Genomic DNA, 57671 nt, shown 5'->3' with positions numbered 1-57671 from the left:
TCCGTCTCACCGCTATCAGTTTCAATCGCCGAATACACAGCGATAGCAGTGTGGGTATATTGAATCCCCTTTGGTAAATCTTCGGTTGGGCGCCCTTGTCGCGCAATAATAAAAGCATATGCGCCTTGCTCTGCGGCATAACGTTCCACACGTTTAGCAAAGTTCACAATTTCTTCCGGCTTGAAAACCGCTTCCTGTGGTGCCTGACTACCTGCTTGGGCGAAAGACGCCCAAGCTAAACAACCGATAAATAGTAACTTTTTCATTGTTATATCCCTCAACAGTGCCGCAATAACGTTAGTCGTTCACCGTGGTTTGATTAATGATGACCTGATTCGGCGAGGGGTCGCAGGTAATCACTTTATCTGTGATTGGCAGTGGTTTTGGCTTTTCAGAAGCCTGGTGTAAATCCTTCATCGCTTCATGGCTGACATGAGCAACAGATACCGCCGTGCCTCCTACTATTAACACCGGTACGGCAACGGCCGCACTTGCTACAGAAGCCGTGACTTTTGAGGCTTCAATACTGGCTAATACGCTGTGTTTACTTGCTTGTCCAGAATGATCCACAGAGTCATCTGCGTACAAAGGCTGACAAAAAGCGGCGGTGATCAATACAGTTGAAATTAACTTTTTCATTGCTAGTTCCTTTTAATGAAGACGCTATCAACTTAGAAAAAGGATTAATATTTGTAAACTTCGATGAAAAATGTAGTATAAATCACCACCAAAGGTATTAAATATTTATACTTATGAGCCAAATTAAGCACATTACTGCGGTACTCAAACAGTCACTTAGGGAACAACAACTCACCTATAAAGACGTTGCGATTGCACTCGATTTAAGCGAAGCGAGTATCAAGCGCTGTTTCTCTCATCACAATTTTTCCTTGGAACGATTAGAGGAGATTTGTGGGCTGATGAAAATGGAATTGACCGACCTATTCGCCAAAGCGCAAAAGCAAGGACAGCGCATTTCACAGCTCACTGCCGAGCAGGAAGTTGAACTACTACAAGATCCTAGGTTACTACTGGCTGCTGTTTGTGTTCGCGACGGCTGGAAGTTTGACGAACTGATTTCTCACTACCAAATCGAGCAACACGAAGGAATACGGTTGATGGCTAAGTTAGACAAACTGCGTTTAATAGAACTATTGCCCGGTAATGACTATCGCTTGTTGATTGCACAGGACTTTCGCTGGATCCCCGGTGGCCCGTTAGAGCGGTTTATGGAAAAAGAGGTAATGGTGAAGTTTATGGACCCAAAGAAAAACGAGCCTTGGACATTTCGGTTTTACTTACGAGGGCGATATTCAGACTCTTCCGTTGCCATTATTCAGCGCCGTCTTAATCAACTCACTAAAGAAGCGGCTCAGCTCAGTGAAGAAGACAACTTATTACCTATCGATGAACGTAAACACATGGGCTTGCTCATGGCTATGCGCCCATGGGAGCCATCCCTGTTTGAAAATATGCGCCGGAACAGCTCCGAGTAGTCGATAAAGCCGGGCTAATAAAACTGGTGGATCTGTTTATTTTCACCTAACTCATGTAACCTATACGTCTGTTTTGTCAGTCTTTCATAGGTGTCATGTGGCAGAAGCGCTTGAATCAAAACACACTCAAGGTCAGCTCCACGAAATCAATCGGGCACTATCAGAAGGGCGATTCGTCTCGGTTCGTAAATTCCTACACGAAATTCCCCCTAGTGATGTAGCCTTGATCTTAGAATCGAGCCCAACCAAAACTCGTGAAGAGTTGTGGGATTTACTCGATGACGATTTTCATGGCGATGTATTAGAAGAACTATCCGAAGAGGTACGTAACGGCATCATCACTAAAATGGTTCCGTCGAGCGTTGTTGACGCGCTCGAAGACATGGATACCGATGATTTAGCCGAAACGCTAAGCAGTCTGCCAGACCAAGTATTGCAAGATATTTTGCAATCAATGGATGCCCAAGACCGCGTGCGCGCAGAACAAGCCTTGTCTTACGGTGAAGAAACCGCAGGTTTCATTATGAACACCGACACCATTACTTTACGTCCAGATGTGACGGTAGATGTGGTGTTGCGTTACATTCGCCTGAAAGGAGAATTACCGGAGAATACCGATACCTTTTACGTTGTTAATCGCACTGACAATTTAGTCGGTTTAGTGCCTGTCACCCGACTGCTCACGGCGCCAGCAGAAGCCAATGTATCTGATGTGATGGACGAAGAAGCCGAGGCGATTTCGGTTAATATGCCAGACGACGAAGTCGCAAGCTTATTTGAACGCTACAATTGGTTATCTGCCCCAGTAGTTGATGAAAAACACCGCCTCGTCGGGCGTATTACCATTGATGACGTGGTTGATATTATCCGTGAAGATGCCGAACACTCGATGATGAGTATGGCGGGTTTGGACGACGAAGAAGACACCTTTGCACCAGTATTGCAAAGTACCAAACGTCGTTCGGTATGGCTGGGCGTGAACTTAGTCACGGCCTTACTTGCGGCCATGGTCAGCGATTTATTTGAGGCGACGTTAAGTCAGTTAGCGGTACTGGCTATTTTGAATACCATTGTACCCAGTATGGGTGGCGTAGCAGGAAACCAAACCCTAACACTCGTAATCCGTGGTATGGCACTTGGGCATGTTAACCCTAGTAACGCCCGTTGGTTGATCAGCAAAGAATTGTCGATAGGGTTTCTCAACGGTTTGATCTGGGCTGTGCTCATCGCCTCTGTGATTGCGCTATGGAAAGGCGACGCCATGCTAGGCGTGATCATTGCCTTTGCTATGATGATGAACATGATTGCAGCTGCACTTTCGGGCGCAACTTTGCCGATTATCATGAAAAAGCTGAAAATTGACCCAGCGTTAGCAGGTAGCGTTATTCTAACCACCATCACAGATGTAGTAGGCATATTCGCCTTTTTAGGTACGGCAACCTTGTTCTTGGTTTAATTGCGCACAGACCTAGCACTCTCTGTGTTGGGTGAGTTGATTTATTTAGTGACATTAAAAAAGCCCTCGTGAATCACTTCAGAGGGCTTTTTATTATTTGATCACCTTAAGGTTAGGTTTACCTTTAGGCGGTGGTGGCGGTGGCGACTGAGGCTGCTCTGGTGGCAACTCATTATCGTCTACCGCAGATAACAACTCTTCATCATCAGTCAATGACTCTTCAGGCGCAAAAACAGTTCCCGCGCCATTCTCTCTCGCGTAAATCGCTTGTACAGCCTGACAAGGCATACTCAAACGACGTGGCTGCCCACTGAAACGCGCTTGAAAGGCCAAACCATCGAGATCAAGATGAAAGTTCACGCACGCAGCAGGAGAAATGTTCAAAACGATTTGACCGTCTTTCACAAATTCCTGCGGTACCTCTACCATTGGGTAGTTCGCATCAACGACAATATATGGCGTTAAATCGTTATCTACAATCCAGTCGAAAAACGCTTTCAGCAAATAAGGCTGGTTTGACGTCATTGGACTCATAGTGGGTTGTGGATCTCACGTTCTTGGTCAGTCAAAGACGCTTTGAATGAGCTACGTGAGAAAATACGATTCATGTATGCGTTCAATTCTTTGCTGCCAGCACCAGTTAATTGGATACCGAGTGCCGGTAAACGCCACAATAGCGGTGCTAGGTAGCAATCTACTAAGCTGAACTCTTCACTCATAAAGTAAGGCATTTCAGCGAATAATGGAGCTAGGCTAAGCAGTGCTTCACGCAATTCATTACGCGCAACTTCAACATCACCTTCACCACGGAAGATCTTCGCAGCAAGGCTGTACCAGTCGTTCTCGATACGGTGCATCATCAAGCGGCTTTGGCCACGAGATACAGGGTATACAGGCATCAACGGAGGGTGCGGGAAGCGCTCGTCAAGATACTCCATAATGATATGGGACTTGTACAGCACCAACTCGCGATCCACTAGAGTAGGAACGGTACCGTAGGGGTTTAAGTCAAGCAGATCTTCTGGCAAGTTGCTTGGGTCAGTGTAGCTAATTTCTACGCCAACACCTTTCTCTGCCAGTACAATACGTACCTGATGACTATAAATATCAATCGTGTCTGAGAACAACGTCATTATTGAACGTTTATTCGCGGCTACGGCCATTCAATCGCCTCCGTTAAGGAACAAGTGGTAAAAACAGAATGGTCTATTTTACCAGAAATAAAATAAAAAAGGGGGCGGATTGCCCCCTTTTTGGATTATACAGCATTTTTCTGCGATTAGTGTAAATCGCGCCAAAAATCTTTCTTCAACAAATACACAAAAATAAACAACACTACAATAAATACCAGCACCCATTTTCCGATGCGTTCAGACTCTAAACGCGCGGGTTCACCTGTGTATTCTAAGAAGTTAACCAGGTCAAGAATGGCCTTGTCATATTCTGCTGTGGACATGGTGCCATCGCCGTCGTTGGTTAGCCCTACATACTGCTTCACCATTTCACCGTCGATCAGCTTTTCTTCGTAGGTTTCACGCTGCGTACCTTGAAGCGGTTGCAACACATGAGGCATGCCCACTTCTGGAAATACCTTATTGTTCACACCAAACGGTCGGCTTGGGTCAACATAAAAGGTACGCAGATACGTATACAGCCACTCTGGGCCGCGAACACGTGCAACCAACGTCAGGTCAGGGGGCGCTGCGCCAAACCATCCAGCAGCGGCTTCCTCTGGCATTGCTCGGGTAATGTAATCACTGACCTTTTCACCCGTAAACTGCAAGTTCTCTTGCCCTAATTCATCAGATATACCTAAGTCGGTAAAGGTACGCTGATAGCGTTGGTATTTCATCGAATGGCAGCCTAAGCAATAGTTCATGAACAATTGCGCACCGCGTTGTAACGACGCTTTATCGTGAAGGTCGATATCGGGCTCATCGAGGTGGTAACCACTACCCGCCGCTACTGCCAAGCCAGGAATCAATAGTACTAATGCGAAAATCAGTTTTCTCATTTAGGGATCCTCGTGGGTACAGGCTTGGTCTTTTCGTTTTTGCTGTAAATGAACAACAACACGAAGAAACCGAAGTAGAACAATGTAGCAAACTGAGAAGCAATAATTTTCCAGTTTTCTTGCGGCGTACCACCTAGGTAACCTAAAAACACAAACACAATGGCAAACACAATCAAATTCACCTTGTGTAGCCCGCAGCGATAACGCCACGATTTCACCTTACCGCGGTCGATCCAAGGCAAAGCAAATAAAGCGGCAATTGCTCCAAACATCGCGCATACACCCAGCAGTTTATCCGGCACGGCTTTCAAAATGGCGTAGAAAGGCGTGAAGTACCAAACTGGGAAAATATGCTCTGGGGTTTTCAATTGGTTCGCAATTTCGAAGTTGGGGTGTTCTAAGAATTTACCGCCCATTTCAGGAGCGAAAAACAAGATATAACAGAACGCAAACAAGAACACACAGAAGGCAACCATATCTTTCAATACAATATGAGGGAAGAACGGCACCACATCGTCGGCTATGTCGTACTTACTGGTGTAATACTCATGAATTTCAAACTTGGTTTTGTCTTCTTCTGCCAAGCTGCCTTTTTTGTGTTTAATCGCCACACCGTCAGGGTTGTTCGACCCCACTTCATGTAATGCAATAATGTGCAAGAACACCAGAATAACAATCACCAAAGGTAGTGCTATCACGTGCAAGGCAAAAAATCGGTTCAGCGTGGCACCCGAAATAACATAGTCACCTTGGATCCAGATGACTAAGTCTGGGCCTACAACAGGAATCGCACCAAACAGCGATACAATAACCTGCGCGCCCCAATAAGACATTTGCCCCCACGGCAATACATACCCCATAAAGGCTTCAGCCATGAGCGCCAAATAAATAAACATGCCGAACACCCACAGGAGTTCACGTGGCTTTTGGTACGAACCGTAAATCATGCCGCGGAACATGTGCATATACACCACAATAAAGAACGCCGACGCGCCAGTACTGTGCATGTAACGAATGATCCACCCATAGTCAATTTCACGCATGATGTATTCAACAGAGGCAAACGCGCGCTCTGCTGAAGGCTCAAAATTCATCGTCAACCAAATACCGGTAACAATTTGGTTAACCAACACTATGGTGGCGAGAAAACCAAACACGTACCAGAAGTTCATATTTCTCGGTGCGGGATATTGAATAGCGTGCATGTTCGCTACCCGCATCATTGGGATACGTTCTTCAATCCAGTTCAAGAAGGCATTCATAATTAGGCAGTCTCCGCTTCTGAGCCAATAATCACAGTGTGATCATCAACGTATTGATAAGGAGGGACCACCAAGTTCAACGGCGCAGGAACATTTTCAAATACGCGGCCGGCCATGTCGAATTTTGAACCGTGGCAGGGGCAAAAAAAGCCATCAGGCACACCTTCTACCACTTCTTCAAATGCACCGTCTTTCAGGTGTTGTGGCGAGCACCCCAAATGGGTACAGATACCCACTAATATCAGGTACTCTTCTTTCATCGAGCGGAAACGATTTTGGGCAAATGTGGGTTGCTGTTGAGCTTCAGACTGAGGATCTTTGAGTTTATCTTCGTGGTTGGCCAACTCTGACAAAATAGCGGGCGTTCTGCGTACAATCCACACGGGCTTGCTGCGCCACATCACGCGAATTAGCTGACCAGGTTCAATGCCACTTATATCAACTTCTACATCGGCACCGGCAGCTTTCGCTTTTGCACTTGGGTTCCAGGACGCAACAAAAGGTACCGCCGCACCAACAACCCCTACTCCGCCAACAACAGAAGTCGCAACGGTTAAAAACCGGCGACGCGCATTATCGGGTGATGAATTGTCGTTAAGTGCAGAATCTTTTGCATCGAGAGATACATTGCTCATCCACATTTCTCCAGGTTTGGACAACGATGCGTCACCAGACAGGGTCTAGAGCTCACACCTAATCGTTTTAGCCGCAGATTAATTGCAAAGCAACCCTGCGATTTCAACTTGAATTTTGCGTTAAAAATCGACGAAAAATGATAAAAGAAAACCCCTACAAAGCACAAGGAAATACTCGTCATTAACAAATAATTAATTGTGCTGTATCAAGTTTTTCATCGGTTTTTATTGGCGATCTATTACTCAGTTCTAGCTATTGTAGACGTGTTCTCAAGACTTTTCCGCTCTTTTCCTTACTTTTTATATGGAATAGTTTTCATTTTTAATAGCTTAGCGAATACACGTCTGGGGTTTTATTTTTTCGCCTCGTTTCAGCAGCCACTGAGCATTTTTCACAGGCAATAAAAAACCCGGTATAAACCGGGTTTTTGAATTCGAAATCTCGAAATAAAACGAATTAACGTTTTGAGAATTGAGGCTTCTTACGTGCTTTGTGAAGACCCACTTTCTTACGTTCAACGCGACGAGCGTCACGAGTAACGAAACCAGCTTTACGTAGCGCTGGGCGAAGTGCTTCATCATATTCCATCAATGCACGAGTAATGCCGTGACGGATTGCACCAGCTTGACCGTTAGAACCACCACCTTTAACAGTGATGTATAGGTCAAACTTTTCAGTCATTTCAACAAGTTCTAGAGGCTGACGAACAACCATGCACTCAGTCTCACGACCGAAGTACTCGTCTAGAGCACGCTGGTTTACTACGATGCTACCTGTACCTGGACGCAGGAACACGCGAGCAGTAGAACTTTTGCGACGGCCAGTGCCGTAATATTGAGTATCTGCCATGTCAAATGCTCCTTAGATGTCCAAAACTTGAGGTTGCTGTGCAGCGTGATTGTGTTCAGCGCCTGCGTAAACTTTCATTTTACGGAACATTGCACGGCCTAGAGGACCTTTTGGCAACATACCTTTAACTGCTTTCTCGATAACCATTTCTGGCTTGTGAGCGATCAGTTTTTCAAAGTTTGTCTCTTTTAGACCACCTGGGTAACCAGTGTGCGCGTAGTACATTTTGCCTTTCGCTTTGTTACCAGTCACAGTCACTTTTTCAGCATTGATAACTACAATGTAGTCACCAGTGTCAACGTGTGGTGTGTACTCTGGCTTGTGTTTGCCACGCAAACGTAAAGCAATCTCCGCCGCTAAGCGACCCAATGTTTTGTCTGTGGCGTCAACCACGTACCAGTCGCGTTTTACCGTTTCTGGTTTTGCAACAAAAGTTTTCATTTAAAATTCACCCGAAAATATCGTCGTTACTGATTTCCGCACCAGCGAAAATCACCATAAAAATCAATGCAAAGACCCCTTCGAGTCGACTGATTCTTCCACCTTCCCACAGGTGGGTGTAACTGGGCAGGGCGCGAATTATACAGGATTTGAGCAAAAAGCGAACCCCAAATACAGGAAAAATAAAAATAAAACCGTATTCAAGGTAAGTTGGTGGTGATGAGCATGAATACATCGCCATCGAGCATGGCTGATTCCCTTGAACAAAACTGTGAAAAACAATGTATTTGTATCGATTTACTACAAAATAAACGCTACATTTACAGATGTTTCTCATTTCCTCAGGCGGGCTTTAGTGTGGTGAAAAAATGGTAAAGTGGTTACTCAGCGCTACGCTATTCGCTTTATTGTGGCTAGCCCAAGCGCCTCGCGCTACTGCTAACGAAGTGGTGTACACCCGTGCGTTTACCGGCGCAGATTACGATTATTACCACGCTCAAGTATTGCGCTCTGCAATCGCAATAACTGCCGATTACGGTGAAACCGTCGTCCGGCCACACCCTCATCCTATGCCCCAAGCCCGTCAAATATTAATGCTATCAAAAGGCAGTGCCGACGTGATGTGGTCGGCAACAACGAACGAAAGAGAAAAAAAGCTCTTGCCAGTTCGCTTGCCACTATTACAGGGATTAGCGGGTTATCGGGTTTTTATTATCCAAAAAGACAATCAAGATGCATTTCCCAAAGACATGACATTAGACATGTTACGTGAAAAAACCGCCGTACAAGGGATAGACTGGCCCGATTTGGTGGTAATGCAAAAAAACGGGTTTAACGTGAATGGCGCCAATTGGAGTCAATGGTTTGCGTCAATGTACAACTCGATTCAACGCGGTGTTGTCGACTATTTTCCTCGCAACGTGATTGAAGTTAGCCGTGACTTAAACCGGCACAAAGACAAGAAAATCGAATTGGAGCAATACCACCTACTGCGGTACCCCAATTATGAGTATTTCTTTGTTTCTCCCTCTCGCCCAGAGTTAGTTGAGCGATTGGAAGTAGGGCTCATTCGATTGTTAGAAAGTGGCGAACTTGCCAAACTCTTTATGCAGCACCAAAACCATCAACGTGCTATGAAACTAATTGCCGATAAAGAGCGCGTTGTTTTTGACATCGAGAACCCGAGTTTGTCGTATCGTTTTGACGATACATTGTGGGCCAAAGACCCACAAATTGGCATTTCAATGCTCACCCAACACCGTGAAAAAAAGTAACTGAATAAAGGGACGATAAAGGTTTTTTTGGCAGGTTATTCACTGTGTTTTTTAACTTGCTGCCATAGCGATTCCATATCGTCTAAACTCAAGTTAACCAGAGGTGTCCCCTTCTGCTTAGCCAAGGCCTCAACATGGTTAAAGCGCGTTGCAAATTTAAGGCTGGCTTTACGTAACGCGGTATCTGCGTCAACCTGACAATGACGAGCCAAATTCACCATAGCAAATAAAGCATCGCCAATTTCCTCTTCTATCGCTTTGGCGTTTTGAGGAGTACGAACCAGCTCGGCGTGAATTTCATCCACTTCTTCCCGCACTTTATCAAGCACTGGAGCGACATCTGACCAATCAAACCCAACGGTTGCGCACTTTTTTTGTAACTTTTGTGCATACAAGAGAGCGGGTAACCCATTGGGAACGGTATCCAGTAAATAAGTCACAGACTTCCCTTTCAACTCGCGTTCTTGGCGCTTAATGGCTTCCCACTGCTCAGCCAATTCAGATTCAGTCGCACCACCATCGGCGAATACATGAGGGTGACGACGGACCATCTTGTCACTGATCGCATTGGCAATATCAGTAAACGAAAAATCGCCGTTTTCTTTTGCTATTTGGGCATAAAAAACAATTTGAAATAACAGGTCACCGAGTTCGTCTTTGATGTCCAGTTTGTCGTTGCGCATGATCGCATCGACCGCTTCATAGGCCTCTTCAATGGTATACCGCGTGAGCGAAGCCATTGTTTGCTTAACATCCCACGGGCAGCCATGTTCTTTGTCTCGCAATCTGGCCATAACATCCAGTAACCGTTGTAACGCGTCTTGAGGATTACTGGGACTTTCTGACCACATCTTGAATATCCTTAAGTTGGCGTAACCTGCTCATCACTTTTGACAAGGTTTCGGTGTCTGGTACTTCTACAGAAATGGTAATTAACGCAGTTTGACGCGCTTTGTCACTCAAACTATTCACCCCGAGTAAAGCCACACTCTCGTTGGCTAATACTGTAGTGATGTCTCGTAACAGACCAGTTCTGTCGTGACAGTAAATGTCGATACCGGTTTCAAACCCAACTTTAATCGACTCTGACCAATTTACTTCAATTTGGCGTTCTGGGTGCTGGTTGAGCAAATTTTGTAATTGTTCACAAGACTCTTTGTGTACACTTACGCCCCGGCCTTGCGTGATATAGCCCAATATGGGGTCGCCCGGCACTGGCTGACAACAGTTGGCCAATTGGCTCAATAGATGCCCTACCCCTTCTACTACCACACTGTCTTTCTTGCCTTTTGCTCCGGCCGAACGACGGGTCTTGAGCTTGGGGCTCACTTCAGGCTCAGGTTCTGGCTGAAGTAACTGCTGCAAATAATGCACAACCGACATCACGCGCACGTCGCCAGCACCAATTGCCGCGTACAGGTCGTCTACATGACCCATATTAAACTTCTCACAGGCTTTCACCGCGTCTTTCACTGGTAACTGAGCACGTTGCAGTTCTCGCTCAAGTAACTCTTTACCGGCTTGCAGGTTTTTCTCTTTGTCTTGCTTCTTGAAGAACGAGTGAATCGTAGCCCTTGCACGAGAAGAATGCACATAGCCCAAGCCAGGGTGCATCCAGTCACGGCTGGGGTTGAGCTCTTTACCGGTGTGAATTTCAACCTGATCACCGCTTTGCATTTGGTAGGTAAACGGCACAATACGGCCGTTAACTTTAGCCCCAATACAACGGTGCCCCACATTACTGTGAATGTAATAAGCGAAGTCCAACGGTGTAGAACCTTGCGGCAGGTCGATCACGTCGCCTTTTGGAGTAAATACGTAAACCCGATCATCGAACACCTGACTGCGCAACTCTTCAACGATATCACCAGATTCCGCCACTTCTTCTTGCCACAACAAAATGCGGCGCAACCAGTTAATGCGCTCGTCGTACCCTGATTGTTTGCCCGTTGAACCTTCTTTGTATTTCCAGTGCGCAGCGACGCCTAATTCTGCATCCTGATGCATTTGTTGGGTGCGAATTTGAATTTCAACTGGTTTGCCTTCCGGCCCGACTATAACCGTGTGGATTGACTGATAACCGTTGGCTTTTGGGGTCGCGATGTAGTCGTCAAACTCTTGGGGAATATGTTTGTAAGCAGCATGCACCGTACCCAGTGCGGCATAACAATCTTGCAATCGCTCTGCGATAATACGCACTGCACGAATATCAAAAAGCTGCTCAAACGTAAGGCGCTTTTTCTGCATTTTCTTCCAAATGCTATAGATGTGTTTAGGTCGCCCATACACTTCAGCGCGAATATGCTCGTTGTCGAGGTGTGCTTGTAGATCAGCCACCAAGTTTTCGATGTACTCAGCACGCTCTTTGCGCTTGCCGTCGAGTTGCTTGGCAATTTGTTTGTAAGTATCAGGGTGCAAGTAACGGAAAGCGAGGTCTTCCAACTCCCACTTTAACTGACCAATACCCAGACGATTAGCCAATGGCGCATAGATAGCTGAACACTCTCGCGCAACCATTACCCGCGTTTCTTCGTCGGCTTTTTTCACTTTTTGCAGCGCACAAATGCGCTCAGCCATTTTGATCACCACGGCGCGTACGTCTTCGACCATGGCCAATAACATACGACGAATACTATCAATATGCTGTTCATCAGGGGCTGATAATACGCTACCGCTTTGCTTTCTCGCGTGGAGCGCTTTAATTGCGTCCATACGACGCACACCGAGGATCAACTGTTCAATTTCTTCACCAAACTCGTTGTGAATGTCTTCTTCACTCAACTGGTGTTGTTCGCAATACGGGAACACCAAAGCGGCTTGAAGGGTAACATCGTCCATATTGAGTTGATGGAGGATTTCAACCATTTCTTGGCCAACAAGCAACTGCTCCGGCATCTCGGATATATCTCGGAGCTTTTGCTTTGTTTCTTGGCTAAGCGACAAACTGTCTAACCACCCCTCAAAACCGGGGCGATCTGATTCATGTACTTTTCTCGTTGAAACCATAATCTCTTACTCGCTACTTAACTGTCCGTGGATGCGAGAACAACGCCATTAACTCAACGTGCTGCGTAAACGGAAACATTTCTAATAGCCCAATCTTGTCCAGCTTATAGCCACCCGCGAGCAGAAAGGCTGCATCGCGAATAAAGCTCGCTGGGTTGCAAGAAACATACAACACTTGTTCGACTTGGCTTTTCGCTATTTGTTCACAAGCGACACGCGCCCCGTCTCGGGAGGGATCGAGCAGTATTTTATTGGGCTGGCTGGCCAGATATTCGCGTACTGCATCACCGTCATTCAAATCGTGATGCACCCAGTTAATGCCGGTCATGCCCTCTAGTTGCGCATTGTGTGCACCTCGTTCAACCATGGTAGGTACACCTTCTACCGCGCTAACACTTGCTCCCGACTTCGCCAATGGCAATGTAAAATTACCAAGCCCGCAAAACCAGTCAGCTATCACGTCGCTGGGCTGAGGTGCCAACCACGCCATTGCTTGGGCTACCATTTTGCTGTTCACGGCTTTATTCACCTGAATAAAGTCGCTGTCTTTGGCACGAATATGCAAATTATCATGGGTTTCACATATCAGCGCTAGCTCTTCGCCAGACAGGCAAACTGGCGGTTTTCCCTGCGGCTCCAACACCAACTGTACCTGATTATCGATGGCAAATTGTTGAAGCAAATCAGTGTCGGCTGTATTTAGCTCACGGGTAACTCGCAGTGCAACCTGCTGCAAATTATCAGCGGCCATTAAACTAACATGGCCTAAAAATTTACGCCCCGACAACGCCGATAGCGTATTTTTTAGTGGCGATAACAAGCGGGCTAATTCAGGGACCAAAATGGGGCAGGCATCAATATCAATGATGTTTTTGCTTCCCTGCTCTCGATAGCCCATTTTGAACGCTTTGGGATTTCGGCTATCAATCGCCAACCTCGCCTTTCTGCGATAGGCAGGGCGCTCACTGCTCACGGGTTGACACCAAGGCAGTGCCGCAATAGAAAGCTGACGTTTGATTTGTTCATCCAGCGCGCCTTGTCGCCACGCCAACATTGCATCCGCATCTACGTGCTGAGAATGGCAACCACCGCATTGTGATGCATGTGAGCAAAACGGCGCTTGTCGAGCTGAATGAGGCTGGCTAATACGCACCGCTTTACCCGACCAATGGTGTTTGCTTTTGCGTGTAACTTTAACGTCGCAAGTTTCACCCGGCAGAGCATTATCGACAAATAAGATTGGCGCGTGCTGACGACAGACACCTTGTCCAAAAGCATCTACATCGTCAATGGTTACCGTGACCTTGGTCACTTTATCGGCGCCAGACCGAGGACTTTTTTTCGGCTTATAAAAACTAACCACAACGCTACCCTTGGGACTCTAACACTACCGTGGCCACTGCATAAGCTTGCTCATCCGCTATCGATAAATGAGCGTGGGTCACGCCTCGCTGCTCGCACAGCTTGGCAAACGTATCGCAAAAGACCAGTCCGGGCGCACCATATTCGTTGTTAGTCACTTCGATGTGCTGCCACCCAACGCCGTTCCCAATACCGGTTCCCAGCGCTTTAACGGCTGCTTCTTTTGCCGCAAATCGCTTCGCAAGGAAACGCGCCGGCTGAGCATGCGACAAAAACACCGCTAGCTCGTTAGAGGTTAATACCCGTTCAGCCAGTTTGTTGGAACGCGACAACCCCGCTTCAATCCGATCAATTTGTACGATGTCTGTTCCTAAACCTATCAACGCCATAATTAACCTTGTACTAATGCCTGAAGTCGCGCTTCCTGCATCAAACTACGCATATCTGCTACCGCTTTGTGTAGGCCGTCAAACGCAGCACGAGCAATAATGGCGTGGCCAATATTCAATTCGATGATTTCTGGAATAGCGGCAATTGGTTTTACGTTGTGATAGTGCAAACCATGTCCAGCGTTCACTTTTAAACCAAGGCTATCTGCGTAACGAATACCATCTACCAAGCGCGCCAATTCTTTTTCTTGTGCGGCTTCTGAAGGGGCATCTGCGTATTGGCCGGTGTGAATTTCAATAAAAGGCGCGCCTGCAACTTTAGCCGCGTCGATTTGCGCTTTGTCTGCATCGATAAATAGCGACACAATAATATTCGCATCAGCCAATCGTTTACATGCCGCGGTGATATTCTCGAGGTTACCCGCTACATCCAAACCGCCTTCAGTGGTTAACTCTTCACGCTTTTCAGGTACTAAGCAGCAAAATGTCGGCTTTACTTCTTCAGCAATACGCAACATTTCTTCGGTAACGGCCATTTCCAAATTCAAACGTGTGTTAATGGTTTCCGCTAAAATACGTACGTCTCGGTCTTTAATATGGCGGCGATCCTCACGCAAATGCACGGTAATGCCGTCGGCTCCCGCGCGTTCAGCCATATCTGCAGCATGAACAGGGTCTGGATAATTGGTACCGCGCGCATTTCGCAATGTCGCAATATGATCGATATTTACACCCAAAAAGATTTCTTTCATCTCAATACTATCGCTTCAACCTAGATGGGTGACAGTGTAACAAATATCCCTGCAAACGTGGGATTTATAGCGGAGAAATTTACGAAATTATTAGCGTGGGATTAGCGTTTATACGCAGCAAAAAGCTCTCTGCTTTTCAGCGGTTTATCACCCAGTAGAGGTTTGAGCGCTAAGCGGCAAAGTAACTTGGCAGTTTGGCGAGCTAAGGGCGTCCAGTTTTCCTGTTGAAGCTCGATAATACCCTGACCTGAAAGTTTAACCCCTTTGGCAAATTCTGAACAAAACACTAACCCTTCTTCCGCGCTTAACGCATAAAATGCCGAAGGAGAGATTGCATCGCCGCCGTTCGCCTCATAGCCGAGGTCAGGCATCACCCCCATTTCTTCTAATACTATAAATTCAAACTGACGAAGAACGGGTTCTACATCGTCAGAATGATTTAACGCATGTAGAGCCGCTTGATAGCCGTTGTAAACGGATTCGGAGGCCAACCCTTCGGGCATTAGACGATTTACCAATTCGTTGACGTAAAAAGCACAAAACAAAGCTTGGCCTGTTAACGGCACTGACGAAGCGTTGGCTTCGATGGTTTTTAAATTCTTTAAATCGCCACGGCCTGTGAGTTGAAGTTTGAGAGATTGTAACGGCTGCAACAGGCTCTTTCTGTCACTTTTGGCTCCTCGTACCCCTTTCGCTACCACGCGTACCTTGCCGAGTTCCAAGGTAAAAAAATCGACTAAGAAACTGGTTTCCCGGTAACTTCTCCGATGAAGCACATAGCCTGTTAGCCACTCATTCTGCATGTTCTGTCGATCAAGCCCGTTTAAGTCGTACCACTTTCATGGTCTCGAATTCCAGCCCAGCTACATTTTCTACCTGACGGTAATAGGTAAGGTTGACGCGTGCGCCCTGCAAACTTTTGTAGCCCTCTTTGCGCTTAAAAATAAAAGGCACGTCAACCCCTTCTAACATGATGGTATGACGCACCCAATCGCCATCTTCACGTTGCACATGCGACACAACCTTCTGATTTTCAGAATGATTCAGCTGGTTGTGCTTTGTCAGTAATTTATCAATTGTCTTATCAATCGTCATAAGCCGCCAACTGTTCGATGAGTAGCTGCACCGACTCCCTTCCTCTAAAGGCATTCACATCCAATTGGTAAGCAGCCTGAATGCGTTTGACATTAGGGTTAGGCCATATTGCCGTATCGACATTAAAGGCGATGGCGTCGACTTCATTCCCTTGGTAACGCAACACCAATTTCAAGTGATTTTGACCGACAATACGCTGCTGTACTACGTCAAACACACCATCAAACAAAGGCGTTTCAAAGCCTTGACCAAAAGGCCCAGCAGAGCGCAACGTATGAGCCAAAGAGAGCACAATATCTTGCCCATCTAACTCACCGTCGGTGACAATGTCTTGGTTGTCGCCCAACTGCGCAAGATGAACCGCCATACGTTCAGCGAACGCGGCTTCAAATTCAGCCAACTTGGCTTTTTCTAATGATAAGCCGGCGGCCATAGCATGACCACCAAATTTGATGATCAGTGCTGGGTGAGCGGTATTGATTTCATCAAGTACATCGCGAATGTGAATGCCAGGAATAGAACGGGCCGACCCTTTAATTACGTTTTCATCCTGATGAGCAAAAGCAATCGTCGGGCGGTGATACTTTTCTTTAATCCGGCCCGCGACTATCCCGATGACCCCTTGGTGAAAATCTTCCTTGTACAGCACCAATCCCGCAGGAATAGCTTTTTCGTTAAATTGAAGCAGGGCTAATTCCCGCTCTGCTTCGGCCTTCATTTCGGCTTCGATTGCACGGCGTTGTTGATTCAGGCTATCCAGCTCAGCGGCCATCATTCTCGCCTGCATACTATCACTGCTCAATAAGCATTCAATACCCAGAGACATATCATCCAAACGGCCTGCAGCATTGAGGCGCGGCCCCACCACAAACCCTAAATCAGATGAGGTCAGCATGTGCAACTCGCGTTGTGCAACCTCAACAATCGCACGAATGCCTGGGCGGCACTTACCACTGCGGATTCGCTGTAAACCTTGATGCACAAGTATGCGGTTATTTTGGTCGAGTGTCACCACATCAGCCACCGTTCCGACCGCCACTATGTCGAGTAAATTGGCAAGGTTGGGTACCGCAATTGCGTGTTGTGAAAACCAGTCTCGCGCTTGTAATTCAGCTCGTACGGCTAACATCAAATAAAACGCCACGCCCACGCCAGCTAAACTTTTTGACGGGAACTGACAATCGCGTCGATTTGGGTTAATGATCGCATCGGCATTAGGCAGTTCGTCACCCGGCAAGTGATGGTCAGTCACAATCACTTGTAATCCCAAAGCTTTAGCGCGTGCAACCCCAGCTAAACAGGCAATACCATTATCAACGGTTATAATCAGTTCTGCGCCTTGTTCATGGGCGACGTCTACAATTTCAGGGCTTAACCCATACCCAAAGTCAAAGCGATTAGGCACTAAGTAATCGAGAGATTGCAGCCCCATCGACGACAAAGCTAACATGCAGATCGATGTACTGGTCGCGCCATCTGCATCAAAGTCACCAATAATGACCACACTTTTTTGCGCGGCCATTGCATCAGCAATAATGCCAGCCGCCTTTTCACAGTCGGTTAATTGTTTGTAATGCGCTAATGCACTGGCTTGGGTATCTAACTCAGATAATGACTGAATATCTCTACCGCGATATATACGGTCGAGAACAGGATGGAATGCAGGGTTTAAAGGCGTCGATTCCACGACGCGTCGTTTTATCGACAAACTCATAACAACAGATCTTTTATGACTGAATGGGGGGTATGAGCGTGTCACACCCCATGTGTGTTAACCGCGAGCGTTTAACGCTTGAATTAATACCTGTGCAGGTTGATAACCTGGGATCAGTGTACCGTCTTCCAAAATAATGTTCGGCGTACCGGTAACGCCTAAGCGTTGACCTAATTGATATTGTTGCGCCACCGTATTTTGGCATTTTGCTGTATTAACCGACTCCCCACTTTTTGCCTCTGTTAAAGCGCGCTGAGGGTTGGCAGAACACCACACTGATACCATGTCATCGTAGGTGGCAGAGGTTAACCCGCTACGGGGAAAGGCCAAATACCGAACCGTAATGCCATTGTCGTTCAGCTCGCCAATTTCATTGTGCAGTTTGCGGCAATAGCCACAAGTGGTGTCGGTAAACACGGTGATCACGTGTTTTTCGTCTTTCGCTTTAAATTCAATGGCGTCATCGGCAAATTCCGCCACACCGTCAAGGCGAATAGCAGCGAGCGCTTCTTCTGTTTCGTTTTTCATGCCTTCATTCACGTTAAATACACGCGCCTGAAGTAAATAATTGCCGTCGACACTGGCATAAAATAACCCACGAGCGGTACTCAACTGATAGAGACCAGGAACGGGAGAGTCTGCGATAGAAAGCACTTTTAAACCGACTTTTGCCTGCATACTTGTTTGCACGGCTTCCATTGACATGGCTTGGCTTTCTTCAGAAAAGGCATTAGTTGACACCAATACACAGATACCGGCCACCATGCTACGTAACAATTTCATTCATCTTACTCCTGTGAACGCCGGACACATCTTTCTCAGACCGGACAATGACCATAAAGATTACACTATCCGCTGCCCACACCCAACACTTTGCCGACAGATAACAGACTTTGTCATACCAAAGACACAACACGGTACCTTTATCGCTATTTTTTGCCCGTCAATATCGAACAAAAATAGCAAAATTGAAAATACCCTATATGCTTAAAATACGCGCGAAAAAATACAAACATGCTCTCTAAATCAGTCAGATAGAAAGACACTCTTTGCTCTCTGTCTGCAATATCCGAAGAAGCAGAATAAGTCATTGCACAGTAGGGGAATACAATGTCTTTTAAGGAAATGTCCATCCAAGTCAAATTAATATGTGCCTTAGTGCTATTGGTGGTAGTTTGCACCGTCACATTAAGTCAGGTGGCGATGATGAATCTCAACGCTTTATCTGACAAGCAATTAACCCGTGTCGAATCAGCGCTAAAAGAAAACATTGAAGCACAAATGGTATTAAATGCAGAGAAAACCTCTCTGCAAGTGAAAAGCCTGTTAGAAAAGACCTTCTCATCGATACAAGCACTCGCCACTATGCTTGCCGATACAGCAACGCCCAATCACTCGCTGTCACGGGATGAAGCCACACAACTGGCACAATCAGCCATGATGGGCACGCCGTCTGCCAGTTCAACCTATGCTCAGTTTGAAGCCAATGGTTATGATGGCAACGACAAAGCCTTTACCGGCGTTGAAAAACACAGTACCCCAAGCGGCTCATTTGAAGTGTATTGGGTGAAAGAAGCGTCGGGCCCTGTGATGTACCCCGTCGACGACCCGAACGAAAAGTACTTGTCTGAGAAAAACGAATACGGCCTGCGCGAGGCCGAGTGGTACCTGTGCAGTATGGACAGCAAAAAGCCTTGTATTGCCGACCCATACCTTTATGAAATTGAACCTGGCAACTCAGAATTAATGACGTCTCTCACCGTGCCTGTACTGGTGAATGGGCAATTTCGTGGTTTGGTTGGTATGGACATCAATCTGCCTATCTTACAAAAATGGATAGACGAATACAGCAACACACTGTTTTCAGGAAAAGCTGAGTTAACACTTATTAGCCAACGCCAGTTTGTTGTGGCGTCGAGCGAATACCCCAATAAATTAGGCGAGCATTTATCAAAGATAGACACCGAGCTCAAAAATGTACTGGAGCGCAAAGATACGTTAATGATCAACAAAGGCATATGGCACGTTACCCATGAATTTACCATTGCCGATACCGGTGTAAGTTGGACATTAGTGGTGTCATTACCCGAAACGGAAGCCCTCAGTACCATGCATCAAATGCAGACGTTCAGTGAAGACAGCGTTAACCAGTCTCTCACCTTCTTGGTGATTTTTGCGGTTATATTTGTCATCGCTGCGGTATTAATCGCCATCTGGGTTGCACGCTCTATTGCAAGCCCTATTGGCAAAGTGTCGCAATCGGTACAAACACTGGCCACTCAAGAAGGCGACCTCACACAATCGGTTAGTGTCGACTCTCATGCTGAATTAATTGCGTTAGCGAAGGGCTTGAATGCCTTTATCTTTAAGCTCGCCGACATGATTCGTCAAAGTAAACAGAGCGCGACGTCGCTGGTTGACGATCTCAACCAGCTTTCAGACAGTGCCAACAAAGTGCATCAACGCACAGAAGATCAGCAACATCAATTAGACAGCATTGCAACGGCGATCACAGAAATGAGTTCATCGTCTGCCGAGGTTGCCGACTTAGCCGCGAATACCGCACAACATACCCGAGAATGTAATACCATGTTGAGTGAGACTCAGGTTTCGCTTAATCATAATGTTAGCGAGGTCAATAGTCTTGCCAGTGCCATCCAGTCTTCGGCGCAAAATGTCAACGACGTTGCGAGCAAAACCGAAGACATCACAGGCATTCTAACAACCATAGGCGCTATTGCGGAGCAAACGAATTTACTCGCACTCAATGCGGCCATTGAAGCGGCACGAGCTGGAGAGCAAGGGCGAGGCTTTGCTGTGGTCGCCGATGAAGTAAGAAGCCTTGCCGCGAGAACACAAACTTCGACATTAGAAATTAGCCAGCTGATTTCTGAACTACAACAACGTGTGCAATCAGCGGTATCGGCGTTGCAGTCTATCAGTACTTCGGTTGAATCAACGGTCAGCAAAACCCAAAAGAGTTACGATGATATCTCGCTTACGCTGACAAACTTAGAAGCCATTAACGACAGTATCAGTCAAGTTGCCACTGCTGCACACCAGCAAAGTCAGGTCAGTGAAGATATCAATCAACGCGTTGTTGCCGTGAGTGACAGCAGTGTAGAACTTGCGGAACTGGGCAATGTGCTTCAGCAGGTTTATCAGCACATCGACGCCCAAATTACCCAAATGGACGCTCAATTATCACGCTTAAAAGTATAGCTACCTTCACTTGTCTACCCCCTTGGGTGATGGGTGTGAATAAGGTTCTGCAACCGTTCTGTGGCCACGTGAGTGTATATTTGCGTGGTCGACAGGTCACTGTGCCCCAGTAACATTTGTACCACGCGAAGATCGGCGCCGTGATTAAGTAAATGAGTGGCAAAAGCATGTCGAAGCGTGTGGGGTGATAAAGACTGTTTTATCCCTGCCCTACTAGCATAGTGTTTAATGCGATGCCAAAATGTTTGCCGAGTCATTTGCACACCCCGTTTACTCGGAAATACCACATCTGTTGCGTGGCGAAGTAATTCTCCGCGCGCAGATTTCATATAGTGCTCTAGCCACTCAACGGCTTCCTCTCCAAGTGGGACTAATCTCTCTTTGTCTCCCTTCCCTGTTACCCGCACTACGCCTTGTTGTGTCGAAATCTGTGACAATCGCAAGCCAACTAATTCACTCACCCGCAAGCCGGTCGCATACAACACTTCCAACATGCATTTATCACGACATTCCATTGCATCGTCGGCGTTAGGTTCAGCTAACAAGTCGTCAACTTCTTGCTCAGATAACGACGTGGGTAGCTTTTTCGCTGTTTTCGGGTTTTTCAGTTGAGTAATGGGGTTATCAAGCCGAACTCGCTGTGCCACTAAATAGCGATAGAACGCACGCATAGCGCTCATTGCTCGCTGCGTACTACGCGTTGACAACCCTTGTTCATGACGATAGGCAAGGTAATCTTGAATATGGGGCACATCCAAATTTGCCAGAGGTTGCTGCAACTTTACCTGTGCAAACTGCGCCAGTTTCACCAGATCAGTGCGATAACTCTGCTGGGTGTGATCACTTAACCCCTTTTCAATCCACAACATTTCGATGAAATCATCGATTAACGTCTGACTTCGAGTCGTCAAAGGAATCGATTTGTTCAAGCCTTAGATGCCCCGCTTCTGTTTAATCAATTCATACGCCGCTTGAATATCTTGCGCCTTGTTCTTGGCTATTTCCATCGCTTGTGGCGGCAACCCTTTGGCCGCTAATTTATCGGGGTGGTGTTCACTCATTTTCTTGCGATATGCGCGTTTAATTTCTTTATCGTCATCGGCGGCATTGGCGCCGAGAATCGCATACGCATCTTCTAATGACTGACTCTCGCTGTAATAAGCCGAGCGTTGTTGACCACCACCGCGCTGCTGCCCACGCCCGCCAGCACGCTGACGAAAACGAATTTCAGCTTCAAACGCAGCGACGAGAAAATCCAAATCCTGACGTTTAAAGCCAAGAGCACGCGCCACTTTTTCAAGCACGTTGTATTCTTCTTTCGACAACTGACCGTCAGCGAATGCACTTTGGATGAGTATTTCCAAGAACACCTGCAAAATATCGCGCCGACCATGACACGACTCATGCAAACTGCGCAACGTGTCGTACAAGGGATAATCTGCGTCTTTGCCTTCGCGAAAAGCTTGTTGCGCTTCGCGTCGAGCGTCGCCTTCCAGCCGCATTTCGTCCATCAGTGCCGTGGCAACGGCAATCTCAGACTCGGTCACTTTACCATCGGCTTTTGCCAAGTGCCCAAGTGCTGCAAATAAACTATGGAAGAAGATTGCCTGTTTTTTTAAATCACCCTGTTCGGTAAAAAATCGTCCAAATCCCCCCATCTGGCTGAAATCTTGGCTATAGCCACGGTCGAACATATGACCGACTATCAAACCTATAATCGCCCCTGGGATTCTTAAAAACATATATCCAAAAAGTAAGCCGAGGATCTTACCCCATACCTGCATGGCCAAATTCTCCCGTGTCTGCGATTGGCTGTATTACTCTATTACTTGACCGTAAAATGCCAAGAATGTCACTGTGAATTAGATATTTTCACTATTTTTTTGTGTTGAATGTTGGTTATTGCGTCATAAGTGCTTAGAATTAGCGCCCTTAAGCTGTAACAACTGAACGTTAAATAATGTGAACGTTCGCACAAAACCCAAGGTCACAGCATAGAATTCGCACAGGCATTGCCTGATAAATTGTTCACAGCCTAAAAAAGATTGCCTGTAAAGCCACACGCTGAATGATTAAAAACAACGTTGTACACTTCAAAGCTAACATCTCTGCCCTTTTCATTGGTGCATTGTCACTCCCGGTCTATGCTCAGAGCGGCGACACCGCATTAGTAACACCTGTGCCTGCACAATCTGACCTGTGTGCCGTAGCGCCCGTGCGGTTTTCCAGTGAACAACTGATGCCGCCAGAGCAAATAAAAGTAAAAGCACAGGAAGCTGAGATCATAGGCACCGCTAAAGCGGAATTTAAAGGCGATGTGAATATTGTCAGTGACAGCGCCATTATTTCGGCCCAAGAAGCCAAGCTAGAAAACGCCACAAAAACCCTCAAGGCTACAGGACAAGTAGGCTACCAAGACGAACAATTACTAGTACAGAGCGACGCAATTGAGATCAGTTCGTCAAAAGAATCTCTCACAATGGACAACACCATTTATCAACTGACAGGCTTTGTTGGTCATGGTGCGGCGGAGAGAATCAAACTCAACACGAATGACGGCTTAGTGTTAGAAGACGTGACCTTTACGACTTGTCCGATTGGCGAGGAAGACTGGAGCTTACAGGCGTCTGAAATTAGCATTGCCAATGGATCTTCATTGGGCGAAGCCTATCACACGCGTTTTTATGTCGGCGACGTACCTGTGCTGTACTTACCCTATTTTGCGTTTCCTGTTTCAAACGAGCGTCAAACAGGCCTACTATTCCCTCAAATTTCGTCTTCCAGCTCGACGGGAATAGATATCAAGCAACCTTTTTATTGGAATATCGCGCCCAACTACGACATGTTGATCACGCCGCGTATGATGTCAAACCGTGGGGTTCAGTTGCAGACAGAGTTTCGTTATTTAACCAAAACCGGCAACGGACAACTCAACTTTGAATATCTACCCAGCGACGATGACCAAGCGGGCAATCCGAGCCGATACTTTTATCGCTATGTTCACCAAGGTGAATTGAGCGACAACTGGATGTTAAATGTCGACTTTAACGGTTTGAGCGATGACAATTACATTGTTGATTTAAATTCAGATTTTTATAACCGCGCCGACACCCATTTGTACCGCACAATAGGGCTGGATTATTATTCAGACAATCTGGATTTTAGCCTGTATATGCGCGACTTTGAAACCATCGGCGATCACCCTGATATCTATCGTGCGTTGCCAGAAGCCAAGCTGAACTACCACGAAGCACTGGGGCGTTATTTCACCTTTAACATCGACTCTGAACTCGCCTACTTTGAAAGTGCAAACGAAGCCAACCCCACCGCCATGCGCTGGCACGTTGCGCCAACTATCGCACTGCCTTATCAACGCCACTGGGGTGAATTAACCGCCGAAGTCAGCTTGCTCAATACGTATTATCAACAAGATAAGGTTGAAGGCACAGAACTCAAAGAGAGCGTAAACCGCACATTGGGACAAGGGCGATTATTCGGTACCTTGTACTTCGAACGCGAACAACACTGGTTTGATCAAGACACAACCATGACCTTCGAGCCAAAAGTGCAGTACTTGTACACCTCGTACGAAGACCAATCTGATATTGGTTTATACGACACTACCGCTTTGCTCACCGACGTAAACGGTTTGTTCCGAGGCCGCGAGTTTACCGGCCTCGACAGAATAAGTGACAACAACCAAATTACCCTTGGGATGACATCTCGTATAATCGACGACAACAACAGGGAACAATTTGTACTAAGTTTGGGTCAGATATTCTACCTGACAGACAACAAAGTCACCGCTGCGACCAAATCGACCGACCGTTCCGCACTTGCGGCTGAATTAGATTGGCGATTAAGTAGCCGTATGTTTGTACACACCGATGTGCAAATTACAACGGAAACCGATAAAGTAGAGCGTAGTAGTGTTACCTTTGAATATCGTCACAATGCTAACAGTCTCGTTCAGTTAACTCACCGCTACGTAAGAGATTTATCTGGCGAAGTCATCGACCAAGCCGGTGTATCTGTGAGTTGGCCGCTAACCAACAATTGGCACTTTGTTGGCCGCTCATACCGAGATTTAGAGCGAGATCGCAGCATTGAAAACTATTTTGGTTTACAGTACGAATCTTGTTGTTGGGCAATACGCGTTGTCGCGCAACGCCAATTGAGTAACCGGTATGGCGATGACATGCAAAACACCGACGAATTCGATTCGGGTATTTCTTTGCAGTTTATCTTCAAAGGTATTGGTACCAAAAGCAGCAACCGTGACATGCTAGTAGACGGCATGTTTGGTTACCGCCAACCGTACATTTTAAATTAAGCGTCGAGAATATTCGGCTAAAACAATAGTAACAATTAAGAGTGTGTATGAAGTTTCTAATTCAGGGTTTGTGGTTAAGCGCAGTAGTGGCATTCGCCAGTGTTGCTCAAGTAGAGTCCCTCGATAAAGTGGCTGTGATCGTCGATCAGGGCGTAGTACTGGAAAGTGAAGTACAAGCTTTGGTTGATGAGGTAAAACGCAATGCAGATGAAAGCGACCAACAGTTGCCATCTGACAAAGCGCTGAGAACACAGGCCATCGAACGCCTTATTCTCAAAAGCCTGCAAATGCAAATGGCCGAACGTATGGGTATTCGTATCAGCGACCCCCAACTCGAACAAACCATTGCGAACATTGCCGCCAATCAAGGCGTAACCTCTGAGCAGTTACGAGCGGAGTTGGCTCGTCAGGGCTTGTCATACGACGACTATCGCGAACAAATTCGAGACGAACTGATTATGGGTGAAGTACGCCGTGCCGCTGTGCGCCGTCGTGTTTACATTACCCCTCAAGAAGTAGAATCACTGGTTGATTTGATTGAACAACAAGGCTCACAGCAAGCTGAGTACCGTTTAGGCCACATCTTAATTGGTTTCCCCGCTGAGCTTACCGACGAAGCTGTGGAAGATACGCGTAAGCGCGCCAATCGCGTGCTAGAGCTATTAAAAGACGGTTCTGATTTTGCCCAAATTGCCATTGCCTCATCTTCTGGCTCAGAAGCATTAGAAGGCGGTGACATGGGTTGGTTAAATATTAACGCCATGCCCACACTGTTTGCTGAAGCGGTACAAGGCAAGCGCAAAGATGAACTCATTGGCCCAATTCGCAGTGGTGCCGGTTTCCACATTCTTAAAATTCAAGACACACGCGGTATTGATGTTGTAGAAGTAGAAGAAGTGAACGCGCGTCACATTCTTATTAAGCCGTCTATTATCTTAAGTGAAGAAAAAGCCAAAAATATGCTGGCAGATTTCAGAAAGCAATTAATTGCCGGTGAAGCAGACTTTGCTGAGTTAGCAAAAGAGTACTCTGAAGACCCAGGTTCAGCATTGCGTGGTGGGGAGCTAGGTTGGGCTGATCCAAACCTATACGTACCAGCGTTTAAAGATGCACTAGCGAAACTACAACCCGGTGAATACAGTGAACCTGTGCGTTCAGTTCACGGTTGGCACTTAATGCAGTTGATCGACCGCCGCGTGGATGACGCAACCGAAAAACGCAAAGAAGAAAAAGCCTCACAGCTGATCTTCAACCGTAAATTTGCAGAAGAAACCGAAAACTGGATGCGTGAAATGCGCGATGCCGCATACATCGAAGTCGTAGGCCAGTAATTTGAATCAGGAATCAACAATGAAGCCCTTACGCATTGCCGTCACTCCAGGAGAACCTGCGGGTATTGGGCCTGATCTTATTCTTAAGTTGGCGCAAGAAGCATGGCAAGCGCAGTTGGTTGTATTTGCCGACCCCATGCTGTTAGAGACACGGGCAGCCGAACTCGGCTTGCCCATCACTTTGCGCCCATTTGAAGAAGACAATTATGCTATTCAATCTGCGGGTGAGCTTTATATTCAACCCATACCGATGGCAACCCACGCCATCGCGGGTGAATTAAACAGTGAAAATGGCCATTACGTGGTTGAAACGCTACGCCAAGCTTGCGTAGCAAACATGGAAGGAAGTTTTGACGCTGTGGTGACCGGCCCAGTGAATAAAGGGATTATTAATAAAGCAGGGGTATCGTTTAGCGGTCATACTGAATATTTTGCCCTGCAATCAAACACCATCGACGTCGTCATGTTACTGTCGACAGAAGGTCTGAATGTTGCACTCGCTACAACTCATATTCCTCTGGAGTATGTGTCGCGTGCGATCACTCGTGAACGTTTACACAAAGTGTTGCACATCATTCACACCGACCTAAAACTCAAGTTTGGCATAACGCACCCCCACATTTACGTGTGTGGCCTTAACCCTCATGCAGGTGAAGACGGCCATTTAGGTACTGAAGAAATTACTACCATTACGCCAGCACTTGAAGAATTGCGCGAACAAGGGCTGCGTATTACCGGTCCGTTGCCTGCCGATACTATTTTCCAACCCAAATACTTAGAACACGCCGACGTAGTCTTAGCCATGTACCACGACCAAGGGTTACCTGTGCTAAAATATATGGGTTTTGGTAAATCAGTGAACATCACACTTGGGTTGCCATTCATTCGTACATCTGTCGACCACGGTACCGCTCTCGATTTAGCCGGAACCGGAAAGGCTGACTGCGGCAGTTTTCGTGTCGCACTTAACAAAGCAATAGAATTAGCTCAGCACAAACAATGAATAAGACACACTTAGGGCACACTGCCCGCAAGCGTTTTGGACAAAACTTCCTTAACGACGCCTATGTTATTGACCGAATTATTGCCGCCATCAATCCAACGGATGACGACTTTATGGTTGAGATTGGTCCTGGTTTAGGCGCCCTCACCGAGCCCGTTTGCGAGCAGGTTAATGCGCTAACGGTCATCGAGTTAGACAGAGACTTAGCCAAACGCCTTCGCCATCACCCGTTCCATGCCAACAAATTAACGGTGATCGAGCAAGACGCCCTGACAATGGATTTCACCACCTTGCCCACTGAAGGCAAACCCTTGCGTGTCTTCGGCAATTTGCCGTACAACATCTCGACTCCATTGATGTTCCATTTGTTTAGCTTTGCTGGTGCAGTAAAAGACATGCATTTTATGCTGCAAAAGGAAGTGGTAAACCGTTTAGCCGCTGGCCCGGGTAACAAAAATTACGGCCGCTTGTCGGTGATGGCGCAATATTATTGCCATGTCATTCCAGTATTGAATGTACCACCTGGCGCTTTTGTACCACCGCCCAAAGTCGATTCAGCGGTAGTTAAACTGGTGCCGCACAAAACACCGCCAGTTGAAGTAACCTCAGCGAAAACCCTTGAACGCGTATGCGCCCAAGCATTTAATCAACGCCGTAAAACTATTCGCAACAGCCTGAAAGAAGTTATCGACGCTGACAGTTTAACTCAATTAGGCATTGATCCATCCCAACGTGCTGAAGCTTTATCGTTAAAAGACTTTGCTGCAATCGCGAATTGGGTTGATGAACATGAGTGATAATTCTGAGCTTGCACCAGAGGATTTAGTGGCCGTACAGGTGTCTACCCGTTACTTACCAGACCACTTGCCAGATAGTGCTGATAAATACGCCTTTGCGTATCAAATTACAATACGTAACCACAACACCTTTCCCGTGACGTTAGAGAGCCGTTATTGGCTTATTACCGATGCCAACAATAAGCGCTCTGAAGTTCAAGGTGATGGTGTTGTAGGTAAACAACCAACCATTGCCCCCGGTGAATCATTTCAATATACCAGTGGTGCAGTAATTGATACCCCCGTTGGGAGCATGCAGGGTTATTACGTGATGACCACTCAAGATGGCCGTTCATTTAAAACGCCCATTGCGCCTTTTAGTTTAGCCTTACCAAACGCAATTAATTAACGATGGCACGTTATATCATTGGTGACATTCAAGGGTGTTATCAGGGCTTACGCGCGTTGTTGGAAAAAGTCGCGTTTACGCCAAGCGAAGACACCCTCTACGCGGTTGGTGACCTTGTGGCTCGTGGCGAAGATTCATTGTCTACACTGCGGTATCTAAAATCACTGGGAAGCAGTTTCCAGTCGGTTTTGGGGAATCATGATTTACACCTTCTGAGTGTGGCCAACAGCGTTAAGCCAGCGAACAAGAAAGACAAGCTCAAATCTCTGCTCGATGCGCCAGATCTCGTTGAGTTAATCGATTGGTTACGCCAATTTCCGCTAGCGATGCGACTGTCAGAAAAGCACGTGATGGTGCATGCTGGGTTATTTCCTAAATGGTCCACCGAGCAACTGTTAGCGCTGAGTGACGAAGTCAGTCACACCTTGCAGTCAGCGGATTACATCGATTTACTGGAAAACATGTACGGCAGCGGCCCAAGTGAATGGGATGACAGTTTAACCGGCTTTGCACGGTTGCGATTTATCATCAATGCCTGCACACGCATGCGCTTTCTAACGTCGGGCAAAGCGCTGGAAATGAAAACAAAATGCGGCCCTAAAGACGCGCCTAAGTCTTTGACCCCATGGTATAAAGTGACCAATAAAAAACTGGGCGAAGAAGAACAAGTTTTCTTCGGTCATTGGGCTGCATTGGAAGGCATGACAAAGCATCCCCACTATATCGGTCTCGACACTGGGTATGTGTGGGGCAACACGCTCACACTCTATTGCTTGGACAATCAACGCTTTTATCGCACAAAAGCAAATTAGACTCTACACTTCACAATAGAACTGTAATACAGTTAAGCAATAAGCTCAGTGCTATGGTGCACGTTTTGCTCCTTTATTGAACATAAAAGTGATAAACTACTATCTGTCACTTTAGCATTCGTGAATCAAACCGATAAAGCTTAATAGAGTGTAGCATCCAATACGTTGGAATGTGCTCTTAAGGTCTCAGTTTTTCGCATCAAGGACATGTTTTTAAAACGTGTGCGAGAAAACCAAAACGAGAGAACGCTAAGAATTGAAGTTGAATTTTTGTCGGACTTTAGCAGACCAGACAAAAATAAAAAAAAAGTGCTCCGGGAGCTGTAATGAATTTAACCGTAAGAATGCGAATTATTGGTGGCTTTGTCACTATCAGTATTTTGTTGATCGTGATTAGCGTTTCGTCGCTATTTAACCTAAACACCGTTAAAAGTGCCACTGACGAAGTCAATGAACTTGCTATTCCCACGCTTTCGGGAAGCAATGCGCTAAAAGCGTCGTTTTTAATGATTGGCCGAACAACGTTCGAAGCCTACATTGATGACGACATCAACAGCCTCAAAAATAAACAAGCAAGCTTTAACGAAAGCAAAGAGCGCTTTGGCAGCGAGTATAAAAAACTCGCGCAAGTCGTATCGGGTGACGACGAGTTAAGTGCCACGCTTAATAAAGTGAAAACTTACTACGACAAAGCGGTATCTGACATCGAAAGCATGTACCAAAACCATTTGGCTTACATGAATATTCGCAATGAGTTAGAAGACAAACTCATGGATGTCGAAGATAACGCCGACGACGCCTCAACCTATTTGCTCGATTTTTCAGATTTAGACGCCGTCCAGTCAAACCGCAACTTGCGTGATGCAGCCGAGCTTGGCGGGCGTTTAGAAACCTTGCTATTGTCACTGATGACAGTCTCGTCTGATTACATCAAAACAGATTCACTCGTACGAGCAGACACCTTGGGCAACGAAGTAAAACTTACCGTTGAACAAGTATCTAAACAGCTTAGCGATTTTGTTAGCACTGCCAAAGGGCAAGACACTTCAGGCACAGTTGACGACATCAGCGACATGGTTAACGAAGCATTAAACGCGGTAATGGCAAGCGACGGTCTAGTAGCTTTGCACGTTAAACGTTTGAATCATCGCAACAGCGCAGCGCAAGCACTGAATAGTTCAGATGCTCAAGCTGAACAAGCTATCGCCCAGCTAGAGCATTTGCTCAACTTGGCGAACACGCGCGCGCGCACGATTGAATCCGAAGTCGCCAGCTCGGTGTCATCAGGCACATTCTGGATCCTTGTGATTGTGGCAATTTCACTGGCTATCGCCTTCTTTATCGGTTTTAGAACCGTTACCGCGATCACCGGCCCCTTGTCTAAAGTTAACGAATTACTGAACGTAGCGTCATCAGGTGACCTAACGCATAAACTGGACGACTCTGCACAAGACGAATTTGGTCAGCTTGCTCGTAACTGTAATAAATTGATTGGCAGCTTAAAGCAATTGATCCTTGCTATTAACGAGCGTGCCGAACAACTATCAGCCGCAGCAGAGCAAACCTCTGCCGTAACGTTGCAAGCCACGCAGTCGATTCAGGATCAGAAAGCGCAAATCTCTCATGTTGCTACTGCAACAACAGAAATGCATTCAACTTCGCAAATCGTTACGCAAAGCGCAGAAGACACCTTGGCTCAAATTCGTCATGCAGATGAAGAAGCTAAGAATGTGCGCAATATCTCGGTGGAAAACAAAACAACCATCGAAGTATTGGCGAAAGACGTTGAAGAAGCAGCCCAAGTTATTAACAAGCTTCACCAAGACAGTGCCAGTATCGGCGGCATTCTCGACGTAATTCGCGGTGTGGCAGACCAAACTAACTTGTTGGCACTCAACGCCGCTATCGAAGCAGCACGTGCCGGTGAACAAGGTCGTGGTTTCGCCGTGGTTGCCGACGAAGTACGTACACTTGCGAGCCGAACACAAGAATCGACGCAAGAAATCAATGCCATGATCGAAGTACTACAAGCTGGTGCAGAACAAGCCGTAGCGGTTATGAATCAAGGTAAAGAACAAACAGCAATCTGTGTTGAGCAATCAGAAAAAGCCACACAAGCGCTGGACGTGATTTCAGATGCCGTTCACCGAGCTCATGACGTAAGCTCTCAGATTGAGCAATCGGCACGAGAACAGAATATTGTGTCTCAGGAAATCAGTGAAAAGCTAGAAACCATAGTCGGTATTGCAGAAGAAACGTCAGTAGGCTCCCAGCAAACCTCTGAGTCTAGCCATGAAGTGGCAAGACTCGCAGAAGAGCTGCAACAGTCTATTCGTCAGTTCCGCGTTTAGCACATCACGGCCCTTCTAACCGTTCAAAAAACACCGTCTAATGACGGTGTTTTTTTATGCCTAGAGTATTTTCTTCACCGAACGGCTAAAAAAAGCAAAATTCACAAAATCGCATATACTTAAAGGAGTCCGTTTACCCATTCTGTAGCTAGGATAGCTCTGATGATAAACCTTGTTCATCAATGACCCTAGAGGCTCCTATGCGCGTTAGCTTAAAAGCCAAACTTCTTATCGCCGTTGCACTTACCTGTATACTCATACTCTCCGCACAGTCAGCCATAAGAGCGATTTGGATATTGCCGTCGTTAAACGAAATGGCAATAAAGAACGATAAAAATGCGTTGAACACCGTTGCTTCTGCACTCGCGCAGCGCATTAACCAACTTAGCAACATTCTGTACGATAACGCGGCGTGGGATGAAATGTATACCGCCATGTCGCAAAACAATACAGATTGGTTTGTAAGCAATTACTTTATCAAAGAGTCGTTCCAATACCTCAATATTCATGGTTGGTATTTTTATGATAGCCAAGGCAACTTCAAACAAGGTCTTAGCACCGACATTAATTTCAAGCCTTTCAATAATCTAGTGTTATCTCAGCCTCACGACGACGTTGTTAACAACCTCCTCATTACCCAAAAGACCTCAGCAGATACGTCAGCATTGGTGAAAAAATGGGGCTTTACCTATATTCAAAATCGGCCAGCGCTCATATTAACGCAATCGATTGTGCGTTCTGACCAAACAGGCCCTTCGGTCGGCACTGCATTGATATGGCGGTTTATCGATGACGACTTAATTGGAAATATCGACGAAGAACTTAACTTGGGGTTACAAATACACGGGGGCAGTGCCCTGACAAAGTTAACCTCTCTCATTTCGCAATGGAACTTTGATAACGACCAGGCCAATATCGTTTCACACAATGAACGCCTCTACCTTGGTTTTACCGATATTCACGATACGCCTATTTTCGCTATCTCATTTAAAGAGCGACCTCACCCTTACGACGACAGCTTAATAGACAGTTCTCTGCTGGTCGGCATTGGGCTATCTATATGCATACTCGGTATCTTGTACTGGTTTATCAACAAATTTGTATTGAAGCCACTCAACAGCATTGTTGGTGTAGTACAACACGTAACGGATTCGGGTGATTTCGATAAAACTATCCCCTATCGCGGAAATGATGAAATGACATTACTGGCGAACCGTTTAGAACAACTCTTTTCGCTAGTGAAAACGCAACAAAAAAGCCTCCAAGAGCACAACCAAAAACTAAAAGTGATGAGTGAAACTGACGGTTTGACAGGGTTGTATAATAGACGGTATTTAGACGCGACATTAGCCAAACTGGCCAGTGACAAAGAAACTCGGGATAACGAAATTAGCGTTCTGATAATTGATGTTGATCACTTTAAGCACTACAACGACCACTATGGCCACGCCATGGGCGACAAAGCACTGATTCGGGTTGCACAAACACTGATGCACAACACCCATTTATCTACCGATGTTGTCTGCCGATATGGCGGTGAAGAATTCGCTATTATTTTGCGTGATACGTCTCATGCCGAAGCGATAAAAGTGGCGCAAAACCTCACCCGGTGCGTTCATGATCTTCAAATACCTCACCAAGCCTCTTCTACCGCTAACGTGATAACCGTATCAATTGGTTTGGGCGCCAAGCATCAGGGCAAGCCATTTAACGCTGACCAACTGATGAAAGCAGCCGATGACGCTTTGTATAAAGCAAAAGAAGCGGGACGAAATCAGGTGCAATGGGAATAAAAAAGGCCTCATAAAACAGAGGCCTTCGATAAGCAATAATGCGATATTATTCAAACAATGCTTTGTGTAACACCTTCACAATGTCATTGCTGTCTTGCTCATTAACCAAGAAAGACAAGTTGTGAGGGTTGGCACCGAAGCAAATCATACGCAAGTTGTAATCAGACACCGCGGCAAATATCTTACTAGATACACCAATTGCAGAATGCATGTGGTTGCCCACAACAGTAACCAAATCAAATCCATGCTCTACTTTTACATCACAGATGGTTTCAAGTTCAGCAATGGTTTGCTTGTTCAGGCGCTGTGCCACCGAATTCGCAGGGTTATCCAACGTAAACGACACTGAAATTTCTGACGTAGTCACTAAATCTACGCTCAGCTTATGCTTAGCGATGATCGAGAATACTTGTTGTAAAAAGCCCTGCGCGTAAAGCATTTTTGGTGTTTTAACCGTTACCATCACTTGCTCTTTACGACGAGTGATAGCGCGATAAGGTGGCTCTTCTTCACAGTCGCGAACAATCCAAGTACCGCCTTTCTCTGGCTCTTTACTTGAGCCAACAAACACGCGAATATTTTGACGTAATGCAGGCTCCATGGTCGCAGGGTGCAATACTTTAGCACCGAAGGTCGCCATTTCTGCGGCTTCTTCAAAGCTCAATTCAGGCAGTGGATGAGCCGCCGGAGTAATACGTGGGTCGGTAGTATAAACCCCTGTTACGTCGGTCCAAATCTCGCAAACTTCCGCTTTTAACGCCTCTGCAAGTAAAGCTGCGGTAAAGTCTGAACCGCCTCGACCAAGGGTAGTAGTACGGCCTTCTTCGTCTGCACCAACAAACCCTTGTGTAACCAAAATATGCTCCGCAATCTCTGGGCGCATTAACTGTTCCGCTTGGGCTTCAATAGTCGCTAACTCAGGTGCAGCAGCGCCGAATTCACTATCGGTGCGCAATACTTTGCGCACGTCAAAGTTCATGGTACTCACCGCTTGTTCCGCAAGCACTGCGCTGAACAAAAGTGAAGACATACGCTCACCCATTGAGAGCAACTGGTCTTTTACATCATGACGGTGAAGAATCTCTTCGTGGTACGCTAGACCGCGAAGCTCTTCTAGTAAGTCTTCTAGCTTTGACGCTACTGACGACTTGTCTTTAAGCTTGTTCAAAATCGCGTATTCGATATCGATAATTGACTGGCAACGCTCTGCGATTTGATCTTGGGTAAGCGCGGTGTGCGCGAGGTCAACGAGTAAATTTGTCACGCCTGCAGAGGCACTTACTACCACAATGCGTGTTGCACTATTGCTAGCGACAATTTTCGCGCAATTCTGCATGCTTTCGTAGTTGGCAACACTGGTTCCGCCAAACTTGGCGATAGTTAAAGCTGTAGTCACGGGGTTCTCCGTAAAATAATTCGGCTTGTGGCCGGTTTAACGTTGGACTCGGATTTGGTCGCCGACTTTAATCTTATTTTTGGCAAACCAACCTTGATTCATCTCCAGCGCATACATCACTTTCGTCGACGCTCCCACCGAAGTGAGATCGTGTGGTTGTAGTGGCTTTATATCTGTAATTACGCCGTCTCTGTCGATAAACGCTACATCCAAGGGTACAAAGGTGTTCTTCATCCACATACTCGCTCTACGCGGTGGTGTGAACAAAAACAGCATACCGCAGTCTTCACACAGGTCTTTTCTGAACATTAAACCTCGCGCACGCTGTTGAGGCGTTTTTGCGTACTCCACTTCAAGGTTTAAGTCTTTCACCGAAATGGTGGCATGAGCAAAGTCCATATCTTCTTCAGCGCTGTGGACGTTGAAAACGATACTAGACAACGCGATACCGACGGCACCAACCCACGCTAAAACCTTTGATTTTGGGTGTTTCATACTCTCTGTCCTTATGTGATGACGAGGTGTTGTTCTTTCCTGTGTTTCACTTGTTTTTCGACAGGATAAAGTAAATTACCCTAAACGAAAAAGCCGGGCTATGTTGCCCGGCTTGTCAGTCTAAGTTTTTACACTCAATCAGGCAACATTCAGCGTAGGAATAATCTTCGCCTTAGCCTCTTCTTCTGCCTTCTTGAATGATGGCATTTTGTCGAAGTTCAAATAACGGAATACTTCACCCGACATAGAATCAATCTTACTTGCGTATTCCATGTACTCTTCCGCCGTTGGAATGCGACCAACAATAGCCCCCACAGCTGCTAGTTCGGCAGAAGTCAGGTATACGTTAGCACCATCACCTAAGCGGTTAGGGAAGTTACGCGTTGAAGTAGACAGTACCGTTGTACCCGCTTCTACACGCGCTTGGTTACCCATACAAAGTGAACAACCCGGCATTTCAGTACGCACACCTACACGACCGTAGATGTTGTAGTACCCTTCTTCCATCAACTGTGCTTTATCCATCTTCGTGGGTGGAGAAATCCACAAACGCGTTGGAATTGTCTTGTTGTACTGTTCGAGCAATTTGCCCGCTGCACGGAAGTGACCAATGTTAGTCATACAAGAACCGATGAAGACTTCATCAACATTGTCGCCAGCAACTTCAGACAGTGTTTTCGCATCATCTGGGTCGTTAGGGCAACAAACGATAGGCTCTTTAATTTCGCTTAGGTCGATTTCAATCACTTCTGCGTATTCGGCATCGGCATCAGCACGCATCAATGTTGGGTTAGACAACCATTCTTCCATCTTCTGAGCGCGACGTTCAAGCGTACGTGGATCACCGTAGCCTTCGTTGATCATCCAACGTAGCATGGTGATGTTAGAACGCAAGTATTCAGCAATTGACTCTTCAGATAGGTTAATTGTACAACCTGCCGCAGAACGTTCTGCTGACGCATCTGACAATTCGAATGCCTGCTCAACCGTTAGGTCTTCAAGACCTTCAATCTCAAGGATACGACCAGAGAATGCGTTGATCTTACCTTTCTTCTCAACCGTCAATAGGCCTTGCTTGATACCGTATAAAGGAATCGCGTGTACGAGGTCACGCAAGGTGATACCAGGCTGACGCTCACCTTTAAAGCGAACCAAGATTGACTCAGGCATATCAAGAGGCATAACACCCGTTGCCGCCGCGAAGGCAACCAAACCAGAACCCGCAGGGAATGAAATACCAAGAGGGAAACGCGTGTGCGAGTCACCGCCAGTACCCACTGTGTCAGGCAACAACATACGGTTCAACCAGCTGTGGATGATACCGTCACCAGGGCGAAGTGATACACCGCCACGGTTCATAATGAAATCTGGTAACGTGTGCTGTGTTTCGATGTCTACAGGCTTAGGATAAGCCGCTGTGTGACAGAAAGACTGCATCGTTAGGTCAGCAGTAAAACCAAGACATGCCAAATCTTTCAATTCGTCACGTGTCATTGGGCCTGTTGTATCCTGAGAACCAACTGTCGTCATTTTAGGCTCACAGTAAGTGCCTGGGCGGATACCTTCAACGCCACATGCTTTACCTACCATCTTCTGAGCCAATGAGAAGCCTTTACCTGAATCAGCTGGCTGCTCAGGCTTACGGAATAGCTCTGATGGACCTAGGCCAAGCGCTTCACGTGCTTTCTCAGTCAAACCACGACCGATGATTAGGTTAATACGGCCACCAGCACGTACTTCATCAAGAATGACTTTAGATTTGTAATCGTACTCAGCAAGTACTTCACCTGTTTCGTGGTTAGTGATCTTGCCTTCGAATGGATAGATGTCGATCACATCACCCATGTTCATTTTTTCTACGTCAGCTTCAAATACCAACGCACCGGCGTCTTCCATGGTGTTAAAGAAGATTGGCGCTACTTTAGAACCGATACATACACCGCCACCGCGCTTATTAGGCACGCCTGGAAGATCTTCACCGAAGAACCAAAGTACTGAGTTAGTTGCAGACTTACGCGAAGAACCTGTACCTACTACGTCACCAACAAAAGCAACGGGGTAACCTTGGTTTTTTACTTCTTCAATTTGCTTCATCGGGCCTTTCACGCCGTGCTCTTCTGGCTCTAGGCCATCGCGCGTCATTTTGTACGCGGCTAATGCGTGAAGAGGGATATCTGGGCGAGACCATGCATCAGGTGCAGGAGACAAGTCATCAGTGTTAGTTTCACCGGTTACTTTAAACACAGAATAAGTGATTTTCTCGTCCATTTGCTTACGAGATGTGAACCACTCACCTTCAGCCCAAGATTTGATGATGTCAGTTGCAAAAGCGTTACCTGCTTTGTGTTTTTCTTCCACGTCGTGGAACGCATCAAACATAAGCAATGTGTGCTTAAGCTCTAAAGCAGCGAGTGGAGCTAGCGCTTCATCGTCAAGCAATTCAACCAAAGTCGCAATGTTGTAACCGCCGTGCATGTTACCAAGTAACTTCACCGCCGCTTCTTTGCTGATCAAATCACAGCTGTCTTCGCCTTTAACAATTGCGCTTAAAAAGCCCGCTTTTACGTAAGCGGCTTCATCAACACCGGGAGGCACGCGCTCTGAAATCAATTCGAGCAAAAAGTCTTCCTCGCCTGCGGGAGGATTTTTCAACAACTCAACGAGTCCAGCAACTTGTTCGGCATTTAGGGGTTTGGGGGGGATGCCTTCTGCAGCACGCTCTTCAACGTGTTTGCGATAATCTTCTAACACGATAGATTCCTCATGTTTGTAACTACCACGTGGATTTACGGTCTTGGCGGTAGAAAGTGACTATTAAAACACTGGAATTATAACGAGTTATAAAACAAATTTAAATTTGCTTGCACTTTTGTTCATTAATAACCGTTATTCAGCCAGACTATGTGTTGGGTAATTTTCGTCATTCTGAGTGATATTACTGGTGCCAGATGGAGATTTTTCAACCACCGGCGAAAACTTTAACAAACGCCCTTCTTCTTCGTCCGTTAGTATATAAATTGCACCGTCGGTGCCCACAATGACGTCGCGTAATCGCTGATTAATAGTAGCAAATATTTCCACAACCTGTATGGGGTTTTGTCTTAAATCTAATGCATACACCGCTTTATTTTTTAGACTAGTCACAAGCAACATGCCGTTTAACGCGGGGAACATCTCGCCGTGATACATTGCCATACTCGACGGCGCGATCGACGGCGTCCAATTGAATACGGGTGCAATCATTCCGGGGTACTGCCGAAACGGAGAGATACGCGCGCCAGAATAGTCTTTGCCCAATGTCACAACTGGCCAGCCATAATTTTTCCCCGCAGACAGCAAGTTTATTTCATCGCCACCATCAGGGCCGTGCTCATTGAGCAGTAGCTGCTGTGTTTTATCGTCGAACAATAGCCCTTGGGGATTGCGATGCCCCAACGTATAAACATACTGTGTTTGCTTATTGTGGCTTGAGAAAAACGGGTTATCTGACACCGGTTCACCTTGCATATCAAAGCGTAGGGTTTTACCTAACTCGCTTTGCATCACTTGCGCTTGCTCACGATAATCAAAGCCGTCACCGCTGCTCAACAACAAGGTATGATCCGGCAATACAATTAACCGTCCCCCATAATGTACCGGTGTATCACGAAGAGGGCGCACCGAAAATATCTCGGTGACGGTAGGAGATTCAATATCCAGTATGACCTTAGCAACCTTTAATGTATTAGCACTGGAGTCGCCTGCTGAGTATGTAACAAATACCGTTTTAGAGGTGAGGTAATCCGGCGCAAGTGTAACGTCGAGCAGGCCGCCTTGGCCCGCAACATACAAATCATCAATAGGCAGAGCAATACGCTTTTTCGGGTAACTGGCATTCACCAAAACAAGATGGCCGTCTCGTTCTGTGATGAGCCAGCCGCCATCGGGCAAAGGCGTGGCCGCCCAAGGGCGATGTAACTTACCAACGACCTGATGTTGAAAAAAGTCGCCGGTGAGGGTGACTTCGGCAGAGGCAGAGGCAGACACACCCCCAACCCACAAAAAGAGCATCAAACTGACAATTTTACGCACAATAAATCCCAACTACTGGCATACTAAAAGTTGGCTGATCGTTATTAAATTTTCTGAGCTTAACAACAACTTATCCAAATTATATTATTCAACACTATTGAGCCAAATGGCCTTTCATGTCTATGATACACGGAGTCTTAACTATTGTAGATATTTTATGCATCGCCCGGCTTCTGCTTTCAACGTGTTTTTACTGTGTTGGCTTATCGCATTTTCGTTAGCCAGCATCAGTCACACCTACTTTGTCTTGCAGGCATTGCATGAAATTAATGTCAACATTAGTGTGTCTGAGCGCGTATTTATGATGATCTCTGATTGGTGGGGCTTACTGCCGGGCTATGGCGCCGCCATAGCGGTAACTCTAATCCTCGCTTGCGTCGCTGCGCGCATCTTCACACGGTTATTAAAACTCCATCAACGCTCTTTTGGTACCGCATTACGCATGATACTGGGCTTTACGCTCGGAGGCCTCGCTATGCTCGCATTACTTTTAGCAATGAAGCCCATTCTCAACGTTACTTTAATTGCCGGCGCCCGCACACCAGCCGGCCTGTTATGCCAATGTTTAGCCGGAGCCATTGGTGTTTTACTCTTTGTTGAGTTGCTTTCACCAATCCGATTCATAAAGTCTAGAAATGCATCAAAATAAGACCAATTCAGTTTTGTGATGAATTGAATACAAAAATTGAATGATAAAAACGGTTTTTTCGTATTGGGATCTGCCGATCCCGCCAATATAATATTGTTATCCAGAGAGTAAAATAGGTAGTTAGCATTCTGCTTCTGCATATTTTTTAACGCTCAAATTGTGTGTGAGTACACACTTTCATAATAAGAAATCCAGTTAACCCTCAGCGGTCAGACTCGAACAAACCAACTCAAACTTGGCACCTTCATTCACTCACGTGTTCAGCACAGGTAGTTTGAATGAACTTGTCTACATATATAACCGAAAGGATCTAAAATGAAGACATCTATAACCTTTTTATTGGTTTTACTGATCACCAGTTTCCAAGCATCAGCGCAAAATCACTACTACGCCGTAGACTATATTCACGGTGAGGGAGAAGTAGACGGCATTAAGATTGCCTACCAATACGCCATAGACGACTATTTACCTGAGACATGGCCGGTGTCGGTAGTGATGGAAACCAGTATGAATTTCTGGGAGTACGGTGAGCACGACAAACATGATTCCAATGTAGTGTTGGCTATTTCACCTATTGTTCGTTACCCATTTGCTCAAGTTGGGCAATATCCGCTAGAAGCGGAACTGGGTATTGGGGTATCGCTGATAAATGATACCCACTTTGCAGGTAAAGACGTGTCTACTCATTACCAATTTGAGGACAGAATCGGTGTAAGCACCCACTGGGGACCAAATAAAAAGTACCGAATTGCATTGCGTTACCTACATTATTCAAATGCAGGTTTTAAAAAACCCAATCCCGGACTAGACTTTATTTCATTATCATTCAGTCAACGAATTTAACCTTTCGCCCACGCTCAGTGGATGTTGTGCAAGGACGCACTTTTTCCGACTTTTGAAAAAGTGCGTCCTTGCACAAACCAGTGTCGAGTTTTGTTGGCGAACCACACCAACGACAACATCACAGGCACTTCAACCAGTACCCCGACAACGGTTGCCAACGCCGCACCAGAATGCAGTCCAAACATACTGATGGCAACCGCCACGGCCAGTTCGAAAAAGTTAGATGTACCTATCATACATGCCGGTGCGGCGACACTATGAGACAACTTAAGTCGCTTAGCCAACCAGTAAGCAATAGCGAAAATGCCATAGGTTTGAATAAGTAAAGGAATGGCAATCAACACGATGGCTTCAGGTTGCGACAGAATAGTTTCAGATTGAAAACCAAAGAGCAGCACTACGGTCGCAATCAAGCCGATAATCGACCAAGGTTTCATGGTTGCTAAAAACTGTTCTAGACCTTGATGATCATCGGTTTTATCTAATGCTTTTCGCGTTATCGCTCCCGCCAATAAGGGTATAACGACATACAAAACCACACTCAGTAATAAGGTGTCCCAAGGCACTGTTATATCTGTGACGCCCAACAACAATCCTGCCAGCGGCGCAAAAGCGAATATCATTATCACGTCGTTTATTGAAACTTGTACCAATGTGTAATTAGCATCGCCTTTAGTGAGCTGGCTCCAAACAAAAACCATTGCAGTACACGGAGCAACACCCAACAAAATCATTCCAGCGATATACTCAGTCGCCGTTTGAGGATCGACCCAATCAGCGAATATACCCTTAAAAAACAACCAGCCCAATAGTGCCATAGTGAAAGGTTTTATCAGCCAGTTAATCACTAGCGTAAGTACCAAACCTTTGGGCTTTTGGCCTACGTCTTTAATCGATGAAAAGTCTATTTGCACCATCATCGGATAAATCATGAGCCAAATCAGTACCGCGATCAGTAGATTCACATGAGCAAATTCCCACTCTACAACCATAGCAAACCAAGACGGTACGAGACTCCCAGCACCAATACCCACAAGGATCGCAAGCCCAACCCATACAGAAAGATAACGTTCAAACAACCCCATTTACTTTGCTCCCAAGTTAGCCAGTGCTGTGCGTAATTCACTATTCGTCAAACCTTGCTTAGCAATCGCGACTAACTCTTCGACACGGCGTGAAACTTCTGCGATACAAGCGCGAAACCCTTCCGCTTTTTGGTCTTCTGTACCTTCAATTTTCGATGGGTCTTCCAACCCCCAATGTACCTTGATACTGTTGCCAAACCACACTGGGCAAGCCTCACCGGCTGCTGAATCACACACAGTAACAACCACATCGGCTTCAAAGTCTTCAAATTCATCCCAAGACTGGCTTTTTAACCCAATGCTACTGATCCCCGCTTCTTCGAGGTATTGGAGAGACAACGGATGGACTTGCCCCGATGGCTGACTGCCAGCACTTTTAGCTTCAAGTACGCCTTGCCCCAGGTCATTGGTAATCGCCTCAGATAAAATGCTGCGGCACCGATTGTGAGTACAAATATATAAAATTTTCATGGGTGTTCCTGCTCGTGATGGTCGAGTATCAACAACATTGGGTTTGAGAGGTATCGCAGGCCTTTAATTTAGCGAGCGCCTTTGATATGTAATCTTGGTTATGTGTCGCGGTGGTTTGAATTACGTCCATCGCCCATTTGGGAAGTTGAGGGTGCAATTGGTAGTAAACCCACTTCCCTCGCCGTTCGCCATGTACAATACCGCAATTCCGCAACTCCGCTAGATGCCGCGATGTTTTTGGTTGGTCGAGTTCAAGAGCAACCATCAGGTTACATACACACGCCTCGCCATTTTCCGCCAGCAAAAGTAATGATTTTAGACGAGTATCATCGGCCAGACATTTATAAAACTTGCAAGGATTTAGCATTCGTTCAGCACTACATATACGAAATAACACATATGTGAAATTTCACATGTATCGATGTAGATGTCAACATAAAGACATAACAGGTTAGCGCTCAGCGACTTTCGGTAAACGCCCTTTTGCCATCACTTTGAAGCGGGTCATATCGAAAATCATCGAGTACACCTCGTTGTTTTCAATGTAAATAACAAACAAATTGCCGTCAGAATTAAGACTCGATTCGATGACCTCTGAATGACCTGTTAACACTTCAGTGTAACGAGAACCGTCAACCCTACTCACCGCCAATATACTTTGGTCCTTGTTGTCTAACAGGCCATCTTGATTAGTATCTTTGTTAATGACGTCGTAAGACATACCAAAGACTCTAGCCGATTCGTTGTAGCTGCCAATTTGCAGGGAGGTGATATCAACCACAATCTGATCGACAGTGGCAAACAACCACCGAGCCTTGTTCGTTTTGGTATTGATAAACAACACATTCTTTGCACGTGTTGGTGTATAACCACTACCGCCGCTGAACATTTCAAAACTATGATGTCTGTCTCGCGTATCTACGCTTAACTTCTCTGATTCAAGGGGGATGTATTGGTAATCGGTATCGCCAATCGAGCGACCATACCCTAACTGCCAATTCTCTTCTTGCTTGTTGTCTTCGGCGAGATTCACTGGTGCGGGAACATGGCGAGGGCCGTCAATAATGTCTCCTACTAGCGCAACGAGTAGCATTACCGCGGCAATAACAATACCAGCGAAAATCGCTAAGCCATTCACATTCCAGATAAATTTAAATAGGTTATCCGTTTTCATTTTCATTTTCATTCATCCATAGTACGTCCTAGGTTTACTCTATCTTAAACCTTATGGTTTGTAACTGAATGATTAACGGAAAAATAGCACTCCATCAGGGTTAGAAATCCGTACTGATGGAGTGAGTATTGTGAGAGCTTACTGAGCGCGTGAAATCGTTATTTCGCCCAACTCCCCTTCTTCGGGCACAACAATAGATTGTTGCTTAAGTCCATCGAGATTAAGGGGTATTTTCTGGTAGGTGTGACCGCCGTGTTCGCGTGCAGCTTCAATATGTAAAATGAGTTCAGACTCTTTCACCGGTTGACCAAATTCATCTAGGCCATCCCAAGTCAGCGTGAGTGGATGATATTTACGCGTTGCGCCAGCAAAACCGTCTATTAAGGCTTCATTACTACGCCCGACTTTTCGCCACCAAACGCGTAGCTCATTAAGCCATCGAGCACTGTCGCCACGAATACTTAAGCTTTTCACCAAATGTTGTTTTTTATCCGACAACCACACCGAGGCATAAGGTCCGCGATAATCAGCAACATTAAAACGAGGGAAAGTCACCGTTAGCTGTAAAATATCATGTTGTTTTGCGTCGCCGCCCACAACGGCGGTAAAGCCGTTACTGGTATACACACGTTGTTGTTGGTCAACCAAACGCAAAAACTGCTGCTCTGCACTGTCCACATATTCAAACGATACGCGCGCTGGTTTTACTGCGGCCAAATGCGCAAGAATACTGGCTTCCACTACATCAGCACTCAGCGCTTGTGCGCTGAACACAGCCGCAGGCCACCCATCACTCTGGTCTAACACGCCTTGTTCTTTTGCCCCATCAACCACAGCGCGAGTCCACGGTGTTATCGTCACACTGGCAATGTTAATCAACGCTTGAGGAACAGACTCACCCGTTGCAACGCTTTGGTATTGCCAAGGTTTATTGTGTTCATCAACATTAACAACGGCATTGTTCAGTGATACTTGATAACGTGAGAGTTGCACAGTATCGCTAAGGTATTCTTGTACTCGTTTCAGTGCTATCGCATCAGCAAATGGCGTTAAGTCCCACACCACCGATGAATCGGCTTGCACTGACGATAACGCCTCATCGAGAGCCACTTGAGCAATACGTGACGCGCGTGCCAGTTTACGTACCTCACGGCGTTCAAGCTGGCCCTTATTATCAACATATGCATGCCAATAATCGTATAACGCCCCATTTCTGCAGCTTACATTGCCTTCAGTACGCAAATGCCAACGCTCACACGTGGCCAATGCAGCATATAACCAAGAGGGAAGTGATTGCCGCTCACCGCGGTTCAGTTGACTAATAACACTATCATGAGCTTGTCGATCCAGTGCCATTAGCGTGTTTTCAACTAATGTCTGCACTTGTTGCTGCTCGGGTTCATCAAGTGCTTGCGCAGAGTGCAACACTAACGATTTCGGCCCGTTTTGACCTCCACCACCCAACGCTAAGGTATAAGTTTCTGCACTACTCGGAAAAACGGCAGCCACGAGGGCTGCCGTTAAGAAAACAAAGACTACTTGTTTCATTCGGTACGAACCTGTGCCGTTTGTCCCTTGTTGTCTTCAGCTTTATCAGCAGGCTGAGGGGCACGTGGTGCAGGCTCTGGATCTGCCAATGTAATAGCGCCATCACCATCAGTGTCGTAGCGACTAAAACTGCGGAAGCCTGATTGCATGTATTCGTTGAACGTCATTTTTTGATTTTCATCTTTATCAAGCACACCAAAGCGCACATAAGTTTGCTTGATCTGACCTTCATAGGTTTTTTCAATTTGCTTATCGAGACGATCTTCAAACTCAAGTACGTATTCTTGTTCGGTCAATTTACCGTCGTTATTTTCATCGGTACGCTCGAACTGTGCTTTACGTACAGCCAAGTATTCTGTTTTATCCACGCTTTCGTCACCATTGGTGTCGTAAAGGGCCATAAAACCTTCAATATTGTGGCTTGTTGGCATACGTAACATAGGGCGTTGACGCAATGTCGGTTTTTCAGGCTTTTTGTCGGCATTGTTGCTCGACCAAGGTTTAGGCTCTGGGTCGCTCGCTAGAATCACACCATCTTTGTTTGCATCCATGTGATCAAAACCACGCTCACCAACGGCGTTCACTTCATCAATGGTAATAAAACCGTCGTCATTTTTATCAACGGCATTAAAACGAATGTGGGTTTGTTTGACCGAAGCAGCGCGATCCGCCTGCAAACGTTCAGTCATTTTACCTTCCCACTCATAAACATATTCACTTTCGTCAATAACACCGTCTTTGTTGGTATCGGTAGCATTAAAACGCGCACGGCGCGCGTCGACGAATTCTTCAAGCAGCAACGCTTGGTCGTTGTTCAAATCGTAAGTCAAGATAATGCCACTGGCACTGTGCGGTGCGGCATAAGCAACTTGAAACGCGCTAGTCAGCGCGATGGCACATAAAGTTAGTGAACCCAATTTCATGAGTCGTTCTCCGGTTAATTATTAGTAAGCTTCGACTGTAAGTGTGGTGGTGTAGCTGTATTTCGGCACCTCAGCGTCTGCCGGTGCGGGTCCCTTCTTACGTACTTGTAGTAAGTACACACCTTGTTCCTGTAAGGTAAATGAGGCTTCGCCTTGGCTATTGGTTGTAACGGTTAGCGCATCAGACTCTTCTGAAAACTGGTCTTCTGCTAAAAACACTTTGATTTCCTGCTCTGCAACAGGCTCTCCGTTGAACAAAACATCTACAGTAAATGTGTCGCCGTTAAACAACCCATTCGGGTGAACTTTTGGATAGAACTCCAAACCTTCATTTTTCGGTTTTAATACCACATCATTGGGCGCTTTATTGCTCACGTAAGTCGTGGCATACGTGAGTGATTGAAAGTGATCAGTTAACACTGCACCTTCAGGCAAAGGAGTGTCATTGCCTCGAACAGAGCCTCGCTCACCGTCTTTTTCGTAAACGCGAAAAATTACTCCCAAACGCTTACCCGTAGAAATTAGATAGGTTCCTTCGTCGGTAAGCTTGTGCTCAAGTACATTACGCGAAGTCAAATTCACAACTTGATCAACTGGCTGCACAACACCTTTAGGAGTAACCACTTCAAATTTCGCGTTGCTAATAGCCACTTCTGGCACAAAAAACTGCTCAGCAAATGACGCATCAAGGCTAATGGTATCGCCTCTCACTGGCTCGAAATTCAGGGGTTTAAGGTAAGGAGTATGTGCTAAGGCGATGGTACTAAAGCTTCCCGCCAGCAAAGTTGCTAAAAAACGTTTCATTATTTACTGATCTACACGACAAAAATAGACGTTAATATTATTGCAAACAATAACCATTATCAATAGTATTGGCGTCAATTCAGGCGAGCGAAGTGGTCGTGTTTTTAGCTCTCGCCTACACCAAGGCTTATCCACTCCATTCTGAGAATCGTCTTTATCAATGATTGCTTTGTCGGTATAAAATACTGAATTACTAAGTGAGTGGTTATAATTTTCGATAGCGAGGGGGCATCACTTCCCTGTACTATTGGTAGCAAAATAGAAAGAACTTGAGTCATGCGAATTTCGTTGGGTAGCGCCAGACAATGGCATTGGATTAGTGCCGCAGTGTGTTTGGCTGGTATGTTTATGTTTGCCATAACCGGTATCACGTTAAATCATGCTGCCGATATCTTTATTGAACCGGAAAAACAAGAGGTTGAGCAAACCCTCCCCTCCTCGTTAATGGATGAATTACAAAATCTTGATGACGAGAGCCACGCCTTACCTGAGCCAATCAGTCAATGGCTGGCGTCTGAATTTCACATTCAAATTCCCAGTAATGTGGTAGGCGAATTCGACGGTATTGAATTCTATTTTGCCTGGCCTGGTCCGGGACGAGACAGCTGGCTGTCGTTAGATACAGAAACCGGAGACTTGCTGTATGAAAGCACAGACAGAGGCTGGATTGCCTATTTCAATGATTTGCACAAGGGCCGCAACACAGGTGCACTATGGGCTTGGGTCATTGATATCTTTGCTGCGTTTGTCATTATTTTCAGCATCACTGGGTTACAACTGCTAATAAAGCAAGCGCCACATAAGTCTTCAACGTGGCCGATTACGGCTTTGGGGATCCTTGCTCCGGTTGTCATTCTGTTACTCTTTGTGCATTAGGGGTACCAGTGATGACCGAAAACCAAAAAGCCCTATTCGCCTTTGTGTTGTGTGCAATCTACGTTGTTTGGGTAGCGCGCTTACTATGGCGATACTATGCCCCCAAATGGAAAAAGCGCCACTTTGAACAAGATACCGTGCTCATTGCATACGCAAGCCAAACAGGCACTGCGCGCCGCCTAGCAGAAAAGAAAGCCGCCACTATTGGTAAAAAGCAAAACGTTACTTTGTTGTCGTTAGCCGATTTAAGCGTCAGTAATTTGAGCAATGTCTCCAAAGCCTGGTTTATTGTGAGTACCTATGGCAATGGCGAACCACCCGATAGCGGTCGAAAATTTGCCAGAGATATACAAAACCAGCAACTCCCGCCAACTCTTTTGCAACGGCTCGAATATGGCGTCATCGCACTTGGTGATAGCCGTTACCCGCATTTTTGTGCCTTTGGTGAGAACTTGTACGATTGGTTAAAAAACTTTGGTGCAATCCCATTTCAAGCCATTGAAAGAGTTGATCAGTCGAATCCCCACCGCAGCGATGTTACAGAAGTAAACCAGTGTCGTATCGTCAACCGCGAACAACTCAATGAGGGAAAGGGAAGAGAGTTATATATGGTAGAACTCGCCCCTGTTGACGAACCTTGCACCTGGGAAGCTGGCGACATTGTCGACATAGAGCCTCAAAATAGCCTTCAGGATATTCAACGCTGGTTAGGCGCGCACCAACTCGACGGAGAGTTACCAATGTCAGGCTCAACTAACCAAACACTGGCGACCTTAATTAAACACCGTCAATTGCATAAGCTCGACACCAACAGAGATGTTCAAGAGCAAGTGCTGAACCTGCCCTACTTACCTGTTCGCAGCTATAGTATTGCTTCCGTCGAACAAGAGCCGACACACAGTAACCCACACATTAAGCTTATTGTGCGCAAACAGTATCGCGAAGATGGACATCCCGGGCTAGGGTCTGGTTGGTTAACCACATTTGCCACTGCCGAGGATATGTTTGCAGTGCATATTAAACCTAATGCAAGCTGTCATATTGCCATTGACGAAGCACCAATCATTTTAATTGGTGCGGGTAGTGGTATAGCGGGAATACGTGCTCAAGCATTCAAACGGTTAATGAGTAACAGTCGTGCTGCCATTTGGATAATGTATGGTGAACGATCTCCAAGTGAAGATAACGTGATCGACAAGCTACTTCCCGACACGTTAAAACATGACAAGCGTTTGCGTATTGATACCGTGTATTCAAGAGGAGACCGCCCCGCCTATGTACAAACATTGCTCCTTCGAAACGCTCAAAACATTCAACAAATGGTTGAAGCAGGCGCGCACATTTATGTCTGTGGCAGTTATCAAGGCATGGGGCAAGATGTGCATCAAGCATTAATCGATGTGTTAAGTGCCGACAACATACAACAACTTATCGACACTCATCGCTATCACAGAGATGTGTATTAACTTAAAACGCCCATAGAATTGGGCGTTTTTACAATATTTTTTGCTATAAAAATCGCCAATGAAAGGCGATTAGGCTTGAAGTTTAAAATCTAACTGTACGAGCTGACTGGTTGCCACTGTGGGCTTACCATTTTCAAACTTAGGCGCATAACGCCAGCCTTTCAACGCTTCTTCTGACTCACGTTCAAACTTTTTCCCGCCAGAAGACTCAAGCACCCGGACATTCTCAACAAACCCCGACTCTGAAATATCAAACTCCATTTTTACCCAACCTTCTTTACCTGAGCGGGCGTAATCAATGGGGTACTTGGGCTCTTTTCGATACAAAGGCGTGGGCGTAATATCGTCTTTCCAAGGAGTCATTTGCCCGATTGCCACGCAATGTGCTGTGGCATTCTCGCTATCGCCCTCGTCCTCATATAAGCTCACTAACCGCGCATGGGCAGCCAGCTCCCAAGGATGAGAAAACGACAGGTTTTCATCCAAAATACTCACTACGGCATTAAACCCTTCGATTGCCTGATTTTTGCGCCCTTTAGATTGGTATAAGGCCGCTAGAATAAACTGCATTTCTAACGATTGCGCCGTTTCTTTGCCGTACTCTTCGTCAACCTTGGCTTGTGCCTCTTCGACGAAATCGATAGCCCGCCCAAGTGAAAACGGAATGGTACCGATAGACAGCAATGTTTTAGCCGTATTGTAGTAAATCCCCGTTGCTAGCTCAGGGTTTGCTTCGATCACATCATTGGCGTTGAAGAAGAGCTTTTTAAGCGCTCTGTGTTGGCGGTCAGTTCTGTCTTTAAAGCGATATCCCGCGTCTTCTAGCATCGACAGTACGGTAAGTTGGAGTGTGATAAATTCAACCGACTCCTCGCCATACTCATCATCGTAGATATCTTCAACGTCCATAAACACATCATAGGCCAACTCGTACTGTTTGCTCTCTGACAGCATATTGGCGTAAGTAAGAGCCAAGTTGGTGCTATTCGTCGAAGAGGCACCAAACTTTTGCGCGCCTAATTCATAAGCTTGCTTAGCCAGTGGCAATGCTTTATCCAAGTCCTTTTCTGCATACGCAGCTTGAAACGCGTGATAAACACTAGAAAAATCCGCTTGAGCAAATGACGCAGAAGAGAGAGTTAGGCCAGTTGCTAATAAGAGGTGAAGAGAAAGTTTGTTCATTGATTCCTTCCAATGCAATTTTGAAAATTTTGAATTTGCCCCATTTAATCCGTTAACACTAGCACAAAAAAAAACCCTGAAACAAGTTCAGGGTTTTGCATTTTTGCGTCACTGTAGGTCTTTAAGAAGACAATTCCGCAGCTAATCTGTCGCTGGTTTGCTTTTCAGACTCAACAAACTTTTTCCATTGTTGGGCCATACCACGACTCGACTTATGCTTTTCTGCTTCCGCTAACTCGTTCAGCGCTAGGGCGTATTGCTTCTTGTTGTAGAACGCCATGCCTTTCACCAAGTGCGTTACACCTGGGTTACGCAGTTCGCCTTTCTCTAGTGCGCGATCAGAAGCTTGAATGGCATCATCCCATCGTTCTAGGTTCAAGAAGATTTGTGCTAACTGTGCATCAAGCTCGCCGTCTTCTGACAATTCAGCCGCTGCCATCATAGCTGGCACTGCCTTGTTTTGTTCTTTGGCTAAGGTCCAGCTTTGGCCTAAGAACTTCAAGTTGCGCAAGTTGCGTTCGAGAACACCGTCTTTCATTGCTTGTTCCATCAACAAGGCGCCTTTGTAAGGAGCTTTGTGATAGTAATAAAGCTGAGCGAGGTTAAAGATATCCGCTGCAGACTCTACAAAGCCTTGCTGATAAGCCGTTTCCATCATGGCTAACTGCTTTTTCTCTTCACCAAGCTCACCGTACATACCTGCAAGTTGGATCCAATACTTAGGCTCGTTGTACAACTGCACCATCTTGATCAGTACGTCGCGTACTTTTTCTGGCTGCTTCAGTTCATAATAAATCGCACGTTGCAGAATCAACCATCCTTCGTCAGGCAACATGCCTTCCTCTTCGTGACCTTTAATGGCCGCTGTGATGTTCTTTTCTGCTTCTTCGTACTGCTTATTCTGATAATACGCTTGTGCTTTTATCACTAAGTTCTTGGGGGGCACTTTGCCAGTATTTAGGCCGTCCCAGCGGTCTAAGAACTTAATCGCATCGGCGTAGTTACCTTGCATCAAATGAAGCTGAGCCAAGCTAAACAAGGTGCTCATTTCAAATGATTCAGGGATAGGCTGTTGCGCCACCACTTGCTCAAAAGATGCAAGGGCATTGTCGTATTGCTCAGCGTTGTAGTAGATAAACCCGTAAAAGTTGTACATCATGGCTAGCTCATAACTATTCATTGAGCTGGCTTTGTCTTTCACGTCATCGAGGATCTCAATAGCCCCAGGGATGTTATCGGCATCCGCTTGAGCCTGAGCGCGAGCAAGCTGCTCATACACTTTTGAACGCAAAGCTGGCGTACGGCGAGTTTTCTTCTCACTGGCTTTTTCTTGGGCCTGAACTTCAGGCGAAAATGCCGCAGAGACTAACACGCCTTGTACACTGACTGATGCGAGTGTCAACGCTGCTAACAGGTGTTTTGATAGTCTTAGTTTCATACTTTCATTACCCGTCGATTTGGAAAGTGATACGGTTTTGAACGCCTGATACTTCAGTCGGTTCACCATTCACCACACGAGGTTTGTATTTAAACTTAAGTGCTGCATCAATAGCGGCCTGTTCAAAAATACCTTCAGGGCTGGCTTCAACAACAATCGGGTCACGCACTGCACCCTGTTTGTTTACCGTAAATTCAACAATCACGAAACCTTCAATACCACGCTGTAACGCACGACGTGGATACACAGGTGCAACCTTAACGATTGGCAAGTATTCGCCATCTCCCGACTCTAGCGCTAAGCCGCCATCGAGTGATACGTCATTACCCACATCTGATGAAAAGTCCATGCTAGTGCCAGAGGCATCTGGCGACGGCGAGTCCATCTGAGGTTGCTCCATTTGTGGAGGCTGTTGTTCTGGCTTAGGTGGCTTCTTAGGTTTACGATCTTTCTTCTCAACCGTCTCTTCCTGTTTCACCCGCACAAAGTCAAGAACGCTTCCTTTAGGCGGCTCAGTGAGTGCACTGCCGCCCATTTGTATTAACGATTGCATCAGGAAGAACAACCCTAGGGTTATTGCTGCTGATGCAATGATTGCGATGAGAAATCGTGGCATAGCTTACTGCTCTTGCGCTGCAATCGATACGTCGTACACACCAGCGGCACGTGACGCGTCCATTACTTTGATCAATGTTTCTGTAGTCGACTTTTTATCAGCCTGAATCACTACAGTGCCCTGTGGGTTTTCAGCGTGCAAACGCTCAATGTTTGCCTGAACCGCACGTACATCGATGCGACGCTTGTTGATCCAAATCTCACCTTTGTCCGAAATCGCGATCAAAATATTCGCGCGATCCTTCTGCACGGCGGTGGCCGCTTCCGGACGGTTTACATCAATACCCGCTTCTTTTACAAAAGACGCCGTTACGATGAAGAAGATCAACATGATGAATACCACGTCGAGCATCGGTGTCATATCGATGTTCGCTTCTTCTTCGTCTACCAGGTTTTGAAAATGCTGCTTCATAATAAGTACCTTACCTTAACGCCTAAGCATTAACGTTGAATTGTCAGTGCATCTTCGAGATGCGTTCGCTCAGATTTCACCATGCGGTTTAACCAAGTAGAGGCAAATACTCCAGAGAGTGCGCCAACCATACCGGCCATGGTGGGGATTGTGGCTTTCGAGACACCCGATGCCATCGAACGAGCATTACCTGAACCTGAAATAGCCATTACGTCAAAAACTTCTATCATCCCGGTTACCGTTCCCATCAAACCCAGTAGCGGACAGAGTGCTACCAAAGCTTGAATAATTGGGATACTGCCGTTGAGTTGCATCGTCAGGTTAGAAATCACCTTTTGACGAATTTGCTCAGCGTTCCAAGACGAGCGGTCGTTTCTGGCTTTCCAGTCAGCAACCGCTTGCTTCTTAAAGTTCTTGTGCCAAATCAGCAAGTACAGCGCGCGTTCGAGGATCAAAAGCCACATGACGAATATCAGCAAACCGATGACCAGGAGTACCTGGCCTCCGGTTTCTGTAAAGTCGCGAATTGCTTCGAGAAACTCGATCATGATAATTAGCCTTTCTCAGCGCGCTCAGCAATTACACCTGCCGCTTGTTCTTGCAGAATGTAAACAATGTTTTTGCTACGTGTATTCAGCATGGCGTAAAGCAAGGTTGTAGGGATAGCAACAACCAAACCAAGTACTGTTGTTACCAATGCAGTAGAGATACCACCAGCCATCAGTTTAGGGTCACCTGTACCGAACAAAGTAATGGCTTGGAAGGTGTTAATCATACCCGTTACTGTACCTAGTAGACCCATTAGCGGAGCCACAACAGAGATAATCTTAATGATGGTCAGGTTACGGCCTAATTTAGGTACTTCTGCCAAAATCGCTTCTGTTAGGTGAAGTTCAAGTGCTTCGGTATCCGCTTGAGGATATTTCTCTTTCACTTTCAATACACGACCAAGAGGGTTGTTTTCTTTTACTTCAGAAGACTTAAGCTGACCATTTACTTTCACGCGGATAAGCGTCAATGTCACCAAACGTTCGATTGAAAGTAGCAAACCAAATGCACCTACAATCAGGATGATGTAACCAACCACACCACCTTGCTCAACACGCTCTTTCAACGTAGGCGCTTGCACCAACAAACCTAGGATTGAACCACCTGTAGGGTCAACACCAAACTGTACCAATTCACCGTTTGAGCCTTGAAGCTCTGCCGCTGACTCGCCGTAACGACCTGGAGGTTGACGAAGTAACTCAGCAACCGTGCCGGTTACACCGTTGTAATCAAGGTATTTGCCGTCAGCAACCAAAGCGAATGGACCAACACGTACCACTTCTTTGCTTACTTTCGCACCGCCCGCTTCAACAACGTCGGTAGTGAACTTAGTCACTTTGCCTGACTCAGTCATTTCGCGCTGCATTTCGAACCATACTTGCTCAATCTCTTCGATTGACGCTAGCTTAGAGCTTTTACCCATGGCTTGTGCCATTTCGTCTAGGAACGCAGAGCGACCAGAGATTTGTGCAGAAACCATTGAGTTGTAGAATTTGTTTTTAGTGTCGCCAGCCACTTGCTGAAGTACACCAAACAACTCTTTCAATGAACCTAGACGGTTTTCAAGGGCACCGTTTAAGTCAGCCAGTTTAAATTCGTTTTCTTCGAACTGAGTTTCTAAACGCTCAGACGTTTTCAACATGTTGTCGCGTGTTTGTTCAGTTTCTTTCAAAATGCGGTCTTGTTCTGAACGCTTTTGAACGAACTCAGCTTCACGGGCTTTGTTTTGTTGTGTTTGCGCAAACTTGCCTTCTTCTAGTTGCTTAAGCAACGCATCTAGGTCAAGGGCGCGGTCGTTTTGTGCCAGAGCACCGAAGCTCAATGATGCAGCAGCCAGACCAGCGGCGATAAATTTAATCGATTTAAACATGTCTCATTAACCTCTTAGTCTGTAATCGCAACTGGTAGCATTAGCAAATCAGGTGCAAGCTGCTTCTTCGCCATACGCAAACCTTTGGTTATTTGCGTGCGGTAGCTGCTGTCTAGCTCTTCCCACTGACGAGTTTGCTTGTTCCAAACACCTTGACGGCTTGCATCACGAGTTTGATAAATCAAAGCAGTACGACCAAGACGCAAGAACTCAACGTCGCGCTCTTGTCCGTCAATAGTGTGAATACCAGAGTAAGCTTCTAGTGTGCGACCGTAGTCCATTTCTACTTGGTACGCTTCCATCACACGACGGAATTTCTCAGAGGCCGCTACGTCTGCGCGATCCATCATGATTTTAAGGTCTGTAATACGGTTCTCACGTTCTTCAGGTAAGAAAGGTACGTCCAAAGCAATGAACTGCTCTAGGCCGTCAATCATGCGCATCATCAATGGCGTAATTTGACGCTCGATAACCGATACTTCGTCAATCGCTGCGTTTAGGTCAGCCATTTCTTGTTCTTGGTTAGCAATCTGTTTACGCAACTGTGTGTTGTAAACTTCAAGACCCTCGATTTCCTTATTCAGGGTTTTAAACGCTTGAAGTTTGCTATCAATTTGATCAGTGATTTTATTGATTTTTGACTGTGAATCCGCAGCAGATTGGTTGATCTCGCTGGCGGTTTTGACTACGGGCTCTAGCGCCTTGTCATCCTGGGCTAGCGCAGCTGCTGAAAGCATCGCTGTAGACACCAGTAACATGTTGAAAAGCTTCATACATTCAAACCTTTTTATTGAAAGAAATCGGTATTGCCGACCACTAAAAAACTGCGCGTAGGATAGGAGTTTTCTATGACAGTTTTATTACATAACTGTCATATTCGATGGTTCTTGTCACAATTGGCGGCTGTACAAAGTGCAAACAATGATGAGATTGGGTTGGTAGTGTGCAAAGCGCTACCACGCTGGATTCCCGCAAAGCGCGAGTGCATGGGCATTACAGGAATACTGCTGTATTTTTTTAGGTCGTTACCTTGAGTGAGAACACAAAAAGTGAAGTGAATTGTGACATTTCTATGAAATTATTCACTGTGCCGAAGTAGGCATGGATGAGAACAAAGGTTGCGAGCGCTTATTGATAAGCAACTCGCAATATATACCGCTTTTTATCTGTAAAGGTCGACGTGTGTTATGACAAGGTCGCTAACGCTTTACCCGAATATTCTTCTAACTCGTCCATGCGGTTGTTTTTGATCTTGTTGGCCCAGTTAGGGTCTTGCAACAATGCACGGCCCACCGCGACTAAATCAAATTCACCGGCATCAAGTCTGGTCAGCAAATCGTCGACAGCGCGCGTTCCAGAATCTTGCCCTTTAAAGGCGCCGAAGAAATCATCATTTAAACCCACAGACCCTACCGTAATGGTAGGCTTGCCCGTAATTTTTTTGGTCCACCCTGCTAGGTTCAATTCACTGCCTTCAAATTCGTTTTCCCAATAACGGCGTTGAGAACAATGGAATATGTCGACACCCGCTTCACTTAACGGCATCAAGAAAGCTTCAAGCTCTTGTGGCGTGGTTGCCAAGCGCGCGGTGTAGTCTTGCTGTTTCCACTGTGAGTAACGCAATACAATGGGGAAGTCAGGTGATGTCGCGGCGCGAATGGCTTTGATAATTTCAACCGCAAAACGCCCGCGGTTTTCCATACTGCCGCCCCAGCTATCAGTACGTTGGTTAGTACCTTCCCAGAAAAACTGATCGATCAGGTAGCCGTGAGCACCGTGAATTTCAATGCCGTCCATACCAATTGCTTTAGCATCAACAGCGGCTTGAGCGAAAGCTGCAATAACCGCTTCAATGTGCTCAACAGACATAGGTTCAGCACCTTGTTTACCGGGCTTGAACAAACCTGAAGGGCCAGCGCTAGGTAACTCAGGGAAAGGGGCTTTGTCAGCAACGCGAGCCATGCCCACATGCCATAACTGAGGCATGATTTTGCCACCAACACTGTGTACTTCATCAACCACATGCTTCCAACCCGCTAACGCCGCTTCGCCATGAAAAAGCGGAATGTTGGCGTCCATTGTCGCGACTTTGTCGTTCACTGTGGTGCCTTCAGTGATAATCAGGCCAGTGCCGCCTTCGGCACGCCTTTTGTAATAACCCGCCACATCAGAAGTGGGTACACCGTTGGGCGAAAATTGGCGCGTCATTGGGGCCATCACAATACGGTTTTCCAAAGTTAGCTTGTCACTTTGATACGGCGTAAATAGAGAAGTATTAGCCATTGTATTCCCTTTGTTATAAACAGTTGGGTAGAGAGGAAAAGGAAAATACTAATGAGCCGAAAAGGGATGTCAATTTGATAATGCTGATAGTGCGTTATAACTACCATTAACTCAGACAAAAAAGGCTCCCGAGGGCTGTCTCTTGATCACAAGTCAGCCTCAAGAGAACGGGCCAAATCGTAACCTTCAAGGATGGTTTGTAGTTTGAACCATCCTTCCCATAGGGCTTTTATTGACGCCTTGCCT

At 46.2% G+C, this 57671-nt stretch carries 56 protein-coding genes (1 of these 56 running past the window's edge); 17 read left to right on the top strand and 39 right to left on the bottom strand.

Features of this window, described 5'->3' with window-relative positions; translation table 11 throughout:
* Positions 1-266, bottom strand: partial view of a DUF2145 domain-containing protein gene (locus ACXAH6_RS07860; RefSeq protein ID WP_474876107.1) — the start only. 538 nt of this gene lie to the left of the window's left edge; the window shows 266 of its 804 coding nt (coding positions 1-266); it begins with the start codon at positions 264-266; the stop codon falls past the left edge of the window.
* 31 nt (positions 267-297) lie between these two features.
* Complete coding sequence (locus tag ACXAH6_RS07855; RefSeq protein WP_474876106.1) at positions 298-639, bottom strand: hypothetical protein; 342 nt, start codon at positions 637-639, stop codon at positions 298-300.
* A gap of 113 nt (positions 640-752) precedes the next feature.
* Here ACXAH6_RS07855 and ACXAH6_RS07850 point away from each other — a divergent pair, with 113 nt between their 5' ends.
* A complete protein-coding gene (locus tag ACXAH6_RS07850; RefSeq protein WP_474876105.1) occupies positions 753-1496 on the top strand; it encodes a helix-turn-helix domain-containing protein in 744 nt (247 codons plus the stop codon).
* A gap of 97 nt (positions 1497-1593) precedes the next feature.
* Complete coding sequence (mgtE, locus tag ACXAH6_RS07845) at positions 1594-2952, top strand: magnesium transporter (protein ID WP_474876104.1); 1359 nt, start codon at positions 1594-1596, stop codon at positions 2950-2952.
* Between the two features lie 93 nt (positions 2953-3045).
* Here the strand turns inward: mgtE and ACXAH6_RS07840 are convergent, their stop codons facing one another.
* From ACXAH6_RS07840 to rplM, 7 genes are all read right to left on the bottom strand, one after another.
* Positions 3046-3486: a ClpXP protease specificity-enhancing factor gene (locus ACXAH6_RS07840; protein WP_474876103.1), complete on the bottom strand. Its 441-nt coding sequence runs from the start codon at positions 3484-3486 to the stop codon at positions 3046-3048.
* On the bottom strand, positions 3483-4115 hold the full coding sequence (gene sspA / locus ACXAH6_RS07835; protein ID WP_474876102.1) for a stringent starvation protein SspA: 633 nt from the start codon (positions 4113-4115) through the stop codon (positions 3483-3485). Before sspA ends, ACXAH6_RS07840 begins: the two co-directional genes overlap by 4 nt.
* A gap of 116 nt (positions 4116-4231) precedes the next feature.
* Entirely contained in the window at positions 4232-4966 is a 735-nt protein-coding gene (locus ACXAH6_RS07830; RefSeq protein WP_474876101.1) for a cytochrome c1, read from the bottom strand.
* A complete protein-coding gene (locus tag ACXAH6_RS07825) occupies positions 4963-6228 on the bottom strand; it encodes a cytochrome b (RefSeq protein ID WP_474876100.1) in 1266 nt (421 codons plus the stop codon). The genes ACXAH6_RS07830 and ACXAH6_RS07825 overlap by 4 nt, the downstream gene beginning before the upstream one ends.
* A gap of 2 nt (positions 6229-6230) precedes the next feature.
* Positions 6231-6863, bottom strand: coding sequence for a ubiquinol-cytochrome c reductase iron-sulfur subunit (gene petA / locus ACXAH6_RS07820; RefSeq protein WP_474876099.1), 633 nt, complete (start codon positions 6861-6863; stop codon positions 6231-6233).
* 457 nt (positions 6864-7320) lie between these two features.
* The gene (gene rpsI, locus ACXAH6_RS07815; protein ID WP_474876098.1) at positions 7321-7713 is read right to left on the bottom strand and encodes a 30S ribosomal protein S9; all 393 of its coding nucleotides are present in this window, start codon (positions 7711-7713) and stop codon (positions 7321-7323) included.
* Positions 7714-7725: 12 nt separating this feature from the next.
* A complete protein-coding gene (rplM, locus tag ACXAH6_RS07810) occupies positions 7726-8154 on the bottom strand; it encodes a 50S ribosomal protein L13 (RefSeq protein ID WP_474876097.1) in 429 nt (142 codons plus the stop codon).
* 368 nt (positions 8155-8522) lie between these two features.
* On the opposite strand from rplM, the gene ACXAH6_RS07805 reads away from it, so the two are divergent.
* The gene (locus ACXAH6_RS07805; protein WP_474876096.1) at positions 8523-9428 is read left to right on the top strand and encodes a hypothetical protein; all 906 of its coding nucleotides are present in this window, start codon (positions 8523-8525) and stop codon (positions 9426-9428) included.
* Between the two features lie 35 nt (positions 9429-9463).
* Here the strand turns inward: ACXAH6_RS07805 and mazG are convergent, their stop codons facing one another.
* From mazG to dsbC, 9 genes are all read right to left on the bottom strand, one after another.
* Entirely contained in the window at positions 9464-10279 is an 816-nt protein-coding gene (mazG, locus tag ACXAH6_RS07800) for a nucleoside triphosphate pyrophosphohydrolase (protein WP_474876095.1), read from the bottom strand.
* The gene (gene relA, locus ACXAH6_RS07795) at positions 10257-12434 is read right to left on the bottom strand and encodes a GTP diphosphokinase (RefSeq protein WP_474876094.1); all 2178 of its coding nucleotides are present in this window, start codon (positions 12432-12434) and stop codon (positions 10257-10259) included. Before relA ends, mazG begins: the two co-directional genes overlap by 23 nt.
* Before the next feature lie 13 nt (positions 12435-12447).
* Positions 12448-13797, bottom strand: a complete 1350-nt coding sequence (gene rlmD, locus ACXAH6_RS07790) for a 23S rRNA (uracil(1939)-C(5))-methyltransferase RlmD (protein WP_474876093.1) — start codon at positions 13795-13797, stop codon at positions 12448-12450.
* A 4-nt stretch (positions 13798-13801) separates the two neighbouring features.
* On the bottom strand, positions 13802-14185 hold the full coding sequence (gene acpS / locus ACXAH6_RS07785; RefSeq protein ID WP_474876092.1) for a holo-ACP synthase: 384 nt from the start codon (positions 14183-14185) through the stop codon (positions 13802-13804).
* Between the two features lie 2 nt (positions 14186-14187).
* Positions 14188-14937: a pyridoxine 5'-phosphate synthase gene (gene pdxJ, locus ACXAH6_RS07780; protein ID WP_474876091.1), complete on the bottom strand. Its 750-nt coding sequence runs from the start codon at positions 14935-14937 to the stop codon at positions 14188-14190.
* A gap of 101 nt (positions 14938-15038) precedes the next feature.
* Complete coding sequence (gene recO / locus ACXAH6_RS07775) at positions 15039-15740, bottom strand: DNA repair protein RecO (RefSeq protein ID WP_474876090.1); 702 nt, start codon at positions 15738-15740, stop codon at positions 15039-15041.
* A 10-nt stretch (positions 15741-15750) separates the two neighbouring features.
* Entirely contained in the window at positions 15751-16032 is a 282-nt protein-coding gene (locus tag ACXAH6_RS07770) for a hypothetical protein (protein ID WP_474876089.1), read from the bottom strand.
* Positions 16022-17746, bottom strand: a complete 1725-nt coding sequence (gene recJ / locus ACXAH6_RS07765; RefSeq protein ID WP_474876088.1) for a single-stranded-DNA-specific exonuclease RecJ — start codon at positions 17744-17746, stop codon at positions 16022-16024. The genes ACXAH6_RS07770 and recJ overlap by 11 nt, the downstream gene beginning before the upstream one ends.
* 57 nt (positions 17747-17803) lie before the next feature.
* Positions 17804-18529 (bottom strand): bifunctional protein-disulfide isomerase/oxidoreductase DsbC, encoded by a 726-nt coding sequence (gene dsbC, locus ACXAH6_RS07760; protein ID WP_474876087.1) that lies wholly within the window; start codon positions 18527-18529, stop codon positions 17804-17806.
* 420 nt (positions 18530-18949) lie between these two features.
* On the opposite strand from dsbC, the gene ACXAH6_RS07755 reads away from it, so the two are divergent.
* On the top strand, positions 18950-20968 hold the full coding sequence (locus ACXAH6_RS07755) for a methyl-accepting chemotaxis protein (RefSeq protein WP_474876086.1): 2019 nt from the start codon (positions 18950-18952) through the stop codon (positions 20966-20968).
* A 14-nt stretch (positions 20969-20982) separates the two neighbouring features.
* On the opposite strand, the gene xerD is transcribed toward ACXAH6_RS07755, so the two are convergent.
* Both xerD and djlA read right to left on the bottom strand, forming a co-directional pair.
* A complete protein-coding gene (gene xerD / locus ACXAH6_RS07750; RefSeq protein WP_474876235.1) occupies positions 20983-21879 on the bottom strand; it encodes a site-specific tyrosine recombinase XerD in 897 nt (298 codons plus the stop codon).
* A gap of 21 nt (positions 21880-21900) precedes the next feature.
* Positions 21901-22752: a co-chaperone DjlA gene (gene djlA / locus ACXAH6_RS07745; RefSeq protein WP_474876085.1), complete on the bottom strand. Its 852-nt coding sequence runs from the start codon at positions 22750-22752 to the stop codon at positions 21901-21903.
* Positions 22753-23036: 284 nt separating this feature from the next.
* Between djlA and ACXAH6_RS07740 the strand changes: the two genes are divergently transcribed.
* From ACXAH6_RS07740 to ACXAH6_RS07705, 8 genes are all read left to right on the top strand, one after another.
* Positions 23037-25301, top strand: coding sequence for an LPS-assembly protein LptD (locus tag ACXAH6_RS07740; protein WP_474876084.1), 2265 nt, complete (start codon positions 23037-23039; stop codon positions 25299-25301).
* Positions 25302-25348: 47 nt separating this feature from the next.
* Positions 25349-26632 carry a peptidylprolyl isomerase SurA gene (gene surA / locus ACXAH6_RS07735; protein ID WP_474876083.1) on the top strand — a complete coding sequence of 428 codons (1284 nt, stop codon included), beginning with the start codon at positions 25349-25351 and terminating at the stop codon, positions 26630-26632.
* A 19-nt stretch (positions 26633-26651) separates the two neighbouring features.
* Positions 26652-27635, top strand: coding sequence for a 4-hydroxythreonine-4-phosphate dehydrogenase PdxA (gene pdxA / locus ACXAH6_RS07730; RefSeq protein ID WP_474876082.1), 984 nt, complete (start codon positions 26652-26654; stop codon positions 27633-27635).
* The gene (gene rsmA, locus ACXAH6_RS07725) at positions 27632-28432 is read left to right on the top strand and encodes a 16S rRNA (adenine(1518)-N(6)/adenine(1519)-N(6))-dimethyltransferase RsmA (RefSeq protein WP_474876081.1); all 801 of its coding nucleotides are present in this window, start codon (positions 27632-27634) and stop codon (positions 28430-28432) included. The genes pdxA and rsmA overlap by 4 nt, the downstream gene beginning before the upstream one ends.
* Positions 28425-28820: a Co2+/Mg2+ efflux protein ApaG gene (apaG, locus tag ACXAH6_RS07720; protein WP_474876080.1), complete on the top strand. Its 396-nt coding sequence runs from the start codon at positions 28425-28427 to the stop codon at positions 28818-28820. Before rsmA ends, apaG begins: the two co-directional genes overlap by 8 nt.
* Positions 28821-28822: 2 nt before the next feature.
* On the top strand, positions 28823-29632 hold the full coding sequence (locus ACXAH6_RS07715) for a symmetrical bis(5'-nucleosyl)-tetraphosphatase (RefSeq protein WP_474876079.1): 810 nt from the start codon (positions 28823-28825) through the stop codon (positions 29630-29632).
* Between the two features lie 326 nt (positions 29633-29958).
* Entirely contained in the window at positions 29959-31983 is a 2025-nt protein-coding gene (locus ACXAH6_RS07710) for a HAMP domain-containing methyl-accepting chemotaxis protein (RefSeq protein ID WP_474876078.1), read from the top strand.
* A 200-nt stretch (positions 31984-32183) separates the two neighbouring features.
* Complete coding sequence (locus tag ACXAH6_RS07705; RefSeq protein ID WP_474876077.1) at positions 32184-33776, top strand: sensor domain-containing diguanylate cyclase; 1593 nt, start codon at positions 32184-32186, stop codon at positions 33774-33776.
* A gap of 46 nt (positions 33777-33822) precedes the next feature.
* Here the strand turns inward: ACXAH6_RS07705 and lysC are convergent, their stop codons facing one another.
* The 4 genes from lysC to ACXAH6_RS07685 all read right to left on the bottom strand — a co-directional run bounded on the left by lysC (position 33823) and on the right by ACXAH6_RS07685 (position 39738).
* A complete protein-coding gene (gene lysC / locus ACXAH6_RS07700; protein WP_474876076.1) occupies positions 33823-35172 on the bottom strand; it encodes a lysine-sensitive aspartokinase 3 in 1350 nt (449 codons plus the stop codon).
* 36 nt (positions 35173-35208) lie between these two features.
* Positions 35209-35667: a DUF192 domain-containing protein gene (locus ACXAH6_RS07695; protein ID WP_474876075.1), complete on the bottom strand. Its 459-nt coding sequence runs from the start codon at positions 35665-35667 to the stop codon at positions 35209-35211.
* Between the two features lie 138 nt (positions 35668-35805).
* A complete protein-coding gene (acnB, locus tag ACXAH6_RS07690; protein WP_474876074.1) occupies positions 35806-38418 on the bottom strand; it encodes a bifunctional aconitate hydratase 2/2-methylisocitrate dehydratase in 2613 nt (870 codons plus the stop codon).
* Positions 38419-38553: 135 nt separating this feature from the next.
* Positions 38554-39738 (bottom strand): PQQ-dependent sugar dehydrogenase, encoded by a 1185-nt coding sequence (locus ACXAH6_RS07685; protein ID WP_474876073.1) that lies wholly within the window; start codon positions 39736-39738, stop codon positions 38554-38556.
* A 157-nt stretch (positions 39739-39895) separates the two neighbouring features.
* Between ACXAH6_RS07685 and ACXAH6_RS07680 the strand changes: the two genes are divergently transcribed.
* Together ACXAH6_RS07680 and ACXAH6_RS07675 are read left to right on the top strand one after the other, a co-directional pair.
* Positions 39896-40387: a hypothetical protein gene (locus ACXAH6_RS07680; RefSeq protein WP_474876072.1), complete on the top strand. Its 492-nt coding sequence runs from the start codon at positions 39896-39898 to the stop codon at positions 40385-40387.
* A gap of 315 nt (positions 40388-40702) precedes the next feature.
* Positions 40703-41230, top strand: coding sequence for an acyloxyacyl hydrolase (locus ACXAH6_RS07675; RefSeq protein WP_474876071.1), 528 nt, complete (start codon positions 40703-40705; stop codon positions 41228-41230).
* Positions 41231-41244: 14 nt separating this feature from the next.
* Here ACXAH6_RS07675 and arsB read toward each other — a convergent pair whose 3' ends face one another.
* The 7 genes from arsB to ACXAH6_RS07640 all read right to left on the bottom strand — a co-directional run bounded on the left by arsB (position 41245) and on the right by ACXAH6_RS07640 (position 47235).
* A complete protein-coding gene (gene arsB, locus ACXAH6_RS07670) occupies positions 41245-42315 on the bottom strand; it encodes an ACR3 family arsenite efflux transporter (RefSeq protein ID WP_474876070.1) in 1071 nt (356 codons plus the stop codon).
* Positions 42316-42786, bottom strand: a complete 471-nt coding sequence (locus ACXAH6_RS07665; RefSeq protein ID WP_474876069.1) for an arsenate reductase ArsC — start codon at positions 42784-42786, stop codon at positions 42316-42318.
* Between the two features lie 28 nt (positions 42787-42814).
* Positions 42815-43153 carry a metalloregulator ArsR/SmtB family transcription factor gene (locus tag ACXAH6_RS07660; protein WP_474876068.1) on the bottom strand — a complete coding sequence of 113 codons (339 nt, stop codon included), beginning with the start codon at positions 43151-43153 and terminating at the stop codon, positions 42815-42817.
* An 84-nt stretch (positions 43154-43237) separates the two neighbouring features.
* Positions 43238-43966 carry a hypothetical protein gene (locus ACXAH6_RS07655; protein ID WP_474876067.1) on the bottom strand — a complete coding sequence of 243 codons (729 nt, stop codon included), beginning with the start codon at positions 43964-43966 and terminating at the stop codon, positions 43238-43240.
* Positions 43967-44098: 132 nt separating this feature from the next.
* The gene (locus ACXAH6_RS07650; protein WP_474876066.1) at positions 44099-45508 is read right to left on the bottom strand and encodes a DUF2271 domain-containing protein; all 1410 of its coding nucleotides are present in this window, start codon (positions 45506-45508) and stop codon (positions 44099-44101) included.
* On the bottom strand, positions 45505-46431 hold the full coding sequence (locus ACXAH6_RS07645) for an EF-hand domain-containing protein (RefSeq protein WP_474876065.1): 927 nt from the start codon (positions 46429-46431) through the stop codon (positions 45505-45507). Before ACXAH6_RS07645 ends, ACXAH6_RS07650 begins: the two co-directional genes overlap by 4 nt.
* Before the next feature lie 21 nt (positions 46432-46452).
* Positions 46453-47235, bottom strand: coding sequence for a DUF4198 domain-containing protein (locus ACXAH6_RS07640; protein WP_474876064.1), 783 nt, complete (start codon positions 47233-47235; stop codon positions 46453-46455).
* A gap of 276 nt (positions 47236-47511) precedes the next feature.
* On the opposite strand from ACXAH6_RS07640, the gene ACXAH6_RS07635 reads away from it, so the two are divergent.
* Both ACXAH6_RS07635 and ACXAH6_RS07630 read left to right on the top strand, forming a co-directional pair.
* Positions 47512-48111, top strand: a complete 600-nt coding sequence (locus tag ACXAH6_RS07635; protein WP_474876063.1) for a PepSY-associated TM helix domain-containing protein — start codon at positions 47512-47514, stop codon at positions 48109-48111.
* A gap of 11 nt (positions 48112-48122) precedes the next feature.
* Complete coding sequence (locus ACXAH6_RS07630; protein ID WP_474876062.1) at positions 48123-49577, top strand: flavodoxin domain-containing protein; 1455 nt, start codon at positions 48123-48125, stop codon at positions 49575-49577.
* Between the two features lie 69 nt (positions 49578-49646).
* Here ACXAH6_RS07630 and ACXAH6_RS07625 read toward each other — a convergent pair whose 3' ends face one another.
* The 7 genes from ACXAH6_RS07625 to ACXAH6_RS07595 all read right to left on the bottom strand — a co-directional run bounded on the left by ACXAH6_RS07625 (position 49647) and on the right by ACXAH6_RS07595 (position 55915).
* A complete protein-coding gene (locus ACXAH6_RS07625; RefSeq protein WP_474876061.1) occupies positions 49647-50759 on the bottom strand; it encodes an energy transducer TonB in 1113 nt (370 codons plus the stop codon).
* A 121-nt stretch (positions 50760-50880) separates the two neighbouring features.
* Positions 50881-52197, bottom strand: coding sequence for a tetratricopeptide repeat protein (locus tag ACXAH6_RS07620; RefSeq protein ID WP_474876060.1), 1317 nt, complete (start codon positions 52195-52197; stop codon positions 50881-50883).
* A gap of 7 nt (positions 52198-52204) precedes the next feature.
* On the bottom strand, positions 52205-52813 hold the full coding sequence (locus ACXAH6_RS07615; protein ID WP_474876059.1) for an energy transducer TonB: 609 nt from the start codon (positions 52811-52813) through the stop codon (positions 52205-52207).
* A gap of 3 nt (positions 52814-52816) precedes the next feature.
* Positions 52817-53224, bottom strand: coding sequence for an ExbD/TolR family protein (locus ACXAH6_RS07610; protein ID WP_474876058.1), 408 nt, complete (start codon positions 53222-53224; stop codon positions 52817-52819).
* 29 nt (positions 53225-53253) lie between these two features.
* Positions 53254-53772: a MotA/TolQ/ExbB proton channel family protein gene (locus ACXAH6_RS07605; RefSeq protein WP_474876057.1), complete on the bottom strand. Its 519-nt coding sequence runs from the start codon at positions 53770-53772 to the stop codon at positions 53254-53256.
* A gap of 5 nt (positions 53773-53777) precedes the next feature.
* A complete protein-coding gene (locus ACXAH6_RS07600; protein WP_474876056.1) occupies positions 53778-55142 on the bottom strand; it encodes a MotA/TolQ/ExbB proton channel family protein in 1365 nt (454 codons plus the stop codon).
* 14 nt (positions 55143-55156) lie between these two features.
* On the bottom strand, positions 55157-55915 hold the full coding sequence (locus tag ACXAH6_RS07595; RefSeq protein WP_474876055.1) for a DUF3450 domain-containing protein: 759 nt from the start codon (positions 55913-55915) through the stop codon (positions 55157-55159).
* Between the two features lie 75 nt (positions 55916-55990).
* Here ACXAH6_RS07595 and ACXAH6_RS07590 point away from each other — a divergent pair, with 75 nt between their 5' ends.
* A complete protein-coding gene (locus ACXAH6_RS07590; RefSeq protein WP_474876054.1) occupies positions 55991-56176 on the top strand; it encodes a hypothetical protein in 186 nt (61 codons plus the stop codon).
* Between the two features lie 151 nt (positions 56177-56327).
* On the opposite strand, the gene ACXAH6_RS07585 is transcribed toward ACXAH6_RS07590, so the two are convergent.
* On the bottom strand, positions 56328-57425 hold the full coding sequence (locus ACXAH6_RS07585; RefSeq protein WP_474876053.1) for an NADH:flavin oxidoreductase: 1098 nt from the start codon (positions 57423-57425) through the stop codon (positions 56328-56330).
* Positions 57426-57671: the final 246 nt, after the last annotated feature.

Source organism: Alteromonas sp. ABE4_545, assembly GCF_056161325.1.
This window is presented reverse-complemented; position numbering and strand designations above follow the sequence as displayed.

Excerpts from the sequence above, each read along its gene's own strand:
- ACXAH6_RS07855 (WP_474876106.1), bottom strand. The coding sequence starts at position 639 with ATGAAAAAGTTAATTTCAACTGTATTGATCACCGCCGCTTTTTGTCAG.
- ACXAH6_RS07850 (WP_474876105.1), top strand. The coding sequence starts at position 753 with ATGAGCCAAATTAAGCACATTACTGCGGTACTCAAACAGTCACTTAGG.
- ACXAH6_RS07840 (WP_474876103.1), bottom strand. The coding sequence starts at position 3,486 with ATGAGTCCAATGACGTCAAACCAGCCTTATTTGCTGAAAGCGTTTTTC.
- sspA (WP_474876102.1), bottom strand. The coding sequence starts at position 4,115 with ATGGCCGTAGCCGCGAATAAACGTTCAATAATGACGTTGTTCTCAGAC.
- ACXAH6_RS07830 (WP_474876101.1), bottom strand. The coding sequence starts at position 4,966 with ATGAGAAAACTGATTTTCGCATTAGTACTATTGATTCCTGGCTTGGCA.
- ACXAH6_RS07825 (WP_474876100.1), bottom strand. The coding sequence starts at position 6,228 with ATGAATGCCTTCTTGAACTGGATTGAAGAACGTATCCCAATGATGCGG.
- petA (WP_474876099.1), bottom strand. The coding sequence starts at position 6,863 with ATGAGCAATGTATCTCTCGATGCAAAAGATTCTGCACTTAACGACAAT.
- rpsI (WP_474876098.1), bottom strand. The coding sequence starts at position 7,713 with ATGGCAGATACTCAATATTACGGCACTGGCCGTCGCAAAAGTTCTACT.
- rplM (WP_474876097.1), bottom strand. The coding sequence starts at position 8,154 with ATGAAAACTTTTGTTGCAAAACCAGAAACGGTAAAACGCGACTGGTAC.
- ACXAH6_RS07805 (WP_474876096.1), top strand. The coding sequence starts at position 8,523 with ATGGTAAAGTGGTTACTCAGCGCTACGCTATTCGCTTTATTGTGGCTA.
- mazG (WP_474876095.1), bottom strand. The coding sequence starts at position 10,279 with ATGTGGTCAGAAAGTCCCAGTAATCCTCAAGACGCGTTACAACGGTTA.
- relA (WP_474876094.1), bottom strand. The coding sequence starts at position 12,434 with ATGGTTTCAACGAGAAAAGTACATGAATCAGATCGCCCCGGTTTTGAG.
- acpS (WP_474876092.1), bottom strand. The coding sequence starts at position 14,185 with ATGGCGTTGATAGGTTTAGGAACAGACATCGTACAAATTGATCGGATT.
- pdxJ (WP_474876091.1), bottom strand. The coding sequence starts at position 14,937 with ATGAAAGAAATCTTTTTGGGTGTAAATATCGATCATATTGCGACATTG.
- recO (WP_474876090.1), bottom strand. The coding sequence starts at position 15,740 with ATGCAGAATGAGTGGCTAACAGGCTATGTGCTTCATCGGAGAAGTTAC.
- ACXAH6_RS07770 (WP_474876089.1), bottom strand. The coding sequence starts at position 16,032 with ATGACGATTGATAAGACAATTGATAAATTACTGACAAAGCACAACCAG.
- recJ (WP_474876088.1), bottom strand. The coding sequence starts at position 17,746 with ATGAGTTTGTCGATAAAACGACGCGTCGTGGAATCGACGCCTTTAAAC.
- dsbC (WP_474876087.1), bottom strand. The coding sequence starts at position 18,529 with ATGAAATTGTTACGTAGCATGGTGGCCGGTATCTGTGTATTGGTGTCA.
- ACXAH6_RS07755 (WP_474876086.1), top strand. The coding sequence starts at position 18,950 with ATGATGAATCTCAACGCTTTATCTGACAAGCAATTAACCCGTGTCGAA.
- djlA (WP_474876085.1), bottom strand. The coding sequence starts at position 22,752 with ATGCAGGTATGGGGTAAGATCCTCGGCTTACTTTTTGGATATATGTTT.
- ACXAH6_RS07740 (WP_474876084.1), top strand. The coding sequence starts at position 23,037 with ATGATTAAAAACAACGTTGTACACTTCAAAGCTAACATCTCTGCCCTT.
- surA (WP_474876083.1), top strand. The coding sequence starts at position 25,349 with ATGAAGTTTCTAATTCAGGGTTTGTGGTTAAGCGCAGTAGTGGCATTC.
- pdxA (WP_474876082.1), top strand. The coding sequence starts at position 26,652 with ATGAAGCCCTTACGCATTGCCGTCACTCCAGGAGAACCTGCGGGTATT.
- rsmA (WP_474876081.1), top strand. The coding sequence starts at position 27,632 with ATGAATAAGACACACTTAGGGCACACTGCCCGCAAGCGTTTTGGACAA.
- apaG (WP_474876080.1), top strand. The coding sequence starts at position 28,425 with ATGAGTGATAATTCTGAGCTTGCACCAGAGGATTTAGTGGCCGTACAG.
- ACXAH6_RS07715 (WP_474876079.1), top strand. The coding sequence starts at position 28,823 with ATGGCACGTTATATCATTGGTGACATTCAAGGGTGTTATCAGGGCTTA.
- ACXAH6_RS07710 (WP_474876078.1), top strand. The coding sequence starts at position 29,959 with ATGAATTTAACCGTAAGAATGCGAATTATTGGTGGCTTTGTCACTATC.
- ACXAH6_RS07705 (WP_474876077.1), top strand. The coding sequence starts at position 32,184 with ATGCGCGTTAGCTTAAAAGCCAAACTTCTTATCGCCGTTGCACTTACC.
- ACXAH6_RS07695 (WP_474876075.1), bottom strand. The coding sequence starts at position 35,667 with ATGAAACACCCAAAATCAAAGGTTTTAGCGTGGGTTGGTGCCGTCGGT.
- ACXAH6_RS07680 (WP_474876072.1), top strand. The coding sequence starts at position 39,896 with ATGCATCGCCCGGCTTCTGCTTTCAACGTGTTTTTACTGTGTTGGCTT.
- ACXAH6_RS07675 (WP_474876071.1), top strand. The coding sequence starts at position 40,703 with ATGAAGACATCTATAACCTTTTTATTGGTTTTACTGATCACCAGTTTC.
- arsB (WP_474876070.1), bottom strand. The coding sequence starts at position 42,315 with ATGGGGTTGTTTGAACGTTATCTTTCTGTATGGGTTGGGCTTGCGATC.
- ACXAH6_RS07665 (WP_474876069.1), bottom strand. The coding sequence starts at position 42,786 with ATGAAAATTTTATATATTTGTACTCACAATCGGTGCCGCAGCATTTTA.
- ACXAH6_RS07660 (WP_474876068.1), bottom strand. The coding sequence starts at position 43,153 with ATGCTAAATCCTTGCAAGTTTTATAAATGTCTGGCCGATGATACTCGT.
- ACXAH6_RS07655 (WP_474876067.1), bottom strand. The coding sequence starts at position 43,966 with ATGAAAATGAAAACGGATAACCTATTTAAATTTATCTGGAATGTGAAT.
- ACXAH6_RS07650 (WP_474876066.1), bottom strand. The coding sequence starts at position 45,508 with ATGAAACAAGTAGTCTTTGTTTTCTTAACGGCAGCCCTCGTGGCTGCC.
- ACXAH6_RS07645 (WP_474876065.1), bottom strand. The coding sequence starts at position 46,431 with ATGAAATTGGGTTCACTAACTTTATGTGCCATCGCGCTGACTAGCGCG.
- ACXAH6_RS07640 (WP_474876064.1), bottom strand. The coding sequence starts at position 47,235 with ATGAAACGTTTTTTAGCAACTTTGCTGGCGGGAAGCTTTAGTACCATC.
- ACXAH6_RS07635 (WP_474876063.1), top strand. The coding sequence starts at position 47,512 with ATGCGAATTTCGTTGGGTAGCGCCAGACAATGGCATTGGATTAGTGCC.
- ACXAH6_RS07630 (WP_474876062.1), top strand. The coding sequence starts at position 48,123 with ATGACCGAAAACCAAAAAGCCCTATTCGCCTTTGTGTTGTGTGCAATC.
- ACXAH6_RS07625 (WP_474876061.1), bottom strand. The coding sequence starts at position 50,759 with ATGAACAAACTTTCTCTTCACCTCTTATTAGCAACTGGCCTAACTCTC.
- ACXAH6_RS07620 (WP_474876060.1), bottom strand. The coding sequence starts at position 52,197 with ATGAAACTAAGACTATCAAAACACCTGTTAGCAGCGTTGACACTCGCA.
- ACXAH6_RS07615 (WP_474876059.1), bottom strand. The coding sequence starts at position 52,813 with ATGCCACGATTTCTCATCGCAATCATTGCATCAGCAGCAATAACCCTA.
- ACXAH6_RS07610 (WP_474876058.1), bottom strand. The coding sequence starts at position 53,224 with ATGAAGCAGCATTTTCAAAACCTGGTAGACGAAGAAGAAGCGAACATC.
- ACXAH6_RS07605 (WP_474876057.1), bottom strand. The coding sequence starts at position 53,772 with ATGATCGAGTTTCTCGAAGCAATTCGCGACTTTACAGAAACCGGAGGC.
- ACXAH6_RS07600 (WP_474876056.1), bottom strand. The coding sequence starts at position 55,142 with ATGTTTAAATCGATTAAATTTATCGCCGCTGGTCTGGCTGCTGCATCA.
- ACXAH6_RS07595 (WP_474876055.1), bottom strand. The coding sequence starts at position 55,915 with ATGAAGCTTTTCAACATGTTACTGGTGTCTACAGCGATGCTTTCAGCA.
- ACXAH6_RS07590 (WP_474876054.1), top strand. The coding sequence starts at position 55,991 with ATGACAGTTTTATTACATAACTGTCATATTCGATGGTTCTTGTCACAA.
- ACXAH6_RS07585 (WP_474876053.1), bottom strand. The coding sequence starts at position 57,425 with ATGGCTAATACTTCTCTATTTACGCCGTATCAAAGTGACAAGCTAACT.